Source organism: Enterococcus sp. AAFC-DPL-5146 (assembly GCF_058216635.1).
On the sequence record NZ_CM177103.1, the window covers coordinates 1,671,956 to 1,729,626 of the forward strand.

General features: G+C 34.5%; 58 protein-coding genes, 2 other RNA genes, 2 pseudogenes and 1 other annotated feature (3 of these 63 only partly in view). Of the genes and pseudogenes, 14 read left to right on the forward strand and 48 right to left on the reverse strand.

Going from position 1 to position 57,671, the window contains the following annotated elements:
• Positions 1-2, reverse strand: partial view of a hypothetical protein gene (locus tag AC4BB2_RS07530; RefSeq protein ID WP_490472351.1) — a 2-nt sliver only. It extends 292 nt beyond the left edge of the window; only 2 of the gene's 294 nt are visible here; the start codon is cut by the window's left edge — 2 of its three bases fall inside, at positions 1-2; the stop codon falls past the left edge of the window.
• Positions 1-324: pseudogene (locus AC4BB2_RS07535) on the reverse strand (HNH endonuclease); it reaches 12 nt to the left of the window's first position. The gene AC4BB2_RS07530 and the pseudogene AC4BB2_RS07535 overlap by 14 nt, the downstream one beginning before the upstream one ends.
• 209 nt (positions 325-533) lie before the next feature.
• Positions 534-827, reverse strand: a complete 294-nt coding sequence (locus AC4BB2_RS07540; protein WP_490472352.1) for a hypothetical protein — start codon at positions 825-827, stop codon at positions 534-536.
• A gap of 297 nt (positions 828-1,124) precedes the next feature.
• Positions 1,125-1,637 (reverse strand): hypothetical protein, encoded by a 513-nt coding sequence (locus tag AC4BB2_RS07545; protein ID WP_490472353.1) that lies wholly within the window; start codon positions 1,635-1,637, stop codon positions 1,125-1,127.
• A gap of 94 nt (positions 1,638-1,731) precedes the next feature.
• On the reverse strand, positions 1,732-1,929 hold the full coding sequence (locus AC4BB2_RS07550) for a hypothetical protein (protein ID WP_490472354.1): 198 nt from the start codon (positions 1,927-1,929) through the stop codon (positions 1,732-1,734).
• A gap of 96 nt (positions 1,930-2,025) precedes the next feature.
• Positions 2,026-2,616 carry a hypothetical protein gene (locus AC4BB2_RS07555; protein WP_490472355.1) on the reverse strand — a complete coding sequence of 197 codons (591 nt, stop codon included), beginning with the start codon at positions 2,614-2,616 and terminating at the stop codon, positions 2,026-2,028.
• A 327-nt stretch (positions 2,617-2,943) separates the two neighbouring features.
• Positions 2,944-3,108 (reverse strand): hypothetical protein, encoded by a 165-nt coding sequence (locus AC4BB2_RS07560; protein WP_490472356.1) that lies wholly within the window; start codon positions 3,106-3,108, stop codon positions 2,944-2,946.
• A gap of 350 nt (positions 3,109-3,458) precedes the next feature.
• Here AC4BB2_RS07560 and AC4BB2_RS07565 point away from each other — a divergent pair, with 350 nt between their 5' ends.
• Complete coding sequence (locus tag AC4BB2_RS07565; RefSeq protein ID WP_490472357.1) at positions 3,459-3,884, forward strand: tyrosine-type recombinase/integrase; 426 nt, start codon at positions 3,459-3,461, stop codon at positions 3,882-3,884.
• Between the two features lie 134 nt (positions 3,885-4,018).
• Here the strand turns inward: AC4BB2_RS07565 and rplS are convergent, their stop codons facing one another.
• From rplS to AC4BB2_RS07585, 4 genes are all read right to left on the reverse strand, one after another.
• On the reverse strand, positions 4,019-4,366 hold the full coding sequence (gene rplS, locus AC4BB2_RS07570) for a 50S ribosomal protein L19 (protein ID WP_069644564.1): 348 nt from the start codon (positions 4,364-4,366) through the stop codon (positions 4,019-4,021).
• 143 nt (positions 4,367-4,509) lie between these two features.
• Complete coding sequence (trmD, locus tag AC4BB2_RS07575; RefSeq protein ID WP_490472358.1) at positions 4,510-5,259, reverse strand: tRNA (guanosine(37)-N1)-methyltransferase TrmD; 750 nt, start codon at positions 5,257-5,259, stop codon at positions 4,510-4,512.
• Positions 5,249-5,773, reverse strand: coding sequence for a ribosome maturation factor RimM (rimM, locus tag AC4BB2_RS07580; protein ID WP_490472359.1), 525 nt, complete (start codon positions 5,771-5,773; stop codon positions 5,249-5,251). The genes trmD and rimM overlap by 11 nt, the downstream gene beginning before the upstream one ends.
• Before the next feature lie 119 nt (positions 5,774-5,892).
• Positions 5,893-7,260: an Nramp family divalent metal transporter gene (locus tag AC4BB2_RS07585; RefSeq protein WP_490472360.1), complete on the reverse strand. Its 1,368-nt coding sequence runs from the start codon at positions 7,258-7,260 to the stop codon at positions 5,893-5,895.
• A gap of 498 nt (positions 7,261-7,758) precedes the next feature.
• On the opposite strand from AC4BB2_RS07585, the pseudogene AC4BB2_RS07590 reads away from it, so the two are divergent.
• Positions 7,759-8,148: pseudogene (locus AC4BB2_RS07590) on the forward strand (TVP38/TMEM64 family protein); the annotation flags it as partial.
• Positions 8,149-8,234: 86 nt separating this feature from the next.
• The gene (locus AC4BB2_RS07595) at positions 8,235-10,037 is read left to right on the forward strand and encodes a glycerophosphoryl diester phosphodiesterase membrane domain-containing protein (RefSeq protein WP_490472361.1); all 1,803 of its coding nucleotides are present in this window, start codon (positions 8,235-8,237) and stop codon (positions 10,035-10,037) included.
• A 53-nt stretch (positions 10,038-10,090) separates the two neighbouring features.
• Here AC4BB2_RS07595 and nth read toward each other — a convergent pair whose 3' ends face one another.
• From nth to AC4BB2_RS07630, 7 genes are all read right to left on the reverse strand, one after another.
• Positions 10,091-10,738 carry an endonuclease III gene (nth, locus tag AC4BB2_RS07600; protein ID WP_490472362.1) on the reverse strand — a complete coding sequence of 216 codons (648 nt, stop codon included), beginning with the start codon at positions 10,736-10,738 and terminating at the stop codon, positions 10,091-10,093.
• A gap of 11 nt (positions 10,739-10,749) precedes the next feature.
• Positions 10,750-11,466, reverse strand: a complete 717-nt coding sequence (locus tag AC4BB2_RS07605) for a DnaD domain protein (RefSeq protein WP_490472363.1) — start codon at positions 11,464-11,466, stop codon at positions 10,750-10,752.
• Positions 11,467-11,514: 48 nt separating this feature from the next.
• On the reverse strand, positions 11,515-13,014 hold the full coding sequence (locus AC4BB2_RS07610; protein ID WP_490472364.1) for a carboxypeptidase M32: 1,500 nt from the start codon (positions 13,012-13,014) through the stop codon (positions 11,515-11,517).
• A gap of 10 nt (positions 13,015-13,024) precedes the next feature.
• A complete protein-coding gene (locus AC4BB2_RS07615; RefSeq protein WP_490472365.1) occupies positions 13,025-14,188 on the reverse strand; it encodes a THUMP domain-containing class I SAM-dependent RNA methyltransferase in 1,164 nt (387 codons plus the stop codon).
• Between the two features lie 130 nt (positions 14,189-14,318).
• Positions 14,319-14,733, reverse strand: an RNA gene (rnpB, locus tag AC4BB2_RS07620) — RNase P RNA component class B.
• 23 nt (positions 14,734-14,756) lie between these two features.
• Positions 14,757-15,188, reverse strand: coding sequence for a cell division regulator GpsB (gpsB, locus tag AC4BB2_RS07625; protein ID WP_490472366.1), 432 nt, complete (start codon positions 15,186-15,188; stop codon positions 14,757-14,759).
• 96 nt (positions 15,189-15,284) lie between these two features.
• Positions 15,285-15,824: an SLOG family protein gene (locus tag AC4BB2_RS07630; RefSeq protein ID WP_490472367.1), complete on the reverse strand. Its 540-nt coding sequence runs from the start codon at positions 15,822-15,824 to the stop codon at positions 15,285-15,287.
• Between the two features lie 61 nt (positions 15,825-15,885).
• Here AC4BB2_RS07630 and recU point away from each other — a divergent pair, with 61 nt between their 5' ends.
• Positions 15,886-16,527: a Holliday junction resolvase RecU gene (gene recU, locus AC4BB2_RS07635; RefSeq protein ID WP_490472368.1), complete on the forward strand. Its 642-nt coding sequence runs from the start codon at positions 15,886-15,888 to the stop codon at positions 16,525-16,527.
• A complete protein-coding gene (locus AC4BB2_RS07640; RefSeq protein ID WP_490472369.1) occupies positions 16,517-18,829 on the forward strand; it encodes a PBP1A family penicillin-binding protein in 2,313 nt (770 codons plus the stop codon). The genes recU and AC4BB2_RS07640 overlap by 11 nt, the downstream gene beginning before the upstream one ends.
• 50 nt (positions 18,830-18,879) lie before the next feature.
• Here the strand turns inward: AC4BB2_RS07640 and pyrG are convergent, their stop codons facing one another.
• The 4 genes from pyrG to AC4BB2_RS07660 all read right to left on the reverse strand — a co-directional run bounded on the left by pyrG (position 18,880) and on the right by AC4BB2_RS07660 (position 24,875).
• Complete coding sequence (pyrG, locus tag AC4BB2_RS07645) at positions 18,880-20,481, reverse strand: CTP synthase (RefSeq protein WP_490472370.1); 1,602 nt, start codon at positions 20,479-20,481, stop codon at positions 18,880-18,882.
• A 239-nt stretch (positions 20,482-20,720) separates the two neighbouring features.
• Positions 20,721-22,391, reverse strand: a complete 1,671-nt coding sequence (locus tag AC4BB2_RS07650; protein WP_490474682.1) for a peptide ABC transporter substrate-binding protein — start codon at positions 22,389-22,391, stop codon at positions 20,721-20,723.
• 32 nt (positions 22,392-22,423) lie between these two features.
• Positions 22,424-23,794: a transglutaminase-like domain-containing protein gene (locus tag AC4BB2_RS07655; RefSeq protein WP_490472371.1), complete on the reverse strand. Its 1,371-nt coding sequence runs from the start codon at positions 23,792-23,794 to the stop codon at positions 22,424-22,426.
• 16 nt (positions 23,795-23,810) lie between these two features.
• A complete protein-coding gene (locus tag AC4BB2_RS07660) occupies positions 23,811-24,875 on the reverse strand; it encodes a dipeptide epimerase (RefSeq protein WP_490472372.1) in 1,065 nt (354 codons plus the stop codon).
• Between the two features lie 303 nt (positions 24,876-25,178).
• Here AC4BB2_RS07660 and AC4BB2_RS07665 point away from each other — a divergent pair, with 303 nt between their 5' ends.
• Both AC4BB2_RS07665 and AC4BB2_RS07670 read left to right on the forward strand, forming a co-directional pair.
• The gene (locus AC4BB2_RS07665; RefSeq protein ID WP_490472373.1) at positions 25,179-25,745 is read left to right on the forward strand and encodes a helix-turn-helix domain-containing protein; all 567 of its coding nucleotides are present in this window, start codon (positions 25,179-25,181) and stop codon (positions 25,743-25,745) included.
• A 176-nt stretch (positions 25,746-25,921) separates the two neighbouring features.
• Positions 25,922-26,263 (forward strand): metal-sulfur cluster assembly factor, encoded by a 342-nt coding sequence (locus AC4BB2_RS07670; protein ID WP_069644547.1) that lies wholly within the window; start codon positions 25,922-25,924, stop codon positions 26,261-26,263.
• Positions 26,264-26,454: 191 nt separating this feature from the next.
• Here AC4BB2_RS07670 and AC4BB2_RS07675 read toward each other — a convergent pair whose 3' ends face one another.
• From AC4BB2_RS07675 to ppdK, 9 genes are all read right to left on the reverse strand, one after another.
• On the reverse strand, positions 26,455-26,775 hold the full coding sequence (locus AC4BB2_RS07675; protein WP_490472374.1) for a hypothetical protein: 321 nt from the start codon (positions 26,773-26,775) through the stop codon (positions 26,455-26,457).
• 4 nt (positions 26,776-26,779) lie between these two features.
• Positions 26,780-27,058: a hypothetical protein gene (locus AC4BB2_RS07680; RefSeq protein ID WP_490472375.1), complete on the reverse strand. Its 279-nt coding sequence runs from the start codon at positions 27,056-27,058 to the stop codon at positions 26,780-26,782.
• A gap of 421 nt (positions 27,059-27,479) precedes the next feature.
• Entirely contained in the window at positions 27,480-27,923 is a 444-nt protein-coding gene (locus AC4BB2_RS07685) for a hypothetical protein (RefSeq protein ID WP_490472376.1), read from the reverse strand.
• 377 nt (positions 27,924-28,300) lie between these two features.
• Positions 28,301-28,648: an EamA family transporter gene (locus AC4BB2_RS07690; protein WP_490472377.1), complete on the reverse strand. Its 348-nt coding sequence runs from the start codon at positions 28,646-28,648 to the stop codon at positions 28,301-28,303.
• The gene (locus AC4BB2_RS07695) at positions 28,645-29,013 is read right to left on the reverse strand and encodes an EamA family transporter (protein ID WP_490472378.1); all 369 of its coding nucleotides are present in this window, start codon (positions 29,011-29,013) and stop codon (positions 28,645-28,647) included. Before AC4BB2_RS07695 ends, AC4BB2_RS07690 begins: the two co-directional genes overlap by 4 nt.
• Positions 29,014-29,028: 15 nt before the next feature.
• Positions 29,029-29,997: an alpha/beta hydrolase gene (locus tag AC4BB2_RS07700; RefSeq protein ID WP_490472379.1), complete on the reverse strand. Its 969-nt coding sequence runs from the start codon at positions 29,995-29,997 to the stop codon at positions 29,029-29,031.
• Positions 29,998-30,181: 184 nt separating this feature from the next.
• Positions 30,182-31,483, reverse strand: a complete 1,302-nt coding sequence (lysA, locus tag AC4BB2_RS07705) for a diaminopimelate decarboxylase (protein ID WP_490472380.1) — start codon at positions 31,481-31,483, stop codon at positions 30,182-30,184.
• Between the two features lie 91 nt (positions 31,484-31,574).
• Positions 31,575-32,678: a serine hydrolase domain-containing protein gene (locus AC4BB2_RS07710; protein WP_490472381.1), complete on the reverse strand. Its 1,104-nt coding sequence runs from the start codon at positions 32,676-32,678 to the stop codon at positions 31,575-31,577.
• 135 nt (positions 32,679-32,813) lie between these two features.
• Complete coding sequence (gene ppdK, locus AC4BB2_RS07715) at positions 32,814-35,423, reverse strand: pyruvate, phosphate dikinase (RefSeq protein ID WP_490472382.1); 2,610 nt, start codon at positions 35,421-35,423, stop codon at positions 32,814-32,816.
• 172 nt (positions 35,424-35,595) lie between these two features.
• On the opposite strand from ppdK, the gene ccpN reads away from it, so the two are divergent.
• The 4 genes from ccpN to AC4BB2_RS07735 all read left to right on the forward strand — a co-directional run bounded on the left by ccpN (position 35,596) and on the right by AC4BB2_RS07735 (position 40,208).
• On the forward strand, positions 35,596-36,231 hold the full coding sequence (gene ccpN, locus AC4BB2_RS07720) for a transcriptional regulator CcpN (RefSeq protein WP_490472383.1): 636 nt from the start codon (positions 35,596-35,598) through the stop codon (positions 36,229-36,231).
• 42 nt (positions 36,232-36,273) lie between these two features.
• Positions 36,274-37,089: a pyruvate, water dikinase regulatory protein gene (locus AC4BB2_RS07725; RefSeq protein WP_490472384.1), complete on the forward strand. Its 816-nt coding sequence runs from the start codon at positions 36,274-36,276 to the stop codon at positions 37,087-37,089.
• A gap of 12 nt (positions 37,090-37,101) precedes the next feature.
• On the forward strand, positions 37,102-38,997 hold the full coding sequence (locus AC4BB2_RS07730; protein WP_490472385.1) for a fructose-1,6-bisphosphatase: 1,896 nt from the start codon (positions 37,102-37,104) through the stop codon (positions 38,995-38,997).
• 254 nt (positions 38,998-39,251) lie between these two features.
• Positions 39,252-40,208 (forward strand): serine hydrolase, encoded by a 957-nt coding sequence (locus AC4BB2_RS07735; protein WP_490472386.1) that lies wholly within the window; start codon positions 39,252-39,254, stop codon positions 40,206-40,208.
• Positions 40,209-40,253: 45 nt separating this feature from the next.
• Here AC4BB2_RS07735 and AC4BB2_RS07740 read toward each other — a convergent pair whose 3' ends face one another.
• The 10 genes from AC4BB2_RS07740 to AC4BB2_RS07785 form a co-directional block, all read right to left on the reverse strand.
• Positions 40,254-40,889 carry a V-type ATP synthase subunit D gene (locus tag AC4BB2_RS07740; protein ID WP_490472387.1) on the reverse strand — a complete coding sequence of 212 codons (636 nt, stop codon included), beginning with the start codon at positions 40,887-40,889 and terminating at the stop codon, positions 40,254-40,256.
• Between the two features lie 6 nt (positions 40,890-40,895).
• Positions 40,896-42,272, reverse strand: coding sequence for a V-type ATP synthase subunit B (locus AC4BB2_RS07745; protein WP_490472388.1), 1,377 nt, complete (start codon positions 42,270-42,272; stop codon positions 40,896-40,898).
• On the reverse strand, positions 42,265-44,046 hold the full coding sequence (locus AC4BB2_RS07750) for a V-type ATP synthase subunit A (protein ID WP_490472389.1): 1,782 nt from the start codon (positions 44,044-44,046) through the stop codon (positions 42,265-42,267). Before AC4BB2_RS07750 ends, AC4BB2_RS07745 begins: the two co-directional genes overlap by 8 nt.
• A gap of 417 nt (positions 44,047-44,463) precedes the next feature.
• Positions 44,464-44,775 carry a V-type ATP synthase subunit F gene (locus AC4BB2_RS07755; RefSeq protein ID WP_490472390.1) on the reverse strand — a complete coding sequence of 104 codons (312 nt, stop codon included), beginning with the start codon at positions 44,773-44,775 and terminating at the stop codon, positions 44,464-44,466.
• Positions 44,765-45,766, reverse strand: coding sequence for a V-type ATPase subunit (locus AC4BB2_RS07760; RefSeq protein ID WP_490472391.1), 1,002 nt, complete (start codon positions 45,764-45,766; stop codon positions 44,765-44,767). The genes AC4BB2_RS07755 and AC4BB2_RS07760 overlap by 11 nt, the downstream gene beginning before the upstream one ends.
• A gap of 142 nt (positions 45,767-45,908) precedes the next feature.
• Positions 45,909-46,490, reverse strand: a complete 582-nt coding sequence (locus tag AC4BB2_RS07765) for a hypothetical protein (RefSeq protein ID WP_490472392.1) — start codon at positions 46,488-46,490, stop codon at positions 45,909-45,911.
• Positions 46,491-46,503: 13 nt separating this feature from the next.
• A complete protein-coding gene (locus tag AC4BB2_RS07770; protein WP_490472393.1) occupies positions 46,504-46,977 on the reverse strand; it encodes a V-type ATP synthase subunit K in 474 nt (157 codons plus the stop codon).
• A 15-nt stretch (positions 46,978-46,992) separates the two neighbouring features.
• Positions 46,993-48,996, reverse strand: a complete 2,004-nt coding sequence (locus AC4BB2_RS07775) for a V-type ATP synthase subunit I (protein WP_490472394.1) — start codon at positions 48,994-48,996, stop codon at positions 46,993-46,995.
• On the reverse strand, positions 48,983-49,309 hold the full coding sequence (locus AC4BB2_RS07780; RefSeq protein ID WP_490472395.1) for a hypothetical protein: 327 nt from the start codon (positions 49,307-49,309) through the stop codon (positions 48,983-48,985). The genes AC4BB2_RS07775 and AC4BB2_RS07780 overlap by 14 nt, the downstream gene beginning before the upstream one ends.
• Before the next feature lie 168 nt (positions 49,310-49,477).
• Positions 49,478-49,525: a sequence feature (sodium ion sensor (DUF1646 type); this cis-regulatory element may regulate processes involved in with the transportation of sodium ions), on the reverse strand.
• Between the two features lie 251 nt (positions 49,526-49,776).
• A complete protein-coding gene (locus AC4BB2_RS07785; RefSeq protein ID WP_490472396.1) occupies positions 49,777-50,094 on the reverse strand; it encodes a hypothetical protein in 318 nt (105 codons plus the stop codon).
• 195 nt (positions 50,095-50,289) lie between these two features.
• Here AC4BB2_RS07785 and AC4BB2_RS07790 point away from each other — a divergent pair, with 195 nt between their 5' ends.
• The 3 genes from AC4BB2_RS07790 to AC4BB2_RS07800 all read left to right on the forward strand — a co-directional run bounded on the left by AC4BB2_RS07790 (position 50,290) and on the right by AC4BB2_RS07800 (position 53,931).
• Positions 50,290-50,631, forward strand: a complete 342-nt coding sequence (locus AC4BB2_RS07790; protein WP_490472397.1) for a hypothetical protein — start codon at positions 50,290-50,292, stop codon at positions 50,629-50,631.
• Between the two features lie 455 nt (positions 50,632-51,086).
• Positions 51,087-52,001 (forward strand): helix-turn-helix domain-containing protein, encoded by a 915-nt coding sequence (locus tag AC4BB2_RS07795; RefSeq protein WP_490472398.1) that lies wholly within the window; start codon positions 51,087-51,089, stop codon positions 51,999-52,001.
• Between the two features lie 478 nt (positions 52,002-52,479).
• Positions 52,480-53,931 (forward strand): hypothetical protein, encoded by a 1,452-nt coding sequence (locus AC4BB2_RS07800; protein ID WP_490472399.1) that lies wholly within the window; start codon positions 52,480-52,482, stop codon positions 53,929-53,931.
• 124 nt (positions 53,932-54,055) lie between these two features.
• Here the strand turns inward: AC4BB2_RS07800 and AC4BB2_RS07805 are convergent, their stop codons facing one another.
• The 7 genes from AC4BB2_RS07805 to AC4BB2_RS07835 all read right to left on the reverse strand — a co-directional run.
• Positions 54,056-54,349: a hypothetical protein gene (locus AC4BB2_RS07805; RefSeq protein ID WP_490472400.1), complete on the reverse strand. Its 294-nt coding sequence runs from the start codon at positions 54,347-54,349 to the stop codon at positions 54,056-54,058.
• Positions 54,350-54,379: 30 nt separating this feature from the next.
• Positions 54,380-54,747, reverse strand: a transfer-messenger RNA (tmRNA) gene (ssrA, locus tag AC4BB2_RS07810).
• 142 nt (positions 54,748-54,889) lie between these two features.
• Positions 54,890-55,213 (reverse strand): DMT family transporter, encoded by a 324-nt coding sequence (locus tag AC4BB2_RS07815; protein WP_490474683.1) that lies wholly within the window; start codon positions 55,211-55,213, stop codon positions 54,890-54,892.
• 208 nt (positions 55,214-55,421) lie between these two features.
• Positions 55,422-55,853 carry a VOC family protein gene (locus tag AC4BB2_RS07820; protein ID WP_490472401.1) on the reverse strand — a complete coding sequence of 144 codons (432 nt, stop codon included), beginning with the start codon at positions 55,851-55,853 and terminating at the stop codon, positions 55,422-55,424.
• A 65-nt stretch (positions 55,854-55,918) separates the two neighbouring features.
• A complete protein-coding gene (locus tag AC4BB2_RS07825; protein WP_490472402.1) occupies positions 55,919-56,398 on the reverse strand; it encodes a GAF domain-containing protein in 480 nt (159 codons plus the stop codon).
• A 98-nt stretch (positions 56,399-56,496) separates the two neighbouring features.
• The gene (locus AC4BB2_RS07830; protein ID WP_490472403.1) at positions 56,497-57,231 is read right to left on the reverse strand and encodes an AraC family transcriptional regulator; all 735 of its coding nucleotides are present in this window, start codon (positions 57,229-57,231) and stop codon (positions 56,497-56,499) included.
• A gap of 16 nt (positions 57,232-57,247) precedes the next feature.
• On the reverse strand, positions 57,248-57,671 hold the end of the coding sequence (locus AC4BB2_RS07835) for a sensor histidine kinase (protein WP_490472404.1). Its footprint extends 734 nt past the window's final position; 424 of the gene's 1,158 nt are visible here — the last part of the coding sequence; the start codon falls outside the window, past its right edge — the gene reads right to left on this strand; its stop codon occupies positions 57,248-57,250.

Here is a 57,671-nt window from a genome sequence, read left to right on the forward strand (position 1 = left end):
ATCTTCCCACTTTCTTTTCTTTTTACTGGATCGATAGTTAAACCGCTTGTGTCTTCTGTTATGACAGTCTTTACATAGAGTTCTAAGGTTGGTAAACTCCAAAACTAATTCCGGATAGTCTTCTAACTCTTTAATATGATCTACTTCCAGAACAACTGGATTACCATGTTAATCAATACTATATTGAGTAGTAACTTTACCTTCTTCTTTACACCATTGACATTCATAGTGATCGCATTCTAAACATAGCCTCCTTAGTTGTTTCCAAGAAGGCGAGGAATAGAACTTAGCTCGTGAAGCTTTTGTTGATGTGTCTATCCTCACTGCATATAAGTCTCATTAGTTAAACTATTGTGATACAAAGTCTTTTGATTAAAGTCAGAACCAACCTACAAACATATTTGCACCACCATCGATAGGGTTTTATGTCATGTATTGATACGAACAAGAAACAACAGGCGCCTCTTCACCATTAATAATCACTTCAGGAACAGCACTCTTATTTAGTGTAAATTTTATTTGTTCCGATTGTTTCATAACTCACCGCCACCTTTCAGTTTTTCGTGATACACCCCTAGATAAATACGTTGGATGTCTAACACCTTATCAACTGGCGTAACCACACCATCACTTGTTTCAGTTGGTTTATTAATATCTATGTGCAATTGTTCTAACATTGATTTATTATGAGGTTGCTGAAGAATCGTCTGCATGACATAAAATAATAGCGCTGATGTTTCTTCTACTGTGACCCCATATAAACCCAGCACTTCTAAAAACGTAGCAGCAATATTATCAACATTCTTTCCATCACGAAACTCTTTCATAATTTTTAAATGATCTTGTTCTGTAAATTTTTTATGTTTGTGCTCTTGGTTTTTTTCACAATCAAACTCCTTCCTCTAAAAAAACAACCGCCATGAATGACGGTTAGTTAATTATGTTATAATAATACTGATCATAGCCACCTAACAAAGGAGCCACCCGCATATTAGTTATACTGTTTAAAACTTTGTCCATGGTTAAAATACTGCATGATATCTATCACCGTCACAGGGTTAAGAGGTATAAACCAAGGCACAAGAAAAGGAGATAGCCTTTGAGCTGTCTCCTTGTTTGTTTTATTATAATTCAAAATCAATATCGCTGTAGTCGATAACTTCCTGGGACTTCACATGAATTCCCGAAGTTAACCCTACTTTTATTTTTAGTGTTGTTACCGATGCATTCATAACTCTAATTCTTTCTTTACCCACAAAATTTGCTGATCCCGGAAAATTATCAGGCACTGTAAAATCAATACTTCCTTTCGTACCATAACCCGCAAAAGAATTATATCGATTGTGAACGTTATCGTATAGACCAAATCTATCAACAACGATCGCTTCTGGTTCGCAAGAATCAATTTTAAATTTAACTTTAAATTTCGATGCTAATTGTTGGCTAGAAAATCCACCAACATTAAACTCTACAAACTCTCCAGTTTTTAGCTCTGCTTCTTGTATCAGCGGCAATGCACGTGCTGCTGAATAATTTAACGCTTTTGGCATTTGTTCTTCCGCTTCTGCTATATTAGCTATTCCAAACACCCCGACTACTACCAAACAACTTGCAACTAACAAACTTTTCTTTAACATCAAACCACTCCTTAACTTTTAGTAACTTAATTTTAACATAAAGAACACTAAAGTGAAAGGTTATAATTTAAAATGCCACCGCCACGAATGACGGTTATCTGAAATATAATCCCACTAAGTCGCTAGCAACTCTAAAATCAGTATACCTGACAATCTCTTTGCCTTCTGAATCTAAAGTCTTTCCCGACTGCTGGAACACGGTAAGTTTATTAGTTTGAGTCACCAATCGGATTAGCTCACCTTTGATGCAATATGTGATGCCGTTTAAAAGTAATGTCACTTTGGCAATCATTAGTTACCTCCTAAGTATTTTATGTAATATAAAAAGGAGATGCCCGCTAAGCTGTCTCCTTGTTTAAATCACATATAATTTATGTTTTACATATCCTTATTTATTAACTTTAGATATAAAAAATACTGTTTCAAAATACCTGTCATACTCTTCAATTTGTTTTATGTTATCCGTCAGAATTTTTACCCAACTTTCATCTAAGTTTTCCATGTGTTTGTAAAGAAAATCATTTAGTTCTTTTGTAGTCATATGAGCCTTTACCTCATATGGCATCAACAACTTACCATACGAATCTTTAACCCCCATGTTTAAAAACGGTTCAAAGTACATGCTGATTTTACCGCCCCGTAATTCATAATACTTTTTCGTTACAGATTCTGTAACTTCTTGATCTTCACTGAAATATTTTGGGTATAAATCAAGTAAACTTCTTGTTGTTTTTTCATTTTCTCTAGGACTAAAATCCATAATACTTGCTATTTGGCTAATAAATAATGGCTTTAACATCTTTTTTACCATCTGTTCATTTTCTTTTTTTAGTTTAGCTATTGTCTTAGAGTTAATATAAATTTGATAGCCTACTATAAAAAAAGCCAATGTTGTAACTATTCCAACCAACGTATAAGCAAAAGTAATTTGCCTGTCCATTTGCTCAAGTACATCCTTACTTATTTTTACAACTTCCATTTGTTTCACCCCGATATGTTTTTCTTATATCATATCTGAGTGAAAAATGATTTTAAAGAGAACTAAAGTTCTTCTTTGATCTCTCCCCATACATGAAAACCTAATGATGTGAAAAATATAGTGAAATAAAGATAGAAAAATATATCATAGACTAATATAGGATTAATGATTGCTTGTCCCATTAGACCGAAAAAACTTCATGACCTTTTGCCTCAAAAGGCTTTTCCTATCGATCTTGTTCCCGCAAATAATTCTAATATTTTCATATAATCACAAAGGAGTAAAGAGCTTTTTAGTGTCGGCCGACAAACCTCCGCTCCTTTCATGTTACATAATATTAATAATTAAATCCTTAAGTTCTTTGATGAATTTCTCTTCTGTTTCGTTCGTTGTATATTTTTTGATAAAATCATTAATCTGTTTGGTGTTATCGTCTAGACAATCGTCATTGCCTTTAATTGTGGAAATGTAATTTACAATTTCGCTGACCATCCCCACTCATTCCTTTCGTCAGTTTTAGATATTTATTTCTTGCGCTCCTGGTGATACAATTATTTAAAAGGAGTGATTTTCTTGAAAAAGTTTTTATCTAAACGCATACTACTTATTTTTATTCTTGCAACTGTTTTATTTTTTCTTATTCATTTTTTCGCTATTTACGTATTATCTTAATCTACCTCCTGCTGTTGAGGCTATACTTTACTACGTTACTTCTAGAGGCTCTATAATTGATGATGATTCTTATCTGATTGATTTTAACAATATCCCTCTTGATTATGACAGTATAGCCCAAGTTTCTGATGCGAAAATATTGATTACTGACACTAACCAAGAGAGATTCAATGAAAAGGCAAAACAAAAAAGAGGACGTAAAGTATCGGATCAAATCAGAGGAAACTAAAACAACTGCTGGTATGCGAGAAATTGACTTACCTAAAAAAGCAGTCACTATTTATGAGGAACTACTAACGTTAACTCCAGATTCAGGAACCCCTTTTGTTTTCTCAACCTCAAAAGACACACCTATTCAAATCACTGCGGTCAACACCTATCTAAGGTGGCTAAAAGAAAAAACTAAAATTGATAAACCTCTAAGCACTCATATTTTTAGACATACTCATATTTCAAAATTGGCTGAAATTGGTACTCCTCTTTTCGCAATCCAAGATAGAGTGGGTCACGAGAACAGTCGAATTACAGAATCAATATATCTGCACGTTACTAAAGGAGTCAAAGATAAATTGAAAAAAGACATTGAACTTTTTTAGCCCTCCGCCCCTTTTCTGCCCCCTTTTCAAAATTACTAAAGAAATATTTCAGCTTAATCATTCAATTTAATAATAGACAAAAAAATAAAACCCCTTGATAATCAAGGGGTTTACTGTTAATTAATAACAAGTTTTTAACGACGGATTTCTTTAATACGAGCTGCTTTACCGTGTAATGCACGTAAGTAATAAAGTTTCGCACGACGAACTTTACCATAACGAACTACTTCGATTTGAGCAACACGTGGCGTGTGTAATGGGAATGTACGTTCCACACCAACACCGTTAGAAATTTTACGTACTGTATAAGTTTCGCTGATACCAGCGCCACGGCGTCCGATAACAACTCCTTCAAATAATTGGATACGTTCGCGTGTTCCTTCGACTACTTTCGCATGTACGCGAACAGTGTCTCCAGGACGAAACGCAGGGATATCCGTACGTAATTGATCTTGTGTTAATTCTTGAATTAATGGATTCATTCTTTTTTCTCCTCATTCCAAACATTCTTATGGCACTGCCACAGCGGAATATCGTAATAGTTGAGCGCTTTGCACTCACTGGAATAGTTTAACACAGCTCTTCCTAGCTGTAAAGGGATTTTTCTTTAAAGGCAACTTATCGTCTAGTCTTTTGTCGCATTTTCTTCCTCAATAATCTCAGCAAGAAACTTTTTCATTTCATCATCCAATTCAAGTGTTTCAAGCATATCAGGACGTCTTAAATAGGTTCTACGTAATGATTCTTTCAACTGCCATTCAGCAATTAGCTTGTGATTTCCATTCGTTAAAACTTCTGGTACACTCATACCATTAAATTCAGCTGGACGTGTATATTGAGGATGCTCTAACAAACCTGTTGAATGAGAATCAGTTTGAGCGGATAGTTTGTTACCTAAAACATCAGGTAGTAAACGAACAGTAGCATCAATCATCACCATAGCACCTAACTCTCCTCCAGTTAGCACATAATCCCCCAAAGAAACTTCATCAGTCACTAAAGAACGGATACGCTCATCATACCCTTCATAATGACCACAGATAAAAACTAAATGCTCTTCTTCAGAAAATTCCTCCGCCATTTTTTGATCAAATGGTTTACCAGCTGGATCTAGCAAAATAATACGCTTCTTCGACTCAGGTGCTGCTTCTTCAATTCGCTTCAAATTATCATAGATTGGCTGGACTTTTAATAACATTCCAGCTCCACCTCCATAAGGATAATCATCTACTGACTGATGCTTATTATCCGCATGATCACGAAAATTCGAAACATTGATCTCCAGTAAATTTTTCTCTACAGCTTTTCCAATAATTGACTCTCCCATTGGACCTTCAAACATTCTTGGAAAAAGCGTCAATACATCAATTCTCATCGTCAATCAAACCTTCTGGAATTTCTACGCGAACGATTCCTTTTTCTAAATCAATCGACTGAACAACAGATTCAATATAAGGAATTAATATATCTTTTTTCTTCGGACGCTGAACCACCCAAACATCATTAGCTCCTGGTGAAAGAATCTCTTTGATCTTGCCAAGTTCTTGATCTTTTTCATCAATAACCGTCAAACCAATGATCTCATGATAATAAAACTCATCTCCTGGTAAATCTGTTAAATCATCTTTTGATATCTTCAAAATACCGTCACGATATTTTTCTACATCATTGATAGAAAAATGATCTTCAAAGGTGACAATATCAAAATTTTTATGTTTCCGATGAGATTTAATCGTTAATTCAATGGGTTGTTTCTTTTCTTGAAATAATGTCAAAACTGATCCTTTTTTATAGCGTAACTCTGGAAAATCTGTCTGAGAAATAATACGTACTTCCCCTTTTAAGCCTTGGGTGTTAACGATTTTCCCAACATTTAAATATTCAGTCACTTAAAACCCTCATTTCAAAATTTTAGTCTTTCTCATTCTACCATTTCTATAGACTGAATTCTATTATATATACAAAAAAAGAAAGCCATTCAATAAAGAATCGCCTTCTTTTAATTTGTTTAAGCATTCACACCCGTGAGTGTTCCATAAATAAGAAATAAATTCAACGCTGTTAAAATAATTGCGATTATCCAAGCTAAAACTTTTACCCACATTGGATTAGCGAACCGACCCATGATTTTTTTATTGCTTGTATACATCGTTAAAGGAATAATTGAGATTGGTAACGCAATACTTAAAAACACCTGCGTATAAAGCAATAAATCTTCTACAGCTGATTCCCTTCCCCCATAAAGAATCACACAAATAATAACCGGCACAATCGCTATCAACCGTGTAACGACTCTACGCATCCATAGAGGCATTTTCAAATGAATGAACCCTTCCATAACGATTTGTCCTGAAAGTGTTCCTGTGATCGTTGAGTTTTGACCAGAGGCAAGTAAAGCAATTGCAAATAAAATACTTAAAACCGGACTAGCAATATTCCCTACAATATCTGGATTTTTTAATGCGTCAAATAGGTCAACAAACTTACCTAGATCGCTATTTGTTCCATAAAATAAAGCTCCACCCAAAATCAGCAATAAACAGTTAACAATAAATGCAACAGTCAATTGAATATTGGAATCCCAAGTCGTAAAACGAATAGCTTTAGCCTTCTCTTCATCATCATTACGGTCAAATTTTCTTGCTTGAGCAATTGATGAGTGCAAGTATAAATTATGCGGCATCACCGTTGCACCGACGATTCCTAATGCTAAAAATAACATTGACTTATCAGTAGCAATTCTAGTATCTGGTATAAAACCACGTAACACTTCTCCAATATTCGGATCAGCAAGTGCTACTTCATAAGCAAAAACAAAAAAGATAACAGCAATCAAACAAAAAACAATCGCTTCAATTTTTCTAAAACCTAATTTTGTCAAAAGTAATAATAGTAAAACATCAAATGTCGTGATAATTACCCCAAGTAGTAATGGAAAACCAAACAGCAATTGTAAAGCAACCGCTCCACCGATTACCTCGGCAATATCCGTTGCCATAATGGCAAGCTCAGTAATGATCCATAAAACAAATCCAGTCTTTTTACTGGTATGCTCTCTAGTCGCTTGTGCTAAATCTCTACCAGTCACAATACCTAATTTAGCCGCCATACTTTGAAGTAGCATAGCAATCAAACTGGATAAGAGAATGACACTTAACAAGGCATACTTATATTCTGCACCACCAGCAATAGATGTAATCCAATTACCAGGGTCCATATAGCCAACTGCAACTAAGGCTCCTGGACCACTATACGCTAATAATGTACGCCAAAAATTAGCATCTTTTGGTACTTCAACAGTATTATTGATTTCTTCTAGACTGGGGCCATTAGCATACTCCAGTAATTTTTCAGTTTCTGATTTTTCTTCTTTCATGTTTCTCCTTCTTTCATCTATATCTATCAGGTTTAAATTATTATATTTTTAGGTGCGCCATAATCCTTAAATTTATTATAATCCTCTCATTGTTTCTTGTAAATAGTAAACTCTTAGTTATTTTTTCCAATTCAGTCTAAAGTAGGATGTTTTCATTACGTGATTTTCGTATAATTTTTATTATAGATTAGTTCTTACAACTTTGTTCGTGAAAAACGACTACTAACAATGGTAAAATAAGAAGAAGACTTTTATACTAAGGATAGTTACTTTAAGGAGATGATACAAATGAGCATCGCACTTTCAAGAAAGATTATTAATGGCATTTCTATCGTAGGAATGATCGCCACAATCGCTGTGACAATTTACTTTATACGATTAGGTGTTTTTAAAGATGTAGACGCTTTGAGAGGATTAGTCGGTGACTCAGTTATTTTGGGACCTGTTTTATTTATGTTGATACAGATTATTCAGGTTGTCATTCCTATCATTCCTGGTGGTATTAGTTGTGCTGCAGGGGTTCTGATTTTTGGCCCTTATGCAGGTTTTATCTATAACTACGTAGGTATTGCAATTGGTTCAGTCATTATTTTCTTATTAGGACGACATTATGGGAAACCATTTATTCTAAGTTTAGTTAGCGATAAGACCTATAACAAATATATCGGCTGGTTGGACAACGAAAAGCGCTTTGAACGTCTCTTCGCATTAGCCATTTTCCTTCCAATTGCTCCAGATGATGCTCTTTGTTTGATGGCAGGTTTAACTAAAATGTCTTTAAAGAAATTTACACTAATCATTATCTTGGCAAAACCTGTTTCAATCTTCTTATATAGTTTAGCCTTGATTTATGGTGGTACATTCTTAAACGGTTTATTGGGCTTTTAAAGCTTTAAACTATATAATAAACATTAGCTGGATAGGATGCAATTGTATCCTATCCCTTTTATTTCTACATAAAGGTGGATTACATAATGAAATACTTAAAGAATAGTTTTAAAAATATGATTGATTTTTTTTCAGGAACCACAGCCTATTTCCGCGATGTTTTATTGATGCATGGATTTATGCTTTTTATACTACTCCCACTTTTGGCTAGTTCAACACGTTTTATCTTAAAACAAGGAAAAATCGAGTACTTATCTTATGATACAATTCCAATCATTTTAGCAAAACATCCTGGCGTACTAATTGCCTTGATTATCGTACTTTTGGCAATTGTAATTGCAGTATTTTTTGAATTTACCTTTTTACTATTGAGCATTTTTTTCATAAAAAAAAGAGAGCCAATCTCTCTAACAAATTTGCTTAAAGGGACATTCCTGCAACTAAAGAAAATTCGTTTTAGCACTATTCTTTTTTTCCTGTTCTATTTTTTCTTTGTTTTGCCCCTAAGCGGGTTAGGATTCAATTCAGATCTATTAGCAAAAATAAAAGTTCCAGCATTTATTATGGATTTTATCTTTGCCAATCGTGTGACAATCATTGCTCTAGTTGGTTTAGGTTATTTAATCTTCTTCTACCTTTCCATTCGTCTCATCTTTGCACTGCCTGAAATGATTTTAAGAGATGTCCCTTTTCGTCAAGCCATAAAAGAAAGTTGGCGCTCAACAAAGAATCACTTTTTTAGAATTCTCGGACAGTTTGTTGTAATTGGTGGAAGTATTCTTTTAGTTTTTGTTGTCAGCTATACTGTAATTTTGAGCGTTCAAGCAATTATTGAGTCTGCTTTTCCAAATTATGCGCTAATCAGTGCTGTGGTTGCAATGACACTATTACAATTTATTTTACTCCTTAATATCATCTTTTCTACTGTCGGAATTTTCTATATCACGATTGACTATATGGATGATGAAGGATTTTTACCAGACTTGCCACAATGGTTTTTCAACCAGCCAAAACAAACAAAAAAAGAATGGACAGCTCTAAAAATTGGTTTATTTGCTTTTATCGCCGCGATATTTGGGATTGGTGTTGGAACTTACAATACTAATTATTTAAGCAATCCATCGGTTACAGAGCCACTAACAATTTCTCACAGAGGTGTTGATGCCTCAAATGGTGTTCAAAACACATTGCCAGCACTTGAAAAAACGAGTTTAGAGCATCCTAGTTATGTGGAAATGGATATACAAGAAACCAAAGACAAGCAATTTGTTGTCATGCATGATTTTAATTTAAAAAAATTGACTGGGGTAGACAAGAGACCCAATCAACTGACTTTGGAAGAATTAACTAAATTAACTGTCAAAGAAAATGGAATGAAAGCTAGTGTTTGTTCCTTTGATGACTATCTAGATAAAGCAAAATCACTCAATCAAAAACTATTAATTGAGATCAAAACGACACCTCAAGATAGTCCAGATTTAGTCAAACGCTTTACTGAGAAATATCGGAAAACAATCTTATCCGAAAAACATATTCTTCATACATTAACTTTTAACACAGCAACGCAATTGAAAAAAGAGGAACCAAAGTTTTATGTTGGCTACATTCTTCCTTTTAATATTGTAGGACCACCAATTACAAATGTTGATTTCTTTACAATGGAATATACAACTTTAAATCGAAACTTTATCAATGCAGCTCATGATGACGGAAAAAAAGTCTATGCTTGGACGGTCAATGATGAAGATACAATGACACGTATGATGTTTTATGGTGTAGATGGTATCGTTACTGACGAGTTGAAATTGCTGAATGAAACGATTAAGACTGATTTAGATGAACTAACCTATTCAGATAAATTATTACACTTTGTAATTGGTATTGGCTAAAAAATAAATAAGAGCTTAAAGTAAACATTTCAGTCTACTTTAAGCTCTTATTTTTATTTTCCACTCATCCTTGTTTTGCCATCTTGACACATATATAACAATGGACAAGTATCACATTTTGGATTCCTTGCTAAACAATGATACCGACCAAAAAAAATCATTGTATGATGAGTTTTCACCCATAGTTCTTTAGGAATTTTTCGCATCAGCGTTTGTTCAACTTCCATAACATTAGCGTCTAATTTACAGATTCGCAGACGTTTTGATACCCGCTCTACATGAGTATCCACTGCAATCGCAGGCTCACCAAAGGCATCACCCATCACAACATTCGCCGTTTTACGACCAACGCCAGCAAGTGAAGTCAGCTCTTCTCTCGTTTCAGGAACTTTACCATCAAAACGTTCTAATAGTTGAGCTGCACAAGCTTTAATGTTTTTCGCTTTATTTCGATATAAACCAATCGTTTTAATCTTTTGAATAATATCCTCAACCGAAGCCGCCGCAAGTGTTTCAGGTGTTGGGTATGCAGCAAATAGTGCAGGTGTAGCCTTATTTACTGAAACATCTGTCGCCTGTGCACTTAAAATAACAGCAATCAACAGTTGAAAGGGACTTTCATGTGTAAGTTCACATGCAGCATCCGGAAACATATCATACATGATTTCTATTGCTTCCATCGTTTTCTCTTTTGAAAGCATCTATCTACCTCCTACTCACTATCTTCTGGATTAAGCCAATTGTGTAGGGTAACTTTTGGAATTGACTCAGTAACAGGGCCCTGTTCCTCAATTTCTTTTTGAATCAATGCCTGTTTTCTGCGCTTTTGATCTTCTGCAACTTGCTCTTTTGTTGTGATATTTTTACGTTCCCAAGCAAGTAAGATCCGATCAATGTATTTCAAACTATAGGCTTGATTCAATACAGCCTCTCTCAAAGCTAATCTTATAAGCTCAGGTTGATAATGATCCGTTTCCAGCCATTGTCCTATCATTTCTAATTCAATTGGTGATAACTGGCGCCCAAATTCTTTTTCAAAGCCTTGATAGAGTTGTTTGATTGTTTCTTCTGATGTCACTTCTTTTTGTTTCTCCATTTGTTTTTGTTGTAAAAGAGCAATTTTATCAAAAATCGGCAGCAAATCATACGTATCCATCATTTGCCCTTGTTCATTTTGTTTTGTTTCAATCATTAAAAAACCACGGGAAACAAGTTGATTCATAAGTTTATAAATAACATCAATTGATTTCCCCATAATCTGGCTGATATCTGCTAAATCTGGAAATAAATCTCCTTTTGCTTGTGAACGGAACAATTGCAGCCAAAATAAAAATTCTTCATCGGTTAAACCAATTTTTTGATAGTTCTCAATTACCAAGTTGGAGACAGTCGTTTCACCAGCTTTTAGATATTCATTAATTGATAACATAACTGCTCCCTACTTTCTGCTACTAAATAGATATAACTATAAAAACCGTTATTCTTTAATATTGTACACATCATAATAGATAGATTTCATATAGTCGATCAAGTATTGCGGGTTCAATGCTTCTCCTGTTGCATCTAGAATCAGCTGATTTGGTTTTCTTGATGCCCCGTATTGGTGGATATGTTGCGTTAACCAATTTTTGATTGGAGAATAATCATCGCTAGCCAAAACATTGTCAACATCGATTTCTTTTTCCATTGCATGATGCAGTTGTGCTGCGTACATATACCCTAATGCATACGATGGGAAATACCCAAAACTACCGCCAGACCAATGAACATCCTGAACAATTCCATCTAGGTCATTTTCTGGTCGAATCCCTAAGTATTCATCATATTTATCATTCCATACTTGCGGAAGCTCATCGACAGAAATATCTTCATTAAAAATCATTTTCTCTATTTCATAACGAATAATAATATGCAATGGATAAGTTAAACTATCCGCTTCAACTCTAACTAAACTAGCTTTTGTTTCCTTAAGCGAATCATAGAAGGTGTCAAAATCAATATCATCAAATGTCCCCTCCGTGCATTCTTTGAAAAATGGAAATTGTTTTTTCCAGAATTGCTTATTGCTACCGATAATAATCTCATTAAATAACGATTGCGATTCGTGAATCCCCATTGATGCTCCTGTTGCAAGAGGTGTGTAATCATATTTAGGATCGATACTTTGTTCATAAATTCCATGACCTGCTTCATGAATAACGCCGAAAGTTGCCATTGAAAAATTATTTTCATCCCAACGAGTCGTGATTCGAGCATCCTTACGATTCAAAGCCAACATAAACGGATGAACCGTATCATCTAAACGACCACGAGAAAAATCATACCCAATTTTTTCTGCTATACCAATGACAAATTTCCGTTGTTGTTCTTTAGTCACTCGTCTAAACAAAAAGTCAGTACGCGGAGCAGTTCCTTTTTCAGCAATCGTTTTTCTAATTTCCATAATACCCGTTTTTACTTGTTCAAAAATTTGATCTAATTTTTCAACTGTTAATCCAGGTTCATACTGATCTAATAAGACATCATAATTCGTCGCTTCATCTTTTTTCCAATAGGAAATAAACTCTTTTAAGAAGTCAATAATTGTTTGAATTTCTGCTTTCATCTTGCTAAAATCTTTAGATTTTCTAGCCTTTAGCCAAGCTGTATGAGCGCTTGTTAGGGCTGTATTATAGGCCTGCATTCTTTCAGCTGGAATGCTATGATTCAGCTCATAATCTTTTTTAACATCCTCATAGACAGACAAACCCACTTCTGATAACTCATCAGAATGTGAGTCAAAATAAGCTAAGGCTTCTTGAACTTTTGGTCCTACACTTCGTTCAAATGCCATCCCGTATATATACCCAACAGTTTCTCCACGGAATTCACTACCCGCTTCCGGCATCCCTGTTTGGCTATCCCATTCTAGCAATCCTAGCGCCTCTTTCAATAACTGGATTTCTTTTATCTCTTGTAAAAATTCTTGTTCTTTCATATTCTTTCACCTACTCTTCTCTTGGTTTTCTCGGTGGTCTTTCTCCCCAATATTGGAATAAATCAGTACGTAATGCACCATTATAAAGTTTTCGTTTCTTAGTAGCTCTTGCTCCATAATATTGTTCGAAAGTTAAATCACTGGTTAAAATATATTTACTCCAGGTTTTAAGAGGACGGAAGACTTCTCCCATTTCTTTATATAATTTACGCACAGATTCTTCTTCGCCCAAACGTTCTCCGTATGGCGGATTTGCAACCATTACACCATATTCTTTTTCTGTAGTAAAATCTCGCAGAGCTAGTTGCTTAAATGTAATTGAATCTCCTAAACCGATTTCTTCTGCATTTGCTTTGGCAATTTCGATCATTTTCCCATTGATATCTGAACCCATAATGTCCAGCTGGATATCATAATCCGCTTTTTCATCAGCTTCTTTACGAACTTTTTCAAAAATAGCCGAATCAAACCAATCCCACGTCTCACAAACAAACTCTCGGTTAAAGCCAGGTGCAATATTATGCCCCATCAAGGCCGCTTCAATACAAATCGTACCAGAACCACATACAGGATCATAAAAGGGACGATCTTTACGCCAGTTTGTTAGAGTCACTAAAGCTGCTGCCATATTCTCTTTTAAAGGTGCCCCACCTTTTTCAATTCGATAGCCTCGCTTAAATAGACTGGGTCCAGTCGTATCAAGCGTCAACGTTACATGATCTTTTAAAAGTGCAACTTCTAATTGGAAAAAAGCACCAGTCTCAGCTAAAGGAACTGTAGCAGGTCGATGATACACTTCTCTCAAACGGTTTACGATTGCTTTTTTAGTAATTGATTGGCAATCAGGTGTGCTGTATAGTTTCGATTTGATAGATTTTCCAGCTACAGGAAATTCTGCATCCATTGGTAAATAATCTTCCCAAGGCAGTGCTTTGACTTTTTCGAATAATTCATCAAAGCTAAATGCATCGAATTCACCCACGATAATTTTCACACGGTCAGCTGTTCTTAACCATAAATTGGCTGTAGCAATCGTCTCCATATTCCCTTCAAATAAAGCTTTACCGTTTTCTACTTCACAAGGAATGTCTAAATCGCGTAATTCTTTTCCTACTAATGCTTCTAATCCGCTTGCCGCTGTAGCAACAAGTTTAAATGTTTTCTCTTTTGTCATGATATCTCCTCTTGTTCTTGATGATCTTAAGAACTAATTTGTTCGACTATATAAAATACTCTAGAGTATCTCTTACTTTAAAAAAAGCCTTCACAACAAAGTTGGAAGGTCATCCTGAATACTTGTAATTTTCTGTAAGCCATGTTCTGTATCGAGTGCCTCTCAGGGAAAAACACTCGACGGTCATCATCTATCTGCAGAAATTAATCTGCCTCTTCTACTCGTTCATTTCCTTTAGAAGAGCGCCCCTACCATTGTTTGGGTTGCTCGCTCGAGGGGTTTACCGCGTTCCACCAATTCCGTTTCCAAAATTGCTTCGTCACTGTGGCACTTTCAAGGGTACTTTGACATAGCCGAAACCTTAGTCATTTTTCCTGCCGTTACTCTTAAAAGTAAAAATAAGTTTGTTGAAAAACTAGCTTATTTTACTAAATCAAGTACCTTAGCTTATGATTTCGCTAAGCACGAACACTACAGACATCTCAGTCTGTGCGAGCATGGACTTTCCTCAGCTTGAATAATTCAAACCGCGATCACCCGAAAATTACAAAATATTTTATTCGATTAATTAAAATTGACGTGTTTCTGAGTTATCTACTTCGCGTTCGTAAGGATTATGCAAATTACTTTCGTACGGATTAGAATGACTCATACCTGAAATTGGATTTGAAGCAGGAGTATCATCTAATTTCTTACCAAATACTTCACGCTCTAGATTAGACAAACGTTTTAGAATATCGAAGTTTGTTACAGCTGCACTCTTAGGCATTTCTTGTCCGCCACGTGGAGGCATTGCTTGCTGTACTTTAGACGCTTGATCAAGCTTAGCTAATAAACGGTTGTTTTCTTCTTGTAAAGTTAACAGTTCTTTGTTGTACGCTTCATAATCTTTGATTACGTTATCTAAAAATTCATCAACTTCAACTGGATCATAGCCGCGCATTTTTGTTTTAAATTCTTTTTGTAAAATATCTTTTGGACTGTATACTAAATTTGCCATACTTACACCTCGTTATTTTCTTTGATTAGGATAAAAGTTCATAGTTCAACAGCATTATTGTATAGGAAAATCGACAGAAAATCAAACAGATTATCACTATTCCATCGAGTTTTGTAAATCATCCATTGTTATTAGGCGAATTTCATACGGAAATTTTTCAGAAAAAAGTTCCGCATCCTTTAAGAAATACTCCGTCTTCCCTGGATATTCCTTATCATAAACCAACAAACTAGCACCAGAATGTTCTAATAAAAAACGTGTATGCATTTTTAATTGGGCTGGAGATTTATAAGGTTGATGACTCACAGAATCTACGAAATCGGCTAAAAGTTCAATTTTTTCTAAATTTCCACGATTTTTTTCATTCCAATTGCTGCCGAACTCTTTAAATGGATAAATCAGCCCTAATTTTAATTCTGGATAATCATTTTTCAATTCTGCCACAACTTCTGCCGCCCAAATTTCTGTGCCAAGATTCCCGGAAACCAAAACCCACTCTAATCCAGTGTCTAAATAGCCTATAATTTCCTTTTTTAATACATTTTTAATAACTGCTATTTTCGGATCATTGTCTTGAAAAGCCCCGATTTCAAAGCTTTTATAACCAGTCACATAAAGTGTTTTTACGTTTTCCATAGACATTCCTTTTCTTTCATAAAGATTTTTTGTTATAATGTTGGCTAGGAGTGTGATAGAAATGGCTTTTCATTATCCTAATGGTACTCCCTATAACAATCATGAAGTACCTAAATCAAAAAAACAAGTAAAAAACCAAAAAACAATTCAATTTGGTAAACGAGGAATGGATTTTGAAGAAGAAATCAACAAAAGTAATGCGTATTATTTAATGCGCAACACAGCGGTCATCCATAAAAAGCCCACTCCCGTTCAAATTGTAAAAGTTGATTATCCTAGCCGCAGTGCTGCTGTAATCAAAGAAGCTTACTTTAGACAAGCTTCAACAACTGATTATAATGGTGTATATAATGGTTATTATCTGGATTTCGAAGCAAAGGAAACAAAGAATAAAACCTCTTTTCCTTTAAAAAACTTCCATCAACACCAGATTGATCACATTCAACAATGTTTGGCGCAAAAAGGAATTTGCTTTGTGTTATTATGGTTCTCTTCGTTGAATAGGTGTTTCTTTTTTAGCGGAGAAGATTTGGTCACCTGCTGGTCAAAACAAGAGAGCACTGGAAAAAAATCGTTGCCTTTACCCATTATTGAAAATAATGGGATAGAAATCCAAATTGGCATTGCGCCTAGAATCCCATATTTGGATGCAGTGAAGCAACATATTCAATCAAACAAAGGAGTTGCGATTAATGACAACTGATGAAATAGGATCACGTGCTGCTAGGCATGGACATACTCCTGATTCTAACAGCACTATAAACACCCCTTCTAATGGGGGCAAAAAACCGAAGAAAAAACGAATCCTACTAAAACTATTTCTAGTATTGATTCTCCTAGGAATCATTGGTTTTCTCGCTGGTTTAGGTCTTTTCTGGTCCTATGCCAAAGAGGCACCTAAACTAGATGATGAGAAACTAAGTGCAACCGTTTCTTCTAAACTTTTCGATGCAAACAATGAAGTGTTTGAAGAATTAGGTGCTGAAAAAAGGGAAATGATTAAACCAACTGAAGTTCCTCAATTATTGAAAGATGCTGTCGTATCAGTTGAAGACAAACGCTTTTACAAACATAGCGGTGTCGATCCAATTCGAATTTTAGGATCTGCTTTTTCTAACTTTAAAACAGGTGGTCTTCAAGGTGGTAGTACGCTCACTCAGCAACTAATCAAACTTTCTTACTTCTCTACAACAGAAAAAGATCAAAACCTTAAACGTAAGGCGCAAGAAGCGTGGCTTGCGATACAGTTAGAGAAAGAAAAATCAAAAGAAGAAATTCTAACTTATTACATCAATAAAGTCTATATGGCAAATGGTTTATACGGCATGGAAACAGCCGCTCAAACATATTATGGTAAACCATTATCTGAGCTATCACTTCCGCAAACAGCATTATTAGCCGGAATGCCACAAGCGCCAAATGATTATGATCCTTATGTAAAACCTGAGATTGCGAAAGAACGACGTGATGTTGTGTTATACACTATGAAAGAAAACGATAAAATCACGCAAAAAGAATATGATGATGCCAAAGCGACCCCAATAGACGACGGATTACAGCCATTAAAACAGTCTAATGACAATCGTAAAATCGTTGACAACTATATTAAAGAAGTTATTGATGAAGTCTCAAAAATGGGGAAAAATGTCTACACTGACGGGTTAGAAATCCATACCAACCTTGATATGAATGCCCAAAAACGTCTGTATGATATTGTCAACAGTGACACATATGTTCAATATCCTGACCAAGATTTCCAAGTTGCTTCAACCGTCATTGATGTCAAAACGGGTCAAGTCAAAGCTCAAATTGGCGGTCGTAACATTCCAGATGATGTTCAGTTGGGTACTAATTCGGCTGTTGAAACAGATCGTGATGTTGGTTCAACAATGAAACCCATCGCTGATTACGGTCCAGCCATTGAAGACTTGAATTATTCTACTGGACGAATAATGCTTGATAAACCAACTAATTATGAAGGAACAAATATACCAGTTACAAACGCAGATATGCAATATTATGGAGCTCTTACAATGCGCAAAGCCATTATGTATTCTCGTAATACAACAGCCATTCAAACATTCGATGCTGTTGGTAGTGATAAATCTGCTGCATTCCTTAAAAACTTAGGAATTGAATTTAAACAAATCGTTGCTGCTAATGCAATTTCAAGTAATACTATTGACTTAGGTGGAAACAAATACGGAGTTTCTTCCTTGAAGTTGGCTGCCGCTTATGCATCATTTGCCAACATGGGTGTTTACAATAAACCCTATTACGTTAACAAAGTAGTCTATCAAGATGGTTCAGAAGATGTAACACAAACTGAAAGCAAACGTGCTATGAAAGATTCAACTGCTTATATGATGACAGATATGCTTAAAGATGTTATCGGTGGCGGTACCGCATTTAATGCTGGAATACCAGGATTAATTCAAGCTGGAAAAACAGGAACAGCTAATTATACCGACGAGGACCTAGCAAAAATAGGTGCTTCTGAATCATCTAGTATCGCTCCTGACAGTACTTTTGTTGGTTACACGCCTCATTATGCCGTTTCTGTCTGGACAGGCTATAAGAATCGATTAACCCCTATTCCGTTTGAATATTGGGGAACTGCTTCTGATGTCTACAGAGAAATGATGACTTATCTCTCAGAAGGTGTTTCTAATGACGATTGGACAATGCCAGATAGCGTTATACGATCTGGTAGCGAACTATATGTGAAAGGTGCCTACGAAGAACAACCAATTAATTCAGATACTGGTTCTTATGCTTCTTCAAGTACAGAAAGTTCGACAAGTACTGAAGCAACAAGTAGTAACACTGTTCCTTCTCAAACCGAAGTACCAGTAATTCCATCTAGTGAAATACCAAATTCATCAAGTCAACCAGTCGAACCATCGGAACCAACAATATCTTCTGAAACAGTGCCAAGTAGTGAGTCGACGCAACCTACTACTCCAATAACACCAAATAACACAGTTCGAAGGCGTTCATCTTAAGTTTTAAAAAAAAGTACGAGGTCTGATTTTCAGACTTCGTACTTTTTTCTTTATTGATTATTTAAAGCTGCTTCAACAAATCCTTTGAACAAATGTTGTGGTCTATTTGGTCTAGAAATCAATTCTGGATGGAACTGACAACCCACAAAGAATTTTTTCTCAGGTAATTCAACAATTTCAACCAAGCGATTATCTGGTGAAACCCCTGAAAATACTAAGCCATTTTCTTCAAATAATTGACGGTATTTGTTGTTGAATTCATAACGATGACGGTGACGCTCTTGCACCACTTCTTGTCCTTCATAAGCTGCAGCAGTGACACTACCTTTTTTCAACTTACATGGATACAAGCCTAAGCGCAATGTTCCACCAAGGTTTTCAACATTTTCTTGATCGGCCATTAAATCAATAATGTTATTAAGAATATCAGGATTATTTTCTGCTGACCCAGCATCTTCTAATTTGACAACATTGCGAGCAAATTCTACACAAGCCATTTGCATCCCTAGACAAATCCCTAAGAACGGCACATCATTTTCACGAGCAAAACGAATTGCTTCGATTTTCCCTTCAACACCTCGATCACCAAAACCACCTGGAACTAAGATTCCATCAGCACCTTTTAGTCGCTCATCAATATTATCGGCAGTCAATTCTTGCGAATCAACCCAATCAATACTAATATCAGAATCAAAAGCAAATCCAGCGTGTTTTAATGCTTCTACTACTGAAAGATATGCATCAGGAAGTTCTACATATTTTCCAACTAGTGCAATTCTAGTCGTTCTCTTCAAGCCTAATACTTTTTCTTCCAATTTACGCCACTCTGTCATATCAGCGACTGGCACATCTAGCTTCAAGTGATCACAGACAATTTGATCCATGTTTTGAGCTTGTAAAGCCAAAGGAATAGAATAAAGAGTTTCCACATCACGTGACTCAATAACAGCTTCTGGTGCAACATCACAAAATTGAGCTAATTTATTTTTTGTGCCTTGAGAAACTGGTAACTCTGTACGAACAACTAAAATGTTAGGTTGGATACCTAAACTGCGCAATTCTTTCACACTATGTTGAGTTGGTTTAGTTTTCATTTCACCAGCAGCTTTTAAGTATGGAATCAAGGTTGTGTGAATGTACATTACATTGTCGCTACCCACATCAGCTTTCATCTGGCGTAATGCTTCTAAAAACGGCAATGATTCAATATCACCGACTGTTCCACCGACTTCTGTAATGATGATATCAGCATCTGTCATGCTGGCTGCACGCATGATTTTTTCTTTGATTTCATTCGTGATATGAGGAATAACTTGTACAGTTGCTCCTAAGTATTCACCCTTACGTTCTTTTCTTAATACTTCTGAATAGATTTTCCCTGTTGTCACATTTGAATATTTATTTAAGTTGATATCAATAAATCGTTCATAGTGACCTAAATCCAAGTCTGTTTCGGCACCATCATCTGTGACAAAAACTTCTCCATGTTGGTAAGGACTCATTGTTCCTGGATCCACGTTGATATATGGATCAAATTTTTGAATCGTTACTTTTAAGCCGCGATTTTTTAATAAACGTCCTAAAGATGCTGCGACAATTCCCTTACCAATTGAAGAAACCACGCCGCCTGTAACAAAGATATATTTTGTCATAATATAAAAAAACCCTTTCTCAAAATAGATTTGTAGAGATGAGTGAACAACGATTCTTTTTAATAGCCATAAAAAGCAAAAGCTCCCTATCCAAAATGAATAGGGAGCTGAAATTCGTTGTAAACTTCTGACCTTCTTAAAGGTGCCCAAGTAGTATAATACAAGCAAATCTGTTTGAGGTCAAGTTTTTCTATTAGAAGATTTTTGTTTTTTTTTTAAATATATACAGCATCCATTATTTATTCTTTGATGTAAGCATTTTTATAAGTGCTAGTTGCTCCAAAGTTATGATATTCGATCCCTTTAACACCTGGACGTACTAATTGTCCTCTTGCTTGTTGATATAGTGGAATCAACGCAACATCTTCTTCTACTAACACTTTTTCAGCAGCAATCAATGTTTCCCAACGCTTTTCAGGTTCATTTGCGTATTTATTCGACGCATCATCAATTAATTTATCGTATTTTTCACTACGATAACTTGTTTTGTTTTTTGTGCTAACAGAACTTTCTAAGAAAGTCATTGGATCTTGGTAATCTGGTCCCCACATACTGACAGAAAGTTCATAGTCTCCTTTTTTCATTAACTCAATTGAGTTATTCAAAGGAACCGTTTTTACATTTATTTTTAATCCTGGTAGTGTTTTTTCCAATTGTCCTTGAATAAATTCAGCAACTTTCTTATCGCCATCCCCATCTTTGGATAGGAGTTCAATTGTTACATCTCCATTCAATTCTTTTTTAGCTTTCTCTAAATATTCATTGGCTAATTTTTCATTCGTTTTAACTAAATCTCCAGCTTCTTTTCTGAAGTCTTCTCCTGTTTCAGGATTTGAAACAAAATCTTTAGGAATATATCCGTAAATATCTTTTGAACCATCTGCTAAAATATTTTCAACTAAACTTTTCTTATCAAGGGCATATGCAACTGCTTTACGAACATTTTCATTTGCGAAGATCGATGGTTTGTCATTTCTTTTTTGGTTCATTCTTAATGAATAGACTTTTGATCTCTGAATCGCTTCGTAATCTGGATTATCTTTATTTTGTTTAGCAAAATCTCCTGTAAGAACGGCTACATCTAATTCACCAGATTCATAAAGGTTAAACACGGTATTTGTTTCTTTTAGTACTTCAAAATGGATTTTTTCTGATTTCACTTTATCTGCATCATAGTAATCTGGATTCTGGACTAAATCCCACGACATTGAAGATTGATCCCAGTTTTCCATTAAGAAAGGTCCGTTTGACACGATATTCTCGCTGGATGTTCCATACTCTTTGCCTTTTTCTGTCACAAATTTTTCATTTTGTGGAAAGAAAGGTGAAAATGCTAATAACGATGTGAAGTAAGTCACTGGTTTAGCCATTTTTATTTCAAGTGTGTAATCATCTAACGCTTTGACACCTAATTCGTCTGCTGATTTTTCCTCATTTACGATTTCTGTTCCGTTAAGAATCGTTCCATCCATTAAGAAAAAATAGTTCGCTTGATTTTTAGGATCAGCCATTTTTTTCCATGCGAAAACAAAATCATTTGCTGTGACCTTATCACCGTTTGACCATTTTGCGTCATCTCTAAGTTTGATGGTATACGTTTTTCCGTCTTCTGAAATGTCTGGCATCTCTTTTGCCACAGCAGGAATAACGTTATCTTTTTCATCTAATTGATAAAGTCCTTCAAAAACATTACTTTGTGCATTTACACTAGGTTCATCTTGAGTAAAAATCGTGTCCATAGAACCTACTTCAGAAGCTTCCATTAAATTCAAGACTTTTGAAGACTTTTGTTCTTTTGAACCACCTTTACTTGCACTATCATTTGATTTGTTGCTACTATTTCCCCCACAAGCTGAAAGCAATAGTATTGTTGTCACTAATACAAGACTGCTTTTAATCCCTTTTTTCATACGTTCCACCTTTTCCTTCTCTTTTTTATTTATTAAACAAGTTCGTCCATCGCAATCAACTTTTGTTTCACTTCTAAGTATGCATATGGAAGACCTTGGTTTTCATATTCAAATTCTCCCCGTTGATTATCAATTGGATCAGCTCGCAAAAGCTGTTTTGGAGGATTGAAATCTTTTTGAATCTCACTATTTGCTGGCATTCTATAGATATCTAGATTACCAAAATAATAATTCCAGCGCTCTAAATCACCATTTCTACGTGCTCCCCCGCCAAAGGATAGATCAGCGAAAACCCATCCATAAGGCGCCACATAAAATTGTGCCCAGTCGTGACATCCAGTATAGTATTGTGACACATATAGTCCTGACTGCCATTTTGCCGGGATGTTAGCCATCCGGCATAAAGTGATAAACAAAATCGCTTGAACACCGCAGTCCCCCTTTAAATTCACTGCAGCATACTCTGAAATGTTGTCGATGGTAAAATACTCTCTCATAAATGAGTAATTGACTTTAGTTGTGATGAAATCATAAATTTTTCGTGCTTTTTTTATTGGGTTCATTTCACCAGATAAAATTTCATCAAGCAACAGCTCCAAATAAGGTGTGAAACGTATATGAGGCCATTGCTCACTTAGCTCAAATTCTGGCTGTTCTTCAGAGGCTTTTTCTGGATCCAACTCAAGATACTCTACTTGATTGATATAACTATATTCCACTGAAAAAACTTGATCTTCTTCTAAAATCGTTTCAAAATAAACAGTTCGTTGTTCTTCTTCTTCGGGTGCAATAAATGTTGCTTCTGGCGTAGTCTTTAAAATTTGGATATCAGAAACTTGTTTACAGTCTTTAGGCAATGGTAGATACACCCGTACTTTTTCTCCTGGACGTTCGTATTCTTTTTTCACTTGAATACTGGTTTTCAAATGGATTTTTACTTTTCTGCTGCCCTTTGCTTTCATCAATTGAACATTTTGAGTCAACTCTTGTTTTCTCAATCGATCTACTTCGTTATCTTCTTTAACAAGTAATCTTGCTTCATAATCAGCTTGCGTCTTGATTAGATTCATTAAAAAACGACGTTGAAAATGAACCTTGCCGTCAATATAAAGCCAATCTACTTTTCCTATTTCTTTCAGGCGTGTTAATTCTTGTTCTTGATAATCTTTGAAAGTTTCTTTCATCATTTTATTTGCTTCAGTCACACCAAAAGGGTACTCGTTAATCCCAACAATACGAATAATGTCTTGTTCAATCTCCAAACGCTTTCTCAATGCTTCAGGTAATTCATTAGATAGTAGGTGTTCGATTAGCTTTTCAGCACCATCAAAATCACCGTAGTTTTTCAACTTAATAATATCTTCCGGCAACGGTACACTCATATAGCTTAAATCATAATACATTTGTCACTCACCTTTCTTATTTGCTCAAACCTAATCCAGCTTTATCAGATAAAGAAATGAGGCTAACGGCTTCCAAACCTACACCGCCAGGTATTGCCACTTCGTTTAAGCCAAATGTAGCATCTAAATCTGCTCTTGTAATATTTTTTGTTGCTGCTGCCAAATGAGCCGCGGCAGTCACACCAATGTTGGTTTCTTCCACCATACATCCGATCATACACTCAACACCTGCCGCTTCACAGATGCTATTTATTTTCAGCGCTTCATGAATTCCTCCGCATTTCATTAATTTGATATTAACAAAGTCAACGGCACGAGCCTTAATCAAACGTAATGCATCTTTAGAATTAAAACAGCTTTCATCTGACATAATTGGTGTTGACACGTTATTTGTAACGAAAGCTAATCCTTCAATGTCCTGATAAGCAACCGGCTGCTCGACTAATTCAATTCCGTATTCAGCTAGATGATTAATTGTATTAACGGCTTCTTTGGGTTTCCAACCTTGATTAGCATCTAAACGCAAATGGATATGACTGCCAACCACTTCTCTTATTGCTTTAATTCGAGCAATATCTGAATTGAAGCCTGTGCCAACTTTGATTTTTAATGTATCAAATCCTTGAGATACTGCCAGCTTTGCTTTTTCTGCCATTCTCTCAGGTGTATCAATTCCAATTGTCATATCTGTTTTAACAGAAGATTCATTCCCACCGATAAGTTTATAAACAGGTAAATTGGCTTTTTTCCCAAATAAATCATAACAAGCAATATCGATTGCTGTCTTTGCTGAGGGCGCTTGCGCCGCCACTGAATTCATGATACTGTGGATTTTTTCCATATCTAAAGGATCAACACCCAATAAATGTTTTTCAAACAGTTGGATGCACTCTGTCGTTCCTTGTAACGTTTCCCCAGTAATCAAAATGCCGGGTGAACCTTCCCCATAACCTACAATTCCTTCATCCGTTTCAATTTCAACGATAGCACTCATTGAATGCTCAATCGTGCCAAGTGAAATAGTAATTGGTTCCTTCAATTTTACTGCTTTTGGTTCTACATTAATTTTAGTTATTTTCACTTCATGCCCCCCAGTATTCTTTTCTACAAATTTGTACTCATATTTGCGGTCTTTTTCTAAACAGCTTTAAATAAATAATTCTTTCCAAATGACAAAATAAGCATTCTTTTTTTAATTAAGAATTAAATTCTAACACATGTTTTGAATTAGTTGTTACAATTTTAAGTTTTCCATATGAAAATGTCAATATATTAATGAGAATAAGATGTGCTTTTCTTAAGATAAACTCAAGTGCTTGTAATTTTGTAACGAATCCGAGATAATATGAATGAAAAAAGGACTCTAAATAAAGGACGGCTGTATATGGAATTTAGAAAAATCAAAAGTTTACGAAAAGAAAAAAAGATAACGTTAACTGAGTTGGGAGAAAAAACAGGCTACTCTGCTAGCTTTTTGTCACAAATCGAACGCGGTACTAATCGCCCTTCTCTTGAAGCTTTAAGAAAAATTGCTGATGCATTAGATGTAACTGTCGCCTCCCTATTAGCAAACGAAGCACCTCAGGTCATCCAAGACGATGAAACTTCAGAACATGGTTATAAAGTCATTCGAAACTCTTCTGGTACAATTTATAATCCGTGGCAAACAAATTCTACTTATTATGATACTTTGTTCAATTTACCTGTACATACGAGTAACATGGTTATTTCAAAAATTTACATCGACGCTCAATCGTCATCTAGCGGTAAAAAAATTGCACATAATCTTTGTGAAATAAATTATGTATTAAAAGGCGAAGCAACTATCGAACTCAAAAATGAAGTACTTATTTTGAATGAGGGAGATGCGATTTTTTTAGAAGCTTTTACGCAACATAATATTATAAATGCAACCAAAAATGAGCTCATGCTTTTTACTTTACAATTTTAGTTGAAACACTTCTTTTTTGACTGTCATTTACTTCAATATGGCTTTATTGAAAAAGATTCTCATTTACAAAGTATTTAAAAAAAGGTATTATATTGAAGAACAACCTGTATATGCGCGCCGTTACTCTTGCTAATAAATAAGGATTGACGGACTATCACTAAAAAGGAGTAGATACAATGACTGAAACAAATCAAGAATGGTCTGCTGAAGAAATAGAAGATATTAAAGAACAAATTTTAACTGCCTTAGAAACAGTTATTGATCCTGAACTTGGGATTGATATTGTTAACCTAGGTTTGATTTATGAAGTTGAATTTGCGCAAAATGGTGATACTGTCATCAAAATGACACTAACAACAATGGGTTGTCCATTAGCAGATGTCTTAACAGAGCAAATTCATGAAGCTTTAAAAGAAATCCCAGAAGTGAAAAACCCAGAAGTAAAATTAGTTTGGTACCCAGCTTGGACAACAGATAAAATGTCACGTTACGCTCGGATCGCTTTGGGAATTCGTTAACCCCGATATAACAGCATTTTTTCGAAAAAAACTAAAAATGTGCAACCTGTCAGTAGCCAAAAGCTTGCTTAATTTTACATTGGACTATAGATTAAATTTACAGCCTTTTAACTGCTATTTCAATAATAGTGATTAAGAGGCTTTTTTGTTCTATCAGTTCTTCATCCTGTTCTTAAACCCCAAAAAACCATTTAAAATTTATCTAATTTTTTATTTTGCTCCTTAAATGTTTCTTTTATCTCCTTACCAAATTGTCCTTTTACAGAACTTCCAATAGTAGCACTGACAGCAAGTAGTGCTTGACTATTATCTAAATAAATTTCTTCATTAGCAGACAAACCGCTGCCACTAGCCTTTAGACGTTTTCTTAAACTGTCAATCATCCATAGTGAAAATGCAATCTTATTTTGAAATTGCGCTTCTTTTACAGCGCTTTCATCTGATGCACTGCCAGAAATAACTAGTTTTCCATCTTTAAATTCCCATTTACAAATGTATATGAGATTTCCCATCACCCTAGAGAATTGTGCCTAAATCATTACCGTTAAAAAGTGGATTATTAAAATCATGATAAACAGTAACATCATCATTTCTCTTTCTGTAGTTAATGAATAAATATGGGTTATCATCTAAAATAAATTTCTTTTCATCTTGCGTTAGTGAGTCATAGTGAAACCAGCCATTAAAAATAGTTGTAGGAATCCCTAAATTTACCCCAACTTTTAGCATATAGGCTGATTGCGAGTACCAAGATAACTGAAAATGGTTTAGATATAGACCAACCACTCCACTCAATTTTCTTTATCCCAGTATAGTTTTCTATAATATATTTTGACGCACTTCTTGTACATTTTTTATTGCATATTTCTTTCTTTTCTAATCTTGTCTTGTTTATTCGTATACATTTTTACTCCAACCCCGAAAATAAATATCGTTACTAAAGAAATAACAATTTTTTTCCTTTTTCCAAATTATACCCCCGCCTATCCAAATGTTAATTATACAGAACAATAAAACATAAGTAAATGTCATATTTATAAATTAAAATAACATCCGTTTCTTGTTCATACAAAAAAAGTGTTCTATATAACTGAACACTTCCATAATATTTTGGCTCTACTAATTTTCCACAACCATTTTCTTCTTAAGTATATCTTTAAATCATAGTCATTAATAATCTGCAGGTTATCTTCATCATTGTAGAGTTTTACATCATTTAATCGCTCTTTTCATCCGCTTTTGATGTTGCTATCTGCCAAGTTCCATCTGCAGTTATTTCTAGAATATAATTATCTGCATCTTTAGGGATTTGTACAACAACTTTTCCTGAATATTTCCCTTTTTTATCAACTAAAGTTGCTATTATATGACCATTACTGTCTATCATTTTAACAGTGAATGTTGATTTTCCCTCATGTGTAAGTGAGATAACGACAGGTCCTTTTTTAAAAGCCAAGTTAGTGATGACCTCATCACCTGTTCCAGTTTTTGTTACAAGTGTACCACTGGTTTTATCATCATCACTCCCCTCATTACTATAACTACTTTGCGGATTTACTCCATAATTATCATCTCTAGCACTTTGCGGACTATTGCATTCAAATTTACATCCGGCTAACACAATTAAACAAAAAAATAACAAAACTACTGTTTTTTTCATATTTTCCCTCCTTACATTCGTACGATAACACAACCTGACAAAACAACTAACATAACTACAAAAATCAACACTATTTTTAGGTTTCTATTCATTTAATCCCTCCTCATTAGTCATTTATTTTCTTTATTCAAGTATATAAGATCAAACATAGCTCAACCTCTTAGAAGTCTCCCTATTTATAACAAAAAAACTTACTGGAATTGTTCGTTAAATGAACAATTCCAGTAAGTTCTGTAATGAATACACTCTTATTTTTTATTTTTCAATACCGCATTTAGCATGATAATTCCAGTAACAATCGTTGTTACCGCTTGTAATAATTTTATTTTATCGATTCCTTTTGTTTTAACCGCCATATTAATCCCTCCTGTTCATAATCATCGGCTTATGATAAACACACCAACAATAATCAAAACGACTGCCAATATTTTTCGAAAACTCAGCTTCTCTTTAAAAATAAAATAAGAAATAATAACTGTCCACACATAGGTCAACGATGTCATGGGAAAAGCGATAGAATAATCTAAAAATTTTAACAATACAATATTTGTTCCTGCACTTAAAATATATAAGAAAGACCCTAAATAAATCCAACCATTCTTTAGTACAAGGGAAAGAGTTAATTGCGGTAAATCATTCATCCCTTTTTTCAACGCCAGTGCCCCAGCACTTCCTGAAAATGTCGTAATAACTAGAACCATCAAAATCGCTGCGTAGTCAATCATAGGGTCTCCTCATTTCCTTCAATACCTAAAAGAATTGAGCCGGCAATTATAAATCCCGTTCCTATTAATTTATACCAAGTGATGCTTTCATTTAAAAATAATGCACCTAATACAATTGACAAGGCAAATCCCAAACTCATCATTGGTTGTAAGATCGACACTTCACCGTAACGAAAGGCCGCCATCATAAAAAACATTCCTGCACCTGCTGCTATAAACCCGATAATGTAAAGAATGATTGCATAATTTCCCGTTCCATCTGCACCAAATTTCCATGCCAATTGCCCTAAACTACTTAAAGCTGCAGCAATGAGAATCAATACAATCCCCAAACTTAACTTTTGTTGCTTGTTTTTTGCATCCATATGATTTCCCCTTTCTTAGCAATAGCGATGAATAAATTCAAAAACCGTATCAAAATAGTGATCTGGTTCATAAATAAACGAAGATAGGTGAGGAGCCTTTTCGATAATCAAGCTTTCTTTTACACCAGTTGTTGCTTCCATGTTTTCATAGAGCATTTGATGAGGTACAAATTTATCTCCTGTACCATGAATAAACAATGTTGGTAACTCATTTTTGGCTAACTGATTGACAGAAGAGGCTTCTTTAAGTGAATAACCAGCTTTTTTCTTTGCAAGTTCATTGGCGATAGTCAATATCGGAAACGCCGGTAACTTGAATGCAGAACGCAACATAGCCCCAAACTCCGAATAAACAGATGAGTAACCGCAATCAACGACCAAACCTTTTACATTTGCGGACAAGGTTTCACCACTTGTCATCATTACAGTTGCTGCCCCCATTGATCCGCCAAATAAAACAATTTCAGCCATTGGTTCAATGGTAATTACTTCTTGAATCCATTTTAATAAATCTAAACGATCCAACCATCCCATCCCTATCACATTTCCAGTACTTTTCCCATGTGCTTTTAAATCAGGAATTAAAATGTTATACTCCTGATCAGAAAATTTTGATGCCACAAATGCCATGTCACGTTGACCAAATGATCGATAACCATGGACACAAATTACCCATTTTTTGCTTTCAGGGTGAGGAACAATTAAACGACTATATAGTCTCTCTCCATCCGCCTCTAGCCAATGATCTTGAGCAAAATCCTGATGCCAAAATACATCACCCAATTGATTTTGTTCTTCTTCAATAAGATCATATTGAGATTTTCCTTTATTAAAATTATCTGGATTCATCATTTCATGTCCTGATTTGTCATACCATTTATTATCTCTAAAAAGTGCAACATTCAAGAAAAAATTTGCCGCATAAACCGAAGCTACAACAATCATAATCAATACAATAATAAGTATTAGTACAATCCACTTCAACCCTATCACCTCAACATCTAAGATTTAGTTCTTAAGATAATTATACTCTTATTTTAGAAAAAAAGTACGGATGTACTCAGCAAAGATTTTTTAAAGCAAAAAAAGAGTATGAGAAAAAGTAAAAAATTACATTTTCCTCATACTTTAATATGTTAATACGATGCTTTATCACTAGCCCTTGTAACTATTCACAATCCAACGCAATCAAATCTTCATACGTTTCACGACGAATAGCTAATTTATCTTGACCATTTTCAACAAAAACAACAGCAGGTTTCAAATTACGGTTATAATTATTTGCCATTGAATATCCATACGCACCTGTACTTGTGATAGCAAATAAATCCCCCGGCTCTACTTGAGGCAAATCAATCCCTTTGATTAAGACATCACCGGACTCACAATATTTCCCGACAATTCTAACTTCTTCTGGCTTTGCTAAACTAATTCTATTGGCCAAAAAACCATCATATTTTGCGTCGTATAGCGCAGGACGGATATTATCACCCATTCCACCATCTACAGAAACATAATGACGAACATTTGGAATCACTTTTTGTGATCCGATAGTATAAATCGTTGTTCCAGCTTCAGCGATAATACTACGGCCTGGTTCGATCCAAATTTCTGGAAACGAGTAATCCAATAATTCACATTGACCTTTTACTGCATTTACAATAGCTTTTACAAAATATTCTGGTTCAAGTGGATCATCAGATTCCGTATATTTCACACCGAAACCACCACCCATATTTAAAATACGTACAGTATAGCCAAATGTTTTTTTCCATTCATTAAGAATCAACATCATTTTCTCAACAGCCGCTAAAAATCCTTCGGCAGAAAAAATTTGTGATCCAATATGACAATGAGCCCCTTGTAAAACTAAATATTCATCTGCTAAGATTTTTTCTAAAGCTTCTGTTGCTTGGCCGCTATTTACATCAAAACCAAATTTAGAATCCACTTGCCCAGTTAAAATATAATCATGCGTTTGGGCATCTACTCCCGGTGTGATACGAAACATGACCTTTTGCTTTTTATCTCTTTCTTTTAAAATCTCACTTAATAAATCAATCTCATGAAAATTATCAATAATGATTGTACCTACTCCTTGATCCACAGCATAAATAAGCTCTTCTTTGGTTTTATTGTTTCCATGAAATTCGATGTTTTCAGGTGCCATACCGCCTTTAATTGCCGTATAAATTTCTCCTGCAGAAACGACATCGCAACCTAATCCTTCTTCTTCTAAGAGCTTATACATTGCTAAACAACAAAATGCTTTACTCGCATAAATAACCTTATTTTCTACTCCTAAAGAGTTAAAAGTCTGTTTGAACCCTCTAGCACGTTGACGAATATGAGCAACATCATAAACAAATAATGGTGTTCCATATTTCTCTGCCAAATCAACAGTATCACAACCGCCAATGGTTAAATGTTCTTTTTCATTAAATTCTGCTGTTCCAAATAATAGTGGCATCTCTACACCTTCTTTAATAGATTTATTAAAAATGATAGCATAAAAATGAAAAACTTCCTATCTATTTTTCATCTTACACACAAAGAAAAGCTTACATATTTAGTATTTGATCGTATAAATTTTCGCTTAAAGCTCTCATACCTTCGCTGGCTTGCTGATTAGCAAACAGAATCACTAGGTTTTGATTACTTTGATCACCCAAAAGAACTGTATCATAACCACTTAAATTACCTTCTGAATACTTCAACCCATCAAAATAGTTTATCCCTGATTGATATCCCTCTTTGTCTGCATTAGCAAGGCCTTCATAATCCTTTTGCTTAAAAAGCTTACCATTAGCTAAACTTTGAATAAAAACAAGGAAATCCTTCGTTGACATATACATGTTCCCTGCACCTAATAAACTGGAAAACAACTTTTCACTAGCCGGAAACGGATCGGCTTGGTAGTCTTGCTCCATATAATAATAAGGCTGTGCTTTCGTTTCATTTTTTGGCAAGTTATTCCAAAAATAAGTATGTGTTAATGATAATTTATCAATGATTCTTTTTTGTACAACCTCTTCATATGATTGTCCAGTAATTTTGGAAATGATTCCGGCCAATAATGTGTAGTTTCCATTTGTATACAGATACTCTTTATCTTGCGATACCTCTAATGTTTTTAAGGCATTATCAATTTGATTTTTTTGCGTCTTTAAAAGTGTTTCTGGTTCTTCTTCTTCCATCATAATACCAGAAGTATGGTTAAGCAAATCTCTGATTGTAATCGTCTCACTATGCTTTATCTCCGGATAAAAGGTTGCTAAAGTCGTATCCATTTTGAGTTTTGCATTCTGAACTAACCCTAAAATAATTGATCCCGTAATTATTTTTTGCAAAGAAGCAATTGGATAAACACTGTCTATTTTATTCGAAATCTTTTTTTCTGCATCTGCATAGCCATAACTTTGTTGAAAAACAATGTTTCCTTGACTGACTAGTAAAGCGGTCCCTTTAAAATGACTCGCTTTAATTTCTTGATCAAGGTTCTTTTCTATATCGGATTTTTCGACTAGGCTATCACTAACTTGCTTTTTTTCAGATGAATATTTGGCAAAAAATCTCATATCACTACTTAAGAGCCACCCAATGAATAGGATAAAAAATAAACATAGTATCCCTATTAAAATGTAGCCCTTTATTCGTTTATTCATCCAAGTCACTTCTTTCTCAAAATATTTCTAATAAATTATACCATCTACTTAAAAAAAAGCAGCACATCATGAATCAAGAAAATAAAAATGATCTAAAATAGCGCTATAAAAGCATTATTTTAGATCATGGACTTGTTAATTATCTTGGGCGATTGTTAAAATGGCAGCCGGAATCCGATAGGGAGAACATGAAATATAATCTACACCGATTCTTTTCAAGAACCGAATTGATTGAGGGTCTCCTCCCACTTCACCACAAACACCAATTTTAATTGTTGAGTCAAAAGCTCTTATTTTATCAACAGCAATTTTCATCAACATTCCCACACCCTCTTCATCGATATGTTGGAATGGATCTTCTTTCAGCAGATGTTTCTCTTGATATGCACCTATAAATTTTCCTGAGTCATCTCGTGAAAAACCATAAGTCAACTGAGTTAAGTCATTCGTACCAAAGCTGAAGAAGTCAGCAACTTCTGCTATTTTTTCTGCTGTTAAACATGCTCTAGGTATTTCTAGCATTGTCCCTATTTTGTATGGCACAGTTTGTCCTGTCATATCAAAAATAGACTGGATTGTTTGGACTAAACGCTCTTTCAACCAGCTCATTTCCTCTTGACTTCCAATCAAAGGAATCATGATTTCGGGTACAATTGTTCCTTGGGTTTCTTTTTGAGAAACTTCTATCGCACTTTCAATAATAGCCGCAACTTGCATCTCATAAATTTGTGGAGTGGTAACAGCTAAACGACAGCCACGATGACCTAGCATTGGGTTTTGCTCGTGCAATTCTTCAATTCGATGATGGATATCAGCAGCTGTCCGTTTTGTTGCATTTGCTAAATGTATAATCTCTTCTTCCGTTTTAGGTAAGAATTCGTGAAGTGGCGGATCCAATAAACGAATAGTGCAGGATTTATTTTTTAATAAAGTAAACATTGTTTTAAAATCTTCTTTTTGAAATTCTTTAAGTCGATTTAACGGTACCAACAATGATTCTGTATTTTCGGAGAGAATCATTTTGCGCATTTCAAAAAGCCGTTCCTCACCGAAAAACATATGCTCCGTTCTTGCTAAACCAATGCCATCTGCACCTAATTTCAGTGCAGTCTTGATATCTGCCGGTGTTTCAGCATTTGCTTTAACAGAAATACTTACATCTTCTTTGGCCCATTCTATGACTGTTTCCAGTAATTGCCATTCATCGCCTTCAATATAAGCAATACTTCCTCTGTAGATGGTTCCTGTTGTTCCATCTACAGAAATTGTATCCCCTTGGTGTAAGGTAACATTACCAGAGGTTGCCTGCTCTAAGAATTCATCAACATAGATTTCTTCACATCCAGCAACACAACAAACGCCCATTCCTCTAGCCACAACAGCTGCATGGGAAGTCATCCCACCTCTAGAAGTCACGATTGCTTCACTAACAACCATACCTTCAATATCCTCAGGAGAAGTTTCTTGGCGAATCAATATGACTTTTTCTCCTCGTTCGCTGGCGACTTTTGCCTGTTCCGCTGTAAAATAGAGTTTGCCGCTTGCAGCACCTGGACTAGCAGGTAATCCTTTAGCAAAAATTTCAGCATGTTTCAATTGATCCGGTTCAAAAACTGGATGAAGTAATTGAGTTACCATTGTTGGATTGATTCGCTGAATGGCTTCTTTTTTTGAAACAATTCCTTCTTCAACCAACTGAACACATATTTTAAATGCTGATTTAGCTGTTCTTTTACCATTTCTTGTTTGTAAAATATAAAGTTTACGGTTTTCAATGGTAAATTCAATATCTTGCATATCTTTATAATGATTTTCTAGCAGATGACTTACATTTAAAAACTCTTGATAAACATCCGGCATCAATGCTTTAAGTTCACTGATTGGTTGAGGCGTTCTGATTCCTGCAACAACATCTTCCCCTTGAGCGTTTATTAAAAACTCACCGAAAATCCCTTTCTCTCCAGTTGCAGGATTTCTAGTAAATGCAACTCCAGTACCACTATCGGAGCCAAAGTTTCCAAAAACCATCGCCTGAATATTGACTGCAGTACCTAATGAATCTGAAATATCGTGTAAGCGACGATAAGTGATTGCTCTAGAATTATTCCATGAACGAAAAACAGCTTCAACTGCCAAAGTTAATTGTTCAAAAGGGTCTTGTGGAAATGGTTGATGAGTCATTTCTAGAAAAATATTTTTATAAACCGCTACCAATTCTTGCCAATCTTCTTCCTGCATTTCTGTGTCTACAAGATAATTTTTTTTTGATTTGTAAAAATCCAATTGCTCTTCAAAGCGATTCTTATCAATACCAAAAACAACATCACCAAACATTTGCAGTAGCCTTCTATAACAGTCATATGCAAAGCGACCATCGCCTGTCTTTTTAATTAACCCCGCAACAGTTTCGTCATTCAGTCCTAAATTTAAAATCGTATCCATCATTCCTGGCATAGAAAATTTTGAACCACTTCTCACTGAAACTAAAAGAGGGTCTGTGATATCGCCAAATTTCTTTTTTGTTTTTCCTTCCATGCTATTGATATGTTGCTTGATTTCTTTGTAAAGTTCGTTTGAGACATGTTCCTTTTTTTGTAGATAATCCAAACACGCCTCTGTTGTAATGGTAAATCCTGTTGGTACGGGTAACTTTAATCTCGTCATCTCAGCTAGATTAGCCCCTTTTCCACCTAATAAATCAGTTTGCTCTTTGCTTCCTTGTGAAAAATCAATCACATATTTCATGGCTAAATTCTCCTTTTCTTTAATTAGTGTATCACATTAACTTTAAAACGATTATATTGTGTATCACATTAGAAGTCAATAATCAAAAATACATCTTTTATTTACTGTTGATTTATTTTTAGAAGAAATATATAATCATTAGTGTGTCACATTAAGAAAGTAGGTCGATAGAATGAAACTTACCTCAAGACAATTGGAGATCATTAAAATCGTTAAGGAAAATGAACCTATCAGTGGTGATAGTATTGCTAAGACACTTGGTTTAAGCCGAGCTACATTGAGAAGTGATTTAGCTATTTTGACGATGACCGGTTTGCTTGATGCTAGACCAAAAGTTGGTTATTTTTATACGGGACAAACTGTTGAACCACTGCTTTATGAAAAATTATATAAAAAGAAAGTCAAAGATATCATGTTACCGCCGATTTTGATCCATCAAAGTACCACCGTTTATGATGCTGTAACTAATTTATTTATTTACGATGTTGGTTCGTTATATGTCAAAGATGATAACGATGAGCTACTAGGTATTTTATCTCGGAAAGACTTGCTACGGGCTGCAATTAGTAATCCCAATACCGAAAAAACGCCTGTTGCTATGATCATGACTCGCATGCCAAATATTGTCACAATCACTAGCGAGCGAACTATTTTAGAGGCAGGAGCACTATTAATTCAACATAATATTGACACTTTACCCGTTGTAGAAATTGATCAGCCTAAAAAAGTTATTGGTAAAGTAACAAAAACTAAAATGATGGCTTATTTTATCAATGCTGGCAATGATATCGAGAAAGAAAACTATTAAAAAAATATAGAAATAGTGAAAAAAAGAGGAGCGTACATTTTAATGAAAAATGACAAAATCAAAATTTATTTAGTATCAGATTCAGTTGGAGAAACGGCACAAAAAATTATTTCAGCTGTATCAGCTCAATACCCAAGTATTGATATGAGTGACATTCAACGTTTCCCCTTCATTACAGATGAAGAACTATTACAACCTATCTTAAAAGATGCTTTACATGATAAAGCTGTTGTTGTTACAACATTGGTAGATAAAAAATTGGTCAATTTAGTCAAAGATTTTGCCAAAAGAACTGGGTTGCAATTTGTTGACTACATGAGCCCATTAAGTGAAATTGTTGAAGGAACCTTTGGTATTCAGCCTTTACAAGAGCCAGGGGCCATTCACAAATTGAACGAACAATATTTTAGTCGTGTTTCGGCAATTGAATTTGCGGTACGATATGATGATGGTAAAGATTCAAAAGGCTTCTTAGAAGCGGATTACGTATTGCTAGGCGTTTCACGCACATCAAAAACACCTTTAAGTATGTATATGGCTAATAGAAACCATAAAGTAGCTAATCTACCTTTGATTCCAGAAGTTGCTTTGCCAGCTGAATTGGATCAAATTGATCCTAAAAAAATCATTGGTCTAACAACAAGCATTGATAGTTTGATGGACATTCGCAAATCTCGTTTACACTCATTAGGACTAAAAGAAGATTCTGCCTACACAAACGCTGATCGTATTCAAGAAGAACTAGATTATGCGTCTAGTGTTTTTGAAAAATACAATGCTTTAGTCATCAATGTTGACAAAAAGTCTATTGAAGAAACAACTACAATCATTGAAAATTTGACCAAAAACGAACACTAAGGAGTGTTTCTGATGAATGAATCTCAACCTAATGAAATGATTGCGGAGCTTATTAATCTAGAAGCCATTTTGAATCTACCTAAAGGAACTGAACATTTTATTAGTGATCTTCATGGAGAATTTGATGCATTCAACCATATTTTAAGAAACGGCTCTGGAAGTATTCGCAATAAGGTTCACACCCTTTTTAATCAAAACCTTTCTACGAAGCAAATGGATGAGTTGTGTTTTTTGATTTATTATCCTGAAGAAAAGCTACAATCCTTAAAAAAACAGCAAGTGCTATCTAATACTTGGTGGTTTGAAACTATTGAACATCTATTGATTATTGTTCGATTTTCATCAAGTAAATATACCCGCTCTAAAGTTCGTAAGGCTTTACCAGAAACATATGCTTATATTTTAGAGGAATTGATTTATCAATACGATGAAGACACAGACAAAAGAGCCTACTATCGTCAGATCATCCAAAAAATCATCGAACTTGGGGAAGCGGAACGTTTCATCACCGATTTAGCCTATTTAACTCAGCGATTTGTTATTGATCACTTACATGTAATTGGCGATATTTATGATCGGGGACCCCATCCTGACAAAATAATGGATTCTTTGATTGACTATCACTCTCTTGATATTCAATGGGGCAACCATGATATTATCTGGTTAGGTGCTGTGAGTGGATCAAAAGCGTGTTTAGCTAATGTGTTACGGATTTGCGCCCGTTACGGAAATCTTGATCTTTTGGAAGATGCTTATGGCATTGATTTACATTTATTAAAATCATTTAGCCGCAAAACCTATCAAGAAAATATCCATTTTAAACCTAAAAAAAATCCTTATAGAAACCTTTCTGTCGTAGAAATAACAGATGCCATGAAGATTCAACAAGCGATGGCAATCATTCAAGAAAAATTAGAAGGTCAGCTTATCAAACGTCGCCCAGAATTTCAAATGGATCATCGGTTATTATTGAATAACATTGTTGACAATAAACTTACAATTAATAACAAGTCTTATAACCTGCTAAATACTTGTTTTCAAACCATCGATTGGGATGATCCTTATAAGTTGACTCTGGAGGAAGAACTAATCATCACTGATTTATTGCGCCAATTTCAACACGCTCAAAAATTAAATCAGCACATGGCCTTTCTTATCGAAAAAGGCTCCCTATACCTTCCATATAACCATAACTTGTTAATCCATGGCTGTATTCCTCTTAATGAAGATGGAACTTTTCAATCTGTGATTTTCGATGGAAAAACATTTGCTGGCAAAAGCTTACTTGATTTTTTTGAAATAACAATTAAACAAGCCTTTGCTAAACCTTGGCAAACAGAAGATTTCTCAACAGACATTATCTGGTATCTTTGGTGTGGTGAACGTTCTTCTCTCTTTGGAAAGAAAGCAATGAAAACCTTTGAACGTTATTTTATCAAAGAAAATGAAACCCATGTAGAAGAAAAGAATCCTTACTATGAATTGAGAAACAGCGCTGAAATCTGTCAACGAATTTTAAATGCATTCGACCTTAAAGAAGCAGACGCCCACATTATTAACGGACATACACCTGTCAAACTGCTTAAAGGAGAATCTCCAATTAAAGCAGATGGAAAAATGATTGTGATTGACGGTGGATTTTCACGAGCCTATCAAAAGGTAACGGGAATTGGCGGTTATACGCTACTTTATAATTCTTTCGGTATGCAGTTGGCAGCTCATAAACCTTTTTCTGATAAAGAAACGGCAATTGAAAAAAATGATGATATTATTTCCACAAGACAAATAGTTGATCGACAATTGAAACGCTTAAAAGTAAGAGATACAACCATCGGACTCTCTTTAATTAAAGAGACAGAACGGTTAAAACAACATTTAGAAAGTCATGATTACTCTTCTTTCTTATAAGATTCAAAGAAAGAACTAAGACGAAAATTTTCTGTCTTAGTTCTTTCTTTTTTATTAAAACGGTTGAGACAATAATCATATGGTCTTCCCTTTTGATTATTGTCTCAACAAATCTTGCAAAAGAAAGTGAAAAATGATTAAATGGTTGTGGTTGTATTTTTTATTGAAAGATTTCAGAGGTTCTAAGCTTTCTTTAATCATTCTTTGGTATGATCCGTTTACAATCTAAATATTTTGAAAGGAACGAATGGTATTTGGAAAAAAAGAAAATGACTCTATACGGGATGATTTTCTCTATTTGTTTCTTCTTGATTGTTTCATTCTTTTTTTCTACTCATACAGTAGATTATGCAAACGAAACAGAAACAATTGAAAAAATCAGTGAACCAACTAAGACTACGTCTTCTTCCATAATTAAAAATCCAGAACTAAAAGAGCAAGAAAATCCGGAACTTACGGCTTTTTATCATAAAATCAATCAAACGATGACGGATGCAGCAAACTCTTTCAAAGGCGATGTAGGGATGACTTATGTGGATCTAGCAACTGGGAAACAAATTTCTATTAATGGAACGAAAGAATTCTACAGCGCTAGTACAATCAAAGTACCTTTAGCAATGATGATCGCAGATAAGGTTCAAGCGGGAAATTTAAAATGGGATGATCAACTTACCTATAAGGAAAAAGAAGATTATGAGGACGGTACAGGTATCATCATAAATGATATTCAGCCAACCTATTCACTAAGAACATTACAGGAATATAACATTACCTATTCAGATAATATTGCCAAAAATATGTTGTACGATACCTTTGGTGGCGGTATTAAAGCTAAACAAACCCTTTATGCTCACTTCTTACAAAAAGAAACAGACTGGGACGATGCAAAGTTCACTTCGGAGGATGCAGCTAAAATCCTCAAAATTTTATACAAAGAAAAAGCATCCAACCAAGAGTATCAAACAATTTATAATTATATGAAAAATACAGTTTTCCATGAGCGACTGGACACAGCAACTACATCAGGGAAAGTGGCTCATAAGATTGGTTCTTATGAAGGATATCTTCACGATATCGGTATCTTAGAAACGGAGCATCCTTTTATTTTAACGGTTTTTACTAATGGACAAACAGATGCTGGAATTCCATTTATTTCAACGATAACCGATCAGTTATGGAGTGTACAAAGTAATGACTATCCAAAAAAATAGAGAGAAGATTTCGTAAAAACGTTATCTTCTCTCTATTTTTAATGGTCACGCATTACTTCCCATGTTCTTGATTTTAATCAAACGAGTAATCTCACTCCGCTCATTTTCTTCCAGTTTCATTTGAATATAATAAATTGTTTCCTCTAATTGAGGGATCGTCATATATTCTAATGCGTTTACTCGACGACGAGTCTTCTCAATCTCTTCTGACATCAACTGACACGTCTTTTCAACTTCTGATAATTCCAATAATTTCGGTAAAATAGTCGAAATTTTGTCAAACGAACGATCCAATTCAGCATTGGAGTTTAAATAACCATAATTCAATGGCGCTTCAACAACTGTTTCGTCATAGTGAAAATTCATGATTGGAACGGTCACGCTCATAATATTTTTTTCAATAACATCAAGTGTTACCTCATTAGCAGGAACTGCAACTAATTCTTCAATAAAAGCTTCATTTAAGGTCGCATTAGCTAAGACAAAATTAGATAAGGCTGTCGTTAATTCTTTTTCGACATCAATCCGCAGCAGATTATTTTTTTTAACTAGTAAAATAAATCGACGCATTAGTTCATCTTGCTTATCCTTTAATAACTTATGTCCTCGAGTTGCAGTTCCAAGTTGTTTCTTTAGCCGAGAGAGTTCCATTCGCGTGGGATTCACATTTAATCGCACCACTTTCGATCACTCTCCTTTGGTTAAATATTCATCCAGCATGTCATCTTTGATTCGTTTTAATTCTGTTCTTGGCAACATTGATAATAATTCCCAACCTAAATCTAACGTTTCATTTATTGAACGATTTGTATAAAAACCTTGATTCACGTACTCTTTTTCAAAACGGTCGGCAAATTTTGCATAGATTTTATCAACATCGGACAACGCTGATTCCCCAAGTACAACAGCCAACTCTTTCGCCTGTTTCCCTTGCGCATAAGCTGCAAATAATTGATTCATCGTTGGTGCATGATCAATCCGAGTTTTTCCTTCGCCAGTTCCTTTATCTTTCAATCGAGACAATGACGGCAGTACATCGATAGGTGGTTGAATACCGCTCTTATACAATTCCCTAGATAAAATAATTTGTCCTTCAGTAATATAGCCCGTTAAATCAGGAATCGGATGAGTTTTGTCATCTTCTGGCATTGTCAAAATCGGAATCTGAGTTACAGAACCTTTTAACCCGCGAATACGTCCAGCACGCTCATAAAGTGTTGCCAAATTCGTATAAAGATATCCTGGATAACCACGTCGTCCTGGCACTTCACGGCGCGCCGCTGAAATTTCTCGTAAAGCCTCACAATAATTGGTCATATCCGTCATGATTACTAACACATGCATGCCTTTTTCATAAGCTAAGTATTCAGCTGCTGTCAATGCCATTCTTGGTGTAGCAATTCGCTCAATTGCTGGATCATTAGCTAAATTCATAAACATCACCGAACGGTCAATTGCTCCTGTTTGACGGAAATCTTCCATGAAAAACTCCGCTTCTTCAAATGTGATTCCAATCGCTGCAAAGACAACTGCAAAATCTTCATCGCTATTCAAAACATTGGCTTGACGAGCAATTTGCGCCGCTAGTTCTTTATGAGGTAAACCTGATCCAGAAAATACGGGCAATTTTTGTCCGCGAACTAAGGTGTTCAAGTGATCTATGGCTGAAATCCCTGTTTGAATAAATTCATCTGGATAATCTCTGGCAACAGGATTAATCACTTCACCATTGATATCTACCATTTTTTCTGGCAAAATTTCAGGCCCATTGTCTTTAGGACGACCTAAACCATCAAAAATCCGTCCCACCATGTCTTCTGATACACCTAACTCTAAAGGATGACCTAAAAAACGAACCTTTGAATCTCGAAGATTAATTCCGCTAGTTCCTTCAAATATCTGAACCATTGCTTTATCTCCGTTGATTTCTAGAACTTGTCCACGACGAATCTCACCATTTTGCATACGGACTTCGATTAATTCTTCATATTTGACCCCTTCAACCTTTTCAACGATCATCAAGGGACCAACAACTTCATTAATCGTACGATACTCTTTAATCATTCGTCATCCCTCCATCTACAACGATTTGTTTTAAGACCTGTTTGATTTCATCCACCAATCCGTCTAAACGATCGATTTGATCTTCTGGTAAATACTTACTTCTAGCAATTTGATCTCTTAATCCAACTGTTCCAGCCATGATTTCAGATAAATAAGCTCCTAAGCCTAAAGCTGTTTGACCTTCTTTATAAAATGTTAAGATCAAGCGAAGCATTTTGTATTGTTTTTCTCTTGAAGTAAATGTATCAACATCGTCAAATGCATTTTGCTGCAAGTAATCCTCACGAATTGATTTAGCAACTTCTAACGTCAGACGATCTTTATCAGACAATGAATCTATTCCCACTAAACGAACAATTTCGTCCAATTGTGACTCTTCTTGTAAAATCCTCATGCCTTCTATGACCATTTCAGACCAATCAACTTGTAATTGTTGATCCAGATACTTCCCAACTTCTGAGTCATATAAAGAATAACTTTGCAGCCAATTGATTGATGGAAAATGACGTTTTTGAGCCAGTGTTGCATCTAATCCCCAAAAAACTTTTACAACACGTAACGTGTTTTGCGTAACAGGTTCAGAAATATCCCCACCAGATGGAGAAACCGCACTGATTGCCGTAATACTACCTTCACGATGGTCTTTTCCTAAAGCCACAACTTGTCCAGCACGTTCATAATATTCTGCTAAACGGCTGCCTAAATATGCAGGATAGCCTTCATCTCCAGGCATTTCTTCTAGACGTCCACTCATTTCACGTAATGCTTCAGCCCAACGAGATGTTGAATCTGCCATAATCGCCACAGAATAGCCCATATCACGGAAGTACTCAGCAATGGTGATTCCTGTATATATTGATGCTTCACGAGCTGCTACAGGCATATTAGATGTATTAGCAATCAATACCGTACGCTCCATGACAGACTCTCCTGTATTTGGATCAATCAATTCGGGAAATTCGTTCAGTACATCAGTCATTTCATTACCACGTTCACCACAACCTACATAAACCACTAAATCGACATCAGCCCATTTAGCAATTTGATGCTGCACTACAGTTTTCCCCGCGCCGAAAGGTCCTGGAACTGCAGCAGCTCCCCCTTTAGTTACAGGAAAAAAAGTATCAATCACTCGTTGCCCAGTAAGCAAAGGTACATCAGGATTTAATTTCTCTAAAATCGGACGGCTACGGCGGACCGGCCATTTTTGCATCATTGTGAATTCTTTTTCGCCAGTTACTGTTTCAATAACATAAACAGTCTCTTCAATTGTGAACTCACCTTGCTTCACTTCTTTAACTGTTCCGCTGATTCCAAATGGCACCATGATTTTATGAGGGATTACTTTTGTTTCTTGAACAAGACCAATAATATCACCTGCTGAAACTTCTTCGCCAACAGAAACACTAGGTTCAAAGAACCATTTTTTCGTTCTATCTAATGCAGGAATCTGAACACCCCTACTTAAAAAGTCACTTTTTGTTACTTCTGCAAAAGTTTCTAACGGACGCTGAATCCCATCAAACATCTCTGCAATTAATCCAGGCGCTAGTTCAACTGATAAAGCTTCTCCAGTCGTCACTACTGGTTCTCCTGGTCCAATTCCAGTTGTTTCTTCATATACTTGAATTGATGCAACATCTCCCCGCATCTCAATAATCTCTCCGATAACACCCAGTTCTCCAACATGACAAATATCCTGAATACTTGCATCAGACATATTCTCAGCCATAACCAAAGGTCCGGAAACTTTAATAATTCTACCAGTTTGCAAAATCATTCCTCCTATTCCGTAAAGCTGAACGAGCAGTTTAGCTTTAAGCAAATTAGGAAAATTATTTAATGATGCTTTTTATCATTGAATAATTTTATCTATTTGCCGAAAACGCTAGCTCGTGAAGCTAGATCAAACATAAAGCTGAACAGGCTCATTTAGTACTGACTGAAAAATAGGAAAATATGACTGAGGCGCTTTTTGGCTCATTCATATTTTATCTTTTTTCCGAAGTACTAGCCTGAGAAGCTAGATCAAACGTAAAGCTGAACAGGCTCATTTAGTACTGACTGAAAAATAGGAAAATATGACTGAGGCGCTTTTTGACTCATTCATATTTTATCTTTTTTCCGAAGTACTAGCCTGAGAAGCTAGATCAAACGTAAAGCTGAACAAGCAGTTTAGCTTTTCAACATCCTACAATATATTCTGTCCAATCGCTCTTTCCACATTATCCTGAATTTCTTTCAATCCAATTCCTTTTGTCCCATTATGACTTGGAATTAATATAATCGCTGGAGTAACTTCACTTTTATAGCGTTCGATTGTTTCGACAGCTTGTTCAGATGCATCTTCTGTAATAAAAATCACACCAAAATTATTTTTTGCCATTGATTCGATTGTTTCTCTAACCTGTTTTGTAGAAGTGGCATAAACCACTTCAAAACCAAATAACTTGAAAGGCATGACAGAATCTTTGTCACCAATTACACCTATTTTATACGCCATCTGTCACCCGCATCCTTTCTCTAACCGTATCAATTGAAAATTTACCTCGCTTACTCACTAGGATCAAACGTAAATTCTTCCATTCAACTTCTTTTGCATTTAAAAAAGCAAGCAGAGGCAACGGACCAAATGCCATGATTTTGGCTTTATCATATAATCCCGTCAAATAATCATCTTTTACCTTCTCAAACGCAACCAAGTCTAATTTTTTTGTTTCAGCGGAAACAATTGGTGCTAATAATCCACCATAAGTCGTACCAAGAACAAAATCTGTAAAAATGGTTAAAGGTTGTTCGGCATAGTCTAAAAATTTTTCTTTAGGAATATTGCCTGAGCTGGATAAAACGGTCGATAAGAAATTCTCATGCTGTCCTTGAATGATTCCTCTAGCCATGGTAGAAATATTCGTCAAATCAATAAATGCTGTAACCTCTGCTACGATATCTGGGTAACCTAATGATTCAGCTAACTGTCGCTGAAATGTTAAAAAATTTCGATCATAAATAATATCAATGGCTTGAAGCATCGATGATTCCTGAAAATAATCTAATACTTCAAGAATGGCATTCATCAAAACTTCTGGTAACTCGGTAGAAACTCTTGTATGGATCGCACTTTTCATTGTTTCTAAAGCGTAACGTCCATCATCAATAAATAAGTAATCCAAATTTTTCCCTGTCAATTCAGCTTTCGTTAGAACTTTCAAATTATGAAAAGTTGACCGAGAAGTGTAAATAGCGATGATTTCAGGTTCTGGAGCCAGTTCATACAACCATTCATACAACTTCCCTTTTTCTTTTGAATAAATATATTCAAATCTATCAGCAAAATCATCCGTCATATAGGTTCCATAAACAGTATTTTTTAAAATCTCTTTTAATTCTTCTGTATTTTTCGCATTTAATAATTGTTCGTATTGTGCCGTACTTAAAAGTTCTGTTTCTTTAAGACGAATTAAAGGATTAATTTGATTATATGCAGTCTCTTTCATCATGATCCTCCTAAATTTAAATCTGAAAAGACTCGCCTCGCTTCGATTGAAGAATAGGAAATTATGACTGAGACGTCTTTTTTCTTCTTCACAATTTATCTTTTTCTGAAAAGCGAGTCGTTTAACTTATTAAACACTAAATTTATTGAAACAACATTTCAGCTATCTTAAAACTTTCCATTTTTTTGATTTCCTGAACAAGACTTGGGAATAAGAAATTGTACTCAATACCATCTTTAGCGATGATAAATCCGCCAACATTTGGTATATACTCCTCTTCCAGCGTCAATCTCAGTTTGTCAGAAGTATGTTCCGTAAGCCAGTGATTGTCTAAATTCCCTTTTGAGTACTCTCCTAATTTTAACTGGGCATCTCCTTCAACAGGTAACTGACTGACAATTTGTTTAGCAAAGGCTTGAAACTCTACCTTAGTCCATTGATTCATTCGCTCAACAGACTCTGAGAAAAGCAGTTCTAAAAACCCTTGTTTTTGATTCAATGTTCCTTGTTTGATCTCTAACTGTTGTCGGTTTTGCTTTTGTTTAAATGCTTTATGTGTTTGTTCTTCATTTTTTTCAATCAGCTTACTTTCTTGTAAAAAAAGGGCTTCTTCCAACTCTTCATATTCTTGGTCAATTCGCTTGATTTCTAGTTTTTTCAGTTCTGAAACTTCTGCTTGACCTTTTTCTAGAATTTGTTCGACAATTTTTTCGATTGCATCCATTTTTTTCCTCCTGTTACTTCACATTTAGTACAAGTAAGAATGAGATAACAAACCCAAGAATGGCGTATGTTTCAACCATGGCAGCATAAATGATCCCTTTTGTTGCATGTTCAGGTTTCTTCGCTAAAATTTGAATCCCTGCTGCTGCAACGCGTCCTTGAGCGATACCAGAAAATAGACCAGCAAAGGCAATTGGTAATGATGCCACAAAGTAATCTAATCCTTGAACCATTGACATGCTGTTATCTAAATTGATAAAAATCAAGAAGGCAATTACGAAACCGTACAAGCCTTGAGTACCTGGCAATAATTGTAAGATTAATGCTTGTCCAAATTTTTCAGGCTGTTCTGTTGTTAATGCAGCAGCCGCTTCACCAGTAAATCCAACACCTTTAGCTGAACCAATCCCAGCTAAAATTGTTGCCATTGCCATTCCTAAAACTGCAAAAAGAATTCCACCATTGTTATTAATTAAGTATTCTATCATGTTTATATTCCTCCACTATTCATTTACTTTTGATTTTTTTTCAATATTCATGTACTTCTCTTCTGTTTTTAACGGCTTAAATGCACGACCGCCGCCAGTATAAAATTTTCCAAAAAACTCTACATACTGTAAACGTGCACCATGGACATAGGCGCTTAACAAACTTAAAAAGAGATTCAAAGCATGTAAAGCGATAATCAAGAAGATTCCCACAGTGAATCGAGCTGCCGGTGGCATAAATGCGACTAACATATTAAATGCTGCAGCAATACTTCCACCTGAAATTCCTAAGGCCATCAAACGTGTATAACTGACTAAATCACCAATGTAACCCGTCAAACCATATAATCCATATAGACCTTTCGCTAATCCTTTAATTTTTGATTTCGATTGAATGATTGGTACTACAACAATTGATACAGCAGAAATTACTGCAACAACGACTCCAGCTGTAACTAAGCCATCATTGCTAAAAATCAACATACCTAAAACCGCAATCAAAATCCCCACCAATAAACCTTGCCAAGCAAAACTATCACTAATACTGTCTAAATATCGTTTTCTCTTAGTCAATTCAATTCCGTTAACCATCAATCCTGTCAACAGCTGTATGAACCCGAAAATAACAGATAAAATCAAGATTGTATTCACGTCTTCAGTCGTGGATAGTATTGGGAAAGGCCACCGAACACCAAACAGCATTTTCGGTAAAGCTGCTCCAAAGAATGAACCATAGATAAAGCCCCAAATAATAGTTGGAAATGATAGTATCAGAAAGAAATCCGCAAAACGTTTCATCCCTCTAGGTAAAATTATCAATTTAAGTGCAAACAATGCACCTATCAACATTAACAAACCGTACCCGATATCTGCCACCATCATACCAAAAAATACCATGTAAAAAGGCGTCATAATTGGTGTTGGATCTACTTCATTATATTTTGGCAAACTATACATTTCAGTTAACATTTCAAATGGTGCCACAAGGGAATTATTTTTCAGTTTCACGGGAATATCCGCTTGTATTTCATCCTCGGTTGGTTGATCAAATGTGATATAAACCTCATCTATAGCTAATGCCTCTTGTAGGGCAACTGTCAACTCATGCTTTTCATCAATCGGAATCCATCCTTGCATAACAAAGAAATAAGAAGTATTTAACAGATGTTTCTTGGCATCCTCCCGGTGAATATATGCATAGGTCATCTCCTCAGCAAAATATAGTTCTTCCAAATGATTTCGATAGGATGATAGACTAATTTTCACTCTCTTTTCTTCTTCAACAAGTGCACCTAATTCTTCTTTATTTTTCTGATAAGCCTCTTTAGGTAAGATATCATATGGATAATAGAACTCATTGAAACTATATTTAGCTGTGATATCATCCAAATCCTCAGATTGACTCTTTAGATAAATTAAACTGTAATAAACATGATTTTGACTGTGATAAATTTCTTCGATGTACACAGATGAACTATTTTCTATATCAGCTAAAAATTCGGTTTGATTCGCTGAATTGATTGTTCCCAGTAAAATATCAGTACTCGTTAATGAATTTTTCTGTGGAATAATATCTAAATACTGCCAGCGAGTCAACCATTTTTCTTTTGATAACAAGTCTTTTCGCTTAGCTTCGATTGTTGCCAGTTCGTTTTTAAGTGAAGCAATTTCTTTTAAATATTCACTAATTTTGAACTCGTCGAAACTTTTCTCCAGAGAACTTAATGTACGCACTTGTCTTTTTAATGGTTTCTTTTTAGAAGAACTCTCCCCGAATCGTTCAATAAACGTCAGGGATTCCTGGATATCCGTCAGCATTGATTGAAAATGTTTCTTTTGACTTTCATCTTCATCCATTAATGTTGATGCAAAATGTTTTTCTATATAAGAGCTATCTACGTTCGAATGAAAAAAATCTTTGATCTCAATCGCTTGCAACCCTTGAATCGTTTGAAGAATTACTTCTTCACTTTCGGCAGAAGCGATGATTGTCATTTTTTCCATTTTATTGACTGCCATAGATTGTTTTCACCCTTTCTATTACGTGATCAATGATAGATTCTTTATTTTTTTCATATTTTTCTTGGAATTTTTGATTTTGTTCTTTTGCTTCAATTAGCAAAATGTCTTTTTCTTTTTGAAGTTGTTCATTTTTTTGAGTCTCTAACTCTTGTAGCAAAGTCGCAATTTTTTTTTGACTTACTTCTTGTTTCCCCTTAAAATCTGATGCTTTTTTTTGCTCATACTTGTCAAGTTCTTCTTTAGCCATTTGTCTCATTATTTCAACGTTTTCTTCTGCTTCACGAATCTTATCTAACGCTTCTAAAACCATTTTTTCACCCCTATCATTTTAGTACTCTGTATTCCTCTCTATTATTGAACGTATGACCTTTTTTTACAATTAAAAAGAGAATAAACTGTGCTTTTATTTACTAAAAACACAACTTATTCCCTTAAAGATTGATTGGAAAATAAAAAAGGGCCTAAGTTCAAAAACTCGTCCTTCTCACCCCTTGAAGAACCTGATCCTTGAAGCTTGCGCCCAACCATTATTATTCATATGCATTTATCTTAGCAAAAAAATACTTAAATTACAACTTCTTTAGTAATACACTTACCTGACTTAAATAAAAAAATTCCACCTTCAATTGAAGATGGAAAAGGAGTCTTACTCATGCGAGTAAATGAAAAAAAGTTTTGTTGTTAGGATATCATTATGTTACTATCTTATTTTTCAATTTACAAATAAAAAGCATTACAATCCTTAAAAAATATCATTATTATATTTATTTTATACTACTAAAAAAAGAATACTTCCAAATCATATGATAAACGGCTAACACGTTCAATCATTGCTTCTTTCCAAACATCTGTAAACCAATCATATTGAATTTGATTGATAATATTTTTTTTTAATTCATCACTCATGGCTTCACTATCAATTTGCCCTTCGTAATATGAATCCATCACTGTTAAAACTTTCGTATTGCTATGTTGTTGAAATTTGTAAATACGCCCTTTTTCTATGTAATAAAACCAGTGATTGATGATAACCGCAAATTGTTCTTCTTTTTTTTCTAATAATGTGATAAACATCTGAGGTGTGATTTTCTTCATCCTTGTTACTCCATTTCTACGTTACTTTGTCATTATTTGTCTATTTTATCATATCAATGATTTAAAAACTTAAAAATTTGAATTAAAATCATTATGAGAAAGACCCACACGAACCTTATGTACAATTATGATTACTATTTGATATAATATAACCTAGTTATTCATATATTATTTTATCGATTGGAGAAATAAGAAATGGGACAAAACTTGGTAAAAGTAACGACGACTTTTCATAATACATGGTTGATAGATTTGAAAAAAGATGACTTTACTGAAGAAAACAATATTTTATTTGGTGATACTCTACGACTTTCCATTTCTAAAAATGATTCTTATTATTTTGCTGAATCAATTGCCCTTACCTACAGTAAAGAAATCCTATCAAGAGAAAAGCCAACTGAAAGCGAAATTGACTTTTTCAACTATATGAAAATCGCTCAAGAAAAAATGTTTTCAAAGACATTATCAGCAAAATATAAATTAGAACAATATGTACTTCCGACAATAGCTTCTGAAGATTTAGAAAGAAGCCTATAAAAATAAATAATAGCCTCTGATTTACTTCATTCAACAGGAAAAGTAAATCAGAAGCTACTATTTTGCACTTTTTTTGTTACGCACTTTTTATTTATACATCTAGTTTTTAGTTAAATTTTTTGTTCGCAAAAATTATTTTGATGACTTAAACTCAATTAAATGAATATATCTTTAGGCTCCAATACAAATTACATAAACACTAATAGCTCCTGAAACTAAAGTAAAAAAAGAAACCATTACGGACACCTCCATATTTAGTTTTTGAAAAAATCAGAGTTTGCAAACAAATAACTTTCCTAAAGTACAGAATAACAAACAACAAACAAAATTGAAAGTAAAAAAATCGCAAAATGCGAAATTAGCATGTGAAATATAAAATATTCGAAATTTCTTATAAAAAATAGGCATTCCCCTCCTTTTTCATGCTATAATCGCATAAAAAAGGAGGAAAACCCTTGAACATCATAGATACTTTACGTTTTTTTAGATTGAAACTAAAACTTACTCAAAAAGAAATGATGCCTGTATATACAGATCCTTCAACATATTCAAAAATCGAAAGTGAGCGACGCTCATTGAAGGTAAGCGAATTAGAAGAAATATTGAGTCATATTTCTGTTAATACTGAAGAATTTTTTCATTTTGCAACCTTTGACAAAGAGCAACAAGATTTCAGAAAATACTTTTACTATTGTGCTAACCATCTAGAAAATAAAACTACAAAACAAAAGCTTCTAAATTATTATTCTTCTTTAAAAAATAAAGAAGAAAAAACACTACGAGAGCTATCAAATTATATAGCAATTAAGAGTTTTTTTCATGATCAATGGGTCGAGGTAAATGAACTTACTCCAAAAGAAATAACAGATACTTTAGAGAACTTATTAAATAAATCATTCTATCTTCAATATGATTATGCAATTACCAATAATCTTATTCAATTTTTTAATGCCAAACAAACCGATTTACTTCTGGCTAAGATGTTTCCAATTAAATATGAGGAACAACGTGATTTTACCACAAAGAAATTCGCTCATAACATCCTGATTAATCTAATTTCTTTAAAATTATATGCTAAGGATTACGAAGGTGCAGAAAAATACATTAAGCTAGCAAAAAAACAAGATAGACAAAATGAAAATTATAATTTTAAGTTAAATTTACAATACTTAACTAATCTTTTAAATTATCTGCTGGATGGAGAACCAGTTTATATGGAACGTGTCTACGACTTCATTCATTTGTTAGAAAATGCAGGTGATGTCACACATGCAACGAATGTAAAAAAAGAAGTCAAGATGTTAACTCATGAAAGAGATAGTGAGAAATTATTGAATAATTACACTGTTGGATTGCTGAAAGAAAGTTAAAGTGTTGTCAAAAATTCAATAAAACAGTATATCCCACCTTTTTCAAGGTGGGATACGGAGTATTACTCGGATTGAGTAAAATGAAAATACTGTTAGGGTACATTTATAATATCACTAAATGTTATCAATTTCAACCCTGAAGTAAATGTTTTTTTGTTCATCTATTTTTTACAAATCCCCCTTGAGTTCACTTAACGATAATCTATTTTCCAAGGTTTATCTTATATTAATATTCCGTTTTCTGTTAAAATAAAATAAAAATACACAAAGCAGGCGAACTCAGTTGACTATTAAACGAAATAAAACGAACATTATTATTTTGCTATTCTTATTATGGATAAGTATGATTTCCATTTTCCCTTATTTTTTTAATAACTATATTTTCAACCAAGATGATCTCTTATTTCATCGAACTAGATTGGAAAGCTACTATCAAGCAGTTAAGCATCTTGACTTTTTTCCAAGAGTCTTTCCTAATATGGGATTAAATTTTGGATACGGTGCAGATTTATTTTATCCATCAATTCTGTTGTTTCCTTTTACTTTTTTTCGGATAATTGGACTATCTTTTGTACCTTCTTATTATTTATATCAGTTACTGATTAGCTTTTTTACAGCAGCTACCTCTTACTTTTTTTTGTACTCTATCAAAAACAAGCAAAAGCAGGCGTTGTTGTTTGCTTGTTTTTATACCCTTTCGACTTATCGTTTGATTGATCAGTCTGTTCGAGCTGCTCTTGGAGAAACCTTAGCTTTTGCCTTTTTGCCTTTATTTGTTTTAGGTATTTACTCCATTTTTTATAGTAATAAGCCTCGTTGGCAACTATTGGCGGTTAGTATGAGTTTGCTGATTGCCAGTCACTTGATTACAGCGTTCTATTCATTTATTCTACTACTTCTTTTTATATTGATTCATTGGAAAAAGTGTAGACAAACTCAAATCAAAAACTTGATTCAATCGGGACTGCTCACTATCGGATTATCTGCTTGGTTCTTGTTTCCTTATCTGGAACAAACCTATCATTTGACCTTTAACTTTGATCACACAACATTGTGGACAAGTGGCTTGAACTTTAGTTTAGGAAATCTATTTGTTAATAGTCTTGCAAATTTAAGTGCACCTTATAGCGAGCTAAAACCAAATATTGGTTTATTACTACTGTTCACAGTTATTATCGCAGGTTTTAACTATCCTAAATTAACACCAACCAATAAACGCTTAACATTAATTACAGTCTTTTTAATTATCCTGACTACAAACCTTTTCCCTTGGGCGATGTTTAAAGTCTCTATTTTAGCAAAGATACAGTTTCCATGGCGTTTATTGTTATTTGCTTCTTTCTTTGCTAGTTTACTTGCGGTTAATTTGATTGAGCAATTTCATTTTCTTTCTAGTAAGAATGTGTTTATATTTGTCAGTTTGAGCAGTCTTTTGACTGTCGGCTTTAATGTAAATAACTTAATGCAAGGTAACCTTCAAAATAGCGCGACCGTAACCAACAAAAACTATTCTGATTTTTATGAGTCGGAAATCGGACATGGAAAAGAATACTTAGTAAAAGATACTGATTTTAAAAAATATTTTGCTTCCCCTAATTTAATCGTTAACGGCGTTCCTTATACTGATTCTTTGACCTACAAGATCAATCAATACAATCATAGTAAATACAATTTGCAAACGAGTGGTAATTCTGAAGTCCAGTTACCAAAATTTTACTACAAAGGATACGAAGTTAAAGATAATCAAAAGGTCATTGGAAATTACAATAAAGATGGTCTTGTTACGGTTAAACTTGCTAAAGGTGTACATGATATTACTATCTCGTATACAAAGACGACTATTCAAAAAATTTCAAGTATTTTTTCCGTTTTGTTGGCTTGTCTATTGATTTTAAGGAATTTATTTACAAGAAAAATTGAAAATCATTGATGATTGTGCCACAATTGATTCATTTATAAAAGGACATTAGAACTGAAAAATAGTATATAGATTAATTAATTAGACTGGTATGAATTCGGTGTTGAACCGAGCACATTCCAGTCTAATTTTCTTTTTATTTTCTTAGAATTGCTCTACGATCTTTAGTTACTAAATCAACATAGTCCTCTTCTCTTTGAGAAAATTCTCGTTGCGCTTGAGTCATGGCTTCGCCATCAAAAACAAAATCTTTCAGATAATAGTGTAAAGCTTTCCTAATCTCCTCGAAGAGTTGTTCACCCTTTTTTTCATGTATTAAAGGAAAAACAAGAACAGACTGCCGCTTTGTTTGCAAATTACGTAGAATTATAGTGATGGCATTCAATGCAAAAAAATAGACAGCAGAAACGCTGTACAAACCTCTGTACATCAACGTTTCTACTGTCTGTCTCCATAAAAATTATGGAGACGGCGGGAGTCGAACCCGCGTCCAAACACATTGTCACTTAAACTTCTACGCTCATAGTCATACTATTTTAAGGATTCGCTGAAGTTCATGCCGCATAACAGGCCCAAACTCTCGCTAGTCTGATGATCTCTTTTAAATTTTACAGACGGAAAAATTTAACGTATCCCACTTAATTTGAGACCCTTACTCGAGCACATGGGCGATGCCGAGAGGATCTTCACCCGCTGTTTTTACGCAGCTAGAGCGAAAGTATTATTTTCGTTTTTAGCAGTTATATTTAACTGTAACGTTTTTACGTAGACGTAACCTACGAAACGCGATTCAAGCTCAACTATGCCTGTCGAATCCGTAACGTCCCCGTTAAGATTAAATAGCATAATATACGCTTTTGTTAGTATAACATATTTTTCTTGATTATTAAAGATTCAGAGACTGATTTCTCACTGTTCTACTTAATCAAGATACATCATTATTACATACTTCGGATTCACTTTAATTGTTCTAATGACCTGTTCCAAAAATATTGACTAGAATTGTTCCAATGACAATAAAACCAATTCCAACAATTGTAGGTGTATTTATTGGTTCTTTCCAATAAATAACTGAAAAAAAAGTAATCAAGATAATTCCAATCGCTCCCCATAACGCATAGGCAACATTTAATGGCATATATTTTATTGCTTTGGATAAACTATAAAAACAAATCGCATAAACAGCAACACATTCTAAAGAAGGGACTATTTTAGTAAAACCATCCGTTGCCTTTAAAAGATTTGTTGCTATAACTTCACTGATTACAGCGATAAAAAGATACAAATATCCGATCACATGCTTTTCCTCCTCAATTATTTCCTAAACATTATATCAAAAAATTTTACTCAAATAAATATTCTTTATGTTGGTCTATTCGAATGTTCTTTTTTACTCTGAAAACAAGAAATCATCGATGGATTTAACATCTAAAATCCATCGATGATTTCTTATACCTACCTAATTGATTCTTAATAGTTAAACAGCATACACTACTTCAAATTCAAGATTCCACATCATAATTAAGCATCCAATTAATACCGAATTTATCAACGACCATCCCATATTTTTTAGACCAAAATGTCTCACCTAGTGGCATAGTTACCTTTCCACCTTCTGATAAGCGTGCAAAAATCCGATCAATCTTCGTTTCATCACCTGTACTGATTACTAAAGAAACATTATTCCCTTCAATAAATGGAAATCCCATCCCATCAGGAACATCTGAGATCATCACAGGTACACCTTCGATTGTCATCGAAGAGTTGATTACCAAATTTTCCCATGATTCCGGAGTTGGATTTTCAGGATCTTGCGGAGCATCAGCAAATGTCATTATTCCCTCGTTTTTCACATCAAAAACCGTTTCATAAAAAGCAATGGCCTCAGATGCTTGATTCTTAAAATTCAAATATACTTCTAACATGATAGTCATCCTCTCTATCTATTTTTTTGATTATCTCATGTAAAAATAGATAATGCGAAAAGAAGGCTCACGTTTCACAAAAAATTGGTCTCTTTTAATAGCACTGAAACATATTGTTCCAAATATTCTTGATCTACTTCATCATAACCGTTTGTTACTGAGCTATCGAGATCTAAAACACCTACTAACTTCCCATCTTTTACCATAGGAACAACTATCTCAGATCGAGCAGCCGAGTCACAGGAAATATAATTTTTATGATTTTTCACATCATCTACTACTAAAGTTTCGCGCTTTTCAGCAGACTCTCCGCAAACACCTTTTCCCATTTTAATTCTAGTACAGGAAACTTTCCCTTGAAATGGACCTAAAACTAATTCTTCTCCATCAAATAAATAATAGCCTGCGAAAACAGTATTCGGTAAAGCATCTGCTAGTAGTGCAGATGAATTTGCTAAGTTAGCAATTTTATCGTGCTCTATTTCAATGATTGCGGCTTGTTGCTGTACTAATAATTGATATGCCGAAATTTTTTCTTCTTTTGTTTTCCACATATTTCCTTCACACTCTCTTTTAAGTATATAAATAAGAAATCCATTAATTATTTTCTTATTATATCATAAGCTTATATTAGAAAATGCTGTTTTATGAATTATTTAGCAGCTTCTTGTTTTCGATATTCATGAGGTGTCATCTTTAAATGCTTCGTAAACACTCTGGTAAAGTATGAAGAATCTGCAAATCCTACTTCTGTTGCAATTCGATATAAGGGCAAATCTGTTTCATGTAAAAGCCGACAGGATTCTTCTATTTTCAATAAATTGATATAATCACTCACGCTAATCCCAAGTTCTTTTCGAAATAATCGTCCAAAATATTGAGGATTCAAATAGACATGACTAGCAATATCATCAATCGTTGTTTTCTGTTTAAAATTTTTCTTGATAAATTGAATGGCTTTATTGATTCCTTCGCTAAATTGCTTATTATAATTTTCTGAAAGTGTATATTTTTTCTTACGGGTCATAAACTTATCCAGGTGCTGCATCATCTGCGTTTTCGAATATGGTTTTAGTAAATAGCCACGAATATTGTAACTTAAACCTTGACTTAACAAATCGAAATTAGAATATATAGACGTCCAGATTGTATAAATCGTTGGTTTGATCTGGAGCATTTTTTTTTGTAATTCTAATCCATTAATACCTGCTGCCTCAATATCCATAACAACTAGCTCTGGCTGAAATACTCTAGCTTTCTTCAGCGCTTCACACCCATTCTGAACTTCAACTACATTTAGATTTTCTCGCTGATAATTTTCTTTAATAATCTCTTTTATAAATTGTCGCTCTAATTCATCTTCTTCCACAATCATTATATTTTTCATATACGTCATCCTCTGGTCATAATGTTAACCCTTTTGAAGCTGGAATCATAACCTCTACAATTAACTTATTCAACGTTTCCAACATCTTAACATGCGCCTGATTTCCTAATAATTCAATCAATCTAGCGTTACTCTTAGCAACAACATGTAGAAATTCATCTTCTATTGGTAATTCTCTTTTTTTCTCTAAATGAATCTGTTCTTGAATAGTAATGATAATGCTGCCTTTTGTTTCAGCTACTGTAAACAAGAGAGAACAATCCTCTCCATACTTGGACAGTCTGATTTCTAGTAATTTTTCTACAATTGGAATCAGTGTCATCACAGGTATACGATACTCTGCCAATTCTGGTGGAAGATCAACCTGATAGGATAATCGATTCATAAATCTAGTTGTACTAATTTCTAAATAGTTATTTAAATAATCGAATGCTTCATTT

What these genes read in the sequence shown, in the direction of transcription:
- AC4BB2_RS07655 (WP_490472371.1), bottom strand. Translation starts at nt 23,794, where the DNA reads ATGTATTATGATTTAAGCTATATGAGTGTACCGTTGCCGGAAGATATT.
- AC4BB2_RS07710 (WP_490472381.1), bottom strand. Translation starts at nt 32,678, where the DNA reads ATGAATAAACGAATAAAGGGCTACATTTTAATAGGGATACTATGTTTA.
- AC4BB2_RS07780 (WP_490472395.1), bottom strand. Translation starts at nt 49,309, where the DNA reads ATGGTTTTAGAAGCGTTAGATAAGATTCGTGAAGCAGAAGAAAACGTT.
- AC4BB2_RS07785 (WP_490472396.1), bottom strand. Translation starts at nt 50,094, where the DNA reads ATGAAGAAAATCACACCTCAGATGTTTATCACATTATTAGAAAAAAAA.
- lysA (WP_490472380.1), bottom strand. Translation starts at nt 31,483, where the DNA reads ATGCCACTATTATTTGGAACAGCAGAATTTAATGAAAAAGAACATTTA.
- AC4BB2_RS07830 (WP_490472403.1), bottom strand. Translation starts at nt 57,231, where the DNA reads ATGAAAAATATAATGATTGTGGAAGAAGATGAATTAGAGCGACAATTT.
- AC4BB2_RS07790 (WP_490472397.1), top strand. Translation starts at nt 50,290, where the DNA reads ATGGGACAAAACTTGGTAAAAGTAACGACGACTTTTCATAATACATGG.
- AC4BB2_RS07775 (WP_490472394.1), bottom strand. Translation starts at nt 48,996, where the DNA reads ATGGCAGTCAATAAAATGGAAAAAATGACAATCATCGCTTCTGCCGAA.
- AC4BB2_RS07560 (WP_490472356.1), bottom strand. Translation starts at nt 3,108, where the DNA reads ATGGTCAGCGAAATTGTAAATTACATTTCCACAATTAAAGGCAATGAC.
- AC4BB2_RS07765 (WP_490472392.1), bottom strand. Translation starts at nt 46,490, where the DNA reads ATGGATGCAATCGAAAAAATTGTCGAACAAATTCTAGAAAAAGGTCAA.
- AC4BB2_RS07755 (WP_490472390.1), bottom strand. Translation starts at nt 44,775, where the DNA reads ATGGCGTATAAAATAGGTGTAATTGGTGACAAAGATTCTGTCATGCCT.
- AC4BB2_RS07610 (WP_490472364.1), bottom strand. Translation starts at nt 13,014, where the DNA reads ATGAAAGAACAAGAATTTTTACAAGAGATAAAAGAAATCCAGTTATTG.
- AC4BB2_RS07805 (WP_490472400.1), bottom strand. Translation starts at nt 54,349, where the DNA reads ATGTACAGAGGTTTGTACAGCGTTTCTGCTGTCTATTTTTTTGCATTG.
- pyrG (WP_490472370.1), bottom strand. Translation starts at nt 20,481, where the DNA reads ATGACAAAATATATCTTTGTTACAGGCGGCGTGGTTTCTTCAATTGGT.
- AC4BB2_RS07730 (WP_490472385.1), top strand. Translation starts at nt 37,102, where the DNA reads ATGAATGAATCTCAACCTAATGAAATGATTGCGGAGCTTATTAATCTA.
- AC4BB2_RS07585 (WP_490472360.1), bottom strand. Translation starts at nt 7,260, where the DNA reads ATGAAAGAAGAAAAATCAGAAACTGAAAAATTACTGGAGTATGCTAAT.
- AC4BB2_RS07665 (WP_490472373.1), top strand. Translation starts at nt 25,179, where the DNA reads ATGGAATTTAGAAAAATCAAAAGTTTACGAAAAGAAAAAAAGATAACG.
- AC4BB2_RS07565 (WP_490472357.1), top strand. Translation starts at nt 3,459, where the DNA reads ATGAAAAGGCAAAACAAAAAAGAGGACGTAAAGTATCGGATCAAATCA.
- AC4BB2_RS07675 (WP_490472374.1), bottom strand. Translation starts at nt 26,775, where the DNA reads ATGGGAAATCTCATATACATTTGTAAATGGGAATTTAAAGATGGAAAA.
- AC4BB2_RS07550 (WP_490472354.1), bottom strand. Translation starts at nt 1,929, where the DNA reads ATGATTGCCAAAGTGACATTACTTTTAAACGGCATCACATATTGCATC.
- AC4BB2_RS07685 (WP_490472376.1), bottom strand. Translation starts at nt 27,923, where the DNA reads ATGAAAAAAACAGTAGTTTTGTTATTTTTTTGTTTAATTGTGTTAGCC.
- AC4BB2_RS07690 (WP_490472377.1), bottom strand. Translation starts at nt 28,648, where the DNA reads ATGATTGACTACGCAGCGATTTTGATGGTTCTAGTTATTACGACATTT.
- rplS (WP_069644564.1), bottom strand. Translation starts at nt 4,366, where the DNA reads ATGAATCCATTAATTCAAGAATTAACACAAGATCAATTACGTACGGAT.
- AC4BB2_RS07770 (WP_490472393.1), bottom strand. Translation starts at nt 46,977, where the DNA reads ATGATAGAATACTTAATTAATAACAATGGTGGAATTCTTTTTGCAGTT.
- AC4BB2_RS07540 (WP_490472352.1), bottom strand. Translation starts at nt 827, where the DNA reads ATGAAAGAGTTTCGTGATGGAAAGAATGTTGATAATATTGCTGCTACG.
- AC4BB2_RS07595 (WP_490472361.1), top strand. Translation starts at nt 8,235, where the DNA reads ATGAAATACTTAAAGAATAGTTTTAAAAATATGATTGATTTTTTTTCA.
- AC4BB2_RS07725 (WP_490472384.1), top strand. Translation starts at nt 36,274, where the DNA reads ATGAAAAATGACAAAATCAAAATTTATTTAGTATCAGATTCAGTTGGA.
- AC4BB2_RS07745 (WP_490472388.1), bottom strand. Translation starts at nt 42,272, where the DNA reads ATGATTAAAGAGTATCGTACGATTAATGAAGTTGTTGGTCCCTTGATG.
- gpsB (WP_490472366.1), bottom strand. Translation starts at nt 15,188, where the DNA reads ATGGCAAATTTAGTATACAGTCCAAAAGATATTTTACAAAAAGAATTT.
- AC4BB2_RS07605 (WP_490472363.1), bottom strand. Translation starts at nt 11,466, where the DNA reads ATGTTATCAATTAATGAATATCTAAAAGCTGGTGAAACGACTGTCTCC.
- AC4BB2_RS07630 (WP_490472367.1), bottom strand. Translation starts at nt 15,824, where the DNA reads ATGGAAAACGTAAAAACACTTTATGTGACTGGTTATAAAAGCTTTGAA.
- AC4BB2_RS07615 (WP_490472365.1), bottom strand. Translation starts at nt 14,188, where the DNA reads ATGACAAAAGAGAAAACATTTAAACTTGTTGCTACAGCGGCAAGCGGA.
- recU (WP_490472368.1), top strand. Translation starts at nt 15,886, where the DNA reads ATGGCTTTTCATTATCCTAATGGTACTCCCTATAACAATCATGAAGTA.
- ppdK (WP_490472382.1), bottom strand. Translation starts at nt 35,423, where the DNA reads ATGAAATATGTGATTGATTTTTCACAAGGAAGCAAAGAGCAAACTGAT.
- nth (WP_490472362.1), bottom strand. Translation starts at nt 10,738, where the DNA reads ATGCTTTCAAAAGAGAAAACGATGGAAGCAATAGAAATCATGTATGAT.
- AC4BB2_RS07555 (WP_490472355.1), bottom strand. Translation starts at nt 2,616, where the DNA reads ATGGAAGTTGTAAAAATAAGTAAGGATGTACTTGAGCAAATGGACAGG.
- trmD (WP_490472358.1), bottom strand. Translation starts at nt 5,259, where the DNA reads ATGAGAATTGATGTATTGACGCTTTTTCCAAGAATGTTTGAAGGTCCA.
- AC4BB2_RS07650 (WP_490474682.1), bottom strand. Translation starts at nt 22,391, where the DNA reads ATGAAAAAAGGGATTAAAAGCAGTCTTGTATTAGTGACAACAATACTA.
- AC4BB2_RS07640 (WP_490472369.1), top strand. Translation starts at nt 16,517, where the DNA reads ATGACAACTGATGAAATAGGATCACGTGCTGCTAGGCATGGACATACT.
- ccpN (WP_490472383.1), top strand. Translation starts at nt 35,596, where the DNA reads ATGAAACTTACCTCAAGACAATTGGAGATCATTAAAATCGTTAAGGAA.
- AC4BB2_RS07760 (WP_490472391.1), bottom strand. Translation starts at nt 45,766, where the DNA reads ATGAAAGAGACTGCATATAATCAAATTAATCCTTTAATTCGTCTTAAA.
- AC4BB2_RS07820 (WP_490472401.1), bottom strand. Translation starts at nt 55,853, where the DNA reads ATGACTATCATGTTAGAAGTATATTTGAATTTTAAGAATCAAGCATCT.
- AC4BB2_RS07800 (WP_490472399.1), top strand. Translation starts at nt 52,480, where the DNA reads ATGGGATTAAATTTTGGATACGGTGCAGATTTATTTTATCCATCAATT.
- AC4BB2_RS07670 (WP_069644547.1), top strand. Translation starts at nt 25,922, where the DNA reads ATGACTGAAACAAATCAAGAATGGTCTGCTGAAGAAATAGAAGATATT.
- AC4BB2_RS07825 (WP_490472402.1), bottom strand. Translation starts at nt 56,398, where the DNA reads ATGTGGAAAACAAAAGAAGAAAAAATTTCGGCATATCAATTATTAGTA.
- AC4BB2_RS07545 (WP_490472353.1), bottom strand. Translation starts at nt 1,637, where the DNA reads ATGTTAAAGAAAAGTTTGTTAGTTGCAAGTTGTTTGGTAGTAGTCGGG.
- AC4BB2_RS07695 (WP_490472378.1), bottom strand. Translation starts at nt 29,013, where the DNA reads ATGGATGCAAAAAACAAGCAACAAAAGTTAAGTTTGGGGATTGTATTG.